This is a genomic window from Streptomyces antioxidans (assembly GCF_000968685.2).
Classification (GTDB): Bacteria; Actinomycetota; Actinomycetes; order Streptomycetales; family Streptomycetaceae; genus Streptomyces; species Streptomyces antioxidans.
In genome coordinates this window covers 1-57,137 of the sequence record NZ_LAKD02000057.1, presented here as the reverse complement: position 1 = coordinate 57,137, position 57,137 = coordinate 1, and the positions used below count along the sequence as shown (strand labels likewise).

General features: G+C 69.5%; 51 protein-coding genes, 1 other RNA gene, 3 pseudogenes and 2 CRISPR repeat arrays (1 of these 57 running past the window's edge). Of the genes and pseudogenes, 22 read left to right on the top strand and 33 right to left on the bottom strand.

Annotation, left to right across the window (positions count from 1 at the left end):
* On the bottom strand, nt 1–565 hold the 5' portion of the coding sequence (locus VT50_RS23085; RefSeq protein WP_053048526.1) for an alpha/beta fold hydrolase. 338 nt of this gene lie to the left of the window's left edge; only the first 565 of its 903 coding nucleotides appear in the window; its start codon is at nt 563–565; the stop codon falls past the left edge of the window.
* Nucleotides 566–678: 113 nt separating this feature from the next.
* Between VT50_RS23085 and VT50_RS23080 the strand changes: the two genes are divergently transcribed.
* The 3 genes from VT50_RS23080 (at nt 679) to VT50_RS23070 (ending at nt 4,007) form a co-directional block, all read left to right on the top strand.
* Complete coding sequence (locus VT50_RS23080) at nt 679–1,569, top strand: LysR family transcriptional regulator (protein WP_046085795.1); 891 nt, start codon at nt 679–681, stop codon at nt 1,567–1,569.
* A 57-nt stretch (nt 1,570–1,626) separates the two neighbouring features.
* Nucleotides 1,627–2,703 carry a tartrate dehydrogenase gene (locus VT50_RS23075; protein ID WP_046085796.1) on the top strand — a complete coding sequence of 359 codons (1,077 nt, stop codon included), beginning with the start codon at nt 1,627–1,629 and terminating at the stop codon, nt 2,701–2,703.
* 113 nt (nt 2,704–2,816) lie between these two features.
* On the top strand, nt 2,817–4,007 hold the full coding sequence (locus VT50_RS23070; RefSeq protein ID WP_046085797.1) for a serine hydrolase domain-containing protein: 1,191 nt from the start codon (nt 2,817–2,819) through the stop codon (nt 4,005–4,007).
* Between the two features lie 144 nt (nt 4,008–4,151).
* Here the strand turns inward: VT50_RS23070 and VT50_RS41435 are convergent, their stop codons facing one another.
* Nucleotides 4,152–4,229: a 50S ribosomal protein bL37 gene (locus VT50_RS41435; RefSeq protein ID WP_370443954.1), complete on the bottom strand. Its 78-nt coding sequence runs from the start codon at nt 4,227–4,229 to the stop codon at nt 4,152–4,154.
* Between the two features lie 225 nt (nt 4,230–4,454).
* On the opposite strand from VT50_RS41435, the gene VT50_RS23065 reads away from it, so the two are divergent.
* Nucleotides 4,455–4,754, top strand: a complete 300-nt coding sequence (locus VT50_RS23065) for a hypothetical protein (protein WP_046085798.1) — start codon at nt 4,455–4,457, stop codon at nt 4,752–4,754.
* Between the two features lie 72 nt (nt 4,755–4,826).
* Here the strand turns inward: VT50_RS23065 and VT50_RS23060 are convergent, their stop codons facing one another.
* The 7 genes from VT50_RS23060 to VT50_RS23030 form a co-directional block, all read right to left on the bottom strand.
* On the bottom strand, nt 4,827–5,609 hold the full coding sequence (locus tag VT50_RS23060; protein ID WP_046085799.1) for a TIGR03943 family putative permease subunit: 783 nt from the start codon (nt 5,607–5,609) through the stop codon (nt 4,827–4,829).
* On the bottom strand, nt 5,606–6,586 hold the full coding sequence (locus VT50_RS23055; RefSeq protein WP_046085800.1) for a permease: 981 nt from the start codon (nt 6,584–6,586) through the stop codon (nt 5,606–5,608). Before VT50_RS23055 ends, VT50_RS23060 begins: the two co-directional genes overlap by 4 nt.
* Nucleotides 6,587–6,851: 265 nt before the next feature.
* A complete protein-coding gene (locus VT50_RS23050) occupies nt 6,852–7,718 on the bottom strand; it encodes a SigB/SigF/SigG family RNA polymerase sigma factor (RefSeq protein WP_046085838.1) in 867 nt (288 codons plus the stop codon).
* A gap of 608 nt (nt 7,719–8,326) precedes the next feature.
* Entirely contained in the window at nt 8,327–9,184 is an 858-nt protein-coding gene (locus VT50_RS23045) for a glycosyltransferase family 2 protein (protein ID WP_046085801.1), read from the bottom strand.
* Entirely contained in the window at nt 9,181–9,951 is a 771-nt protein-coding gene (locus tag VT50_RS23040) for a polysaccharide deacetylase family protein (protein ID WP_053048527.1), read from the bottom strand. The genes VT50_RS23045 and VT50_RS23040 overlap by 4 nt, the downstream gene beginning before the upstream one ends.
* Complete coding sequence (locus tag VT50_RS23035) at nt 9,948–11,213, bottom strand: nucleotide sugar dehydrogenase (protein WP_046085802.1); 1,266 nt, start codon at nt 11,211–11,213, stop codon at nt 9,948–9,950. The genes VT50_RS23040 and VT50_RS23035 overlap by 4 nt, the downstream gene beginning before the upstream one ends.
* A gap of 79 nt (nt 11,214–11,292) precedes the next feature.
* The gene (locus VT50_RS23030; protein ID WP_075200322.1) at nt 11,293–12,321 is read right to left on the bottom strand and encodes an Ldh family oxidoreductase; all 1,029 of its coding nucleotides are present in this window, start codon (nt 12,319–12,321) and stop codon (nt 11,293–11,295) included.
* A gap of 618 nt (nt 12,322–12,939) precedes the next feature.
* Here VT50_RS23030 and VT50_RS23025 point away from each other — a divergent pair.
* Together VT50_RS23025 and VT50_RS23020 are read left to right on the top strand one after the other, a co-directional pair.
* Nucleotides 12,940–14,286 carry a phenylacetate--CoA ligase family protein gene (locus VT50_RS23025; protein ID WP_046085804.1) on the top strand — a complete coding sequence of 449 codons (1,347 nt, stop codon included), beginning with the start codon at nt 12,940–12,942 and terminating at the stop codon, nt 14,284–14,286.
* Nucleotides 14,280–15,659 carry an MFS transporter gene (locus VT50_RS23020; protein WP_046085805.1) on the top strand — a complete coding sequence of 460 codons (1,380 nt, stop codon included), beginning with the start codon at nt 14,280–14,282 and terminating at the stop codon, nt 15,657–15,659. The genes VT50_RS23025 and VT50_RS23020 overlap by 7 nt, the downstream gene beginning before the upstream one ends.
* On the opposite strand, the gene VT50_RS23015 is transcribed toward VT50_RS23020, so the two are convergent.
* Complete coding sequence (locus VT50_RS23015) at nt 15,631–16,029, bottom strand: VOC family protein (RefSeq protein ID WP_046085806.1); 399 nt, start codon at nt 16,027–16,029, stop codon at nt 15,631–15,633. The two genes, VT50_RS23020 and VT50_RS23015, sit on opposite strands and share 29 nt — an antisense overlap.
* An 81-nt stretch (nt 16,030–16,110) precedes the next feature.
* On the opposite strand from VT50_RS23015, the gene VT50_RS39355 reads away from it, so the two are divergent.
* Genes VT50_RS39355 through VT50_RS22990 form a run of 6 tightly spaced genes read left to right on the top strand, consistent with a single transcriptional unit; the run spans nt 16,111 to nt 21,024 of the window.
* Complete coding sequence (locus VT50_RS39355) at nt 16,111–16,692, top strand: P-loop NTPase family protein (protein ID WP_046085807.1); 582 nt, start codon at nt 16,111–16,113, stop codon at nt 16,690–16,692.
* Nucleotides 16,677–17,636: a Gfo/Idh/MocA family protein gene (locus VT50_RS23010; protein WP_158083224.1), complete on the top strand. Its 960-nt coding sequence runs from the start codon at nt 16,677–16,679 to the stop codon at nt 17,634–17,636. Before VT50_RS39355 ends, VT50_RS23010 begins: the two co-directional genes overlap by 16 nt.
* Nucleotides 17,609–18,331 (top strand): hypothetical protein, encoded by a 723-nt coding sequence (locus VT50_RS23005; RefSeq protein WP_143645253.1) that lies wholly within the window; start codon nt 17,609–17,611, stop codon nt 18,329–18,331. The genes VT50_RS23010 and VT50_RS23005 overlap by 28 nt, the downstream gene beginning before the upstream one ends.
* 16 nt (nt 18,332–18,347) lie before the next feature.
* Entirely contained in the window at nt 18,348–19,190 is an 843-nt protein-coding gene (locus tag VT50_RS23000) for a sugar phosphate isomerase/epimerase family protein (RefSeq protein WP_046085810.1), read from the top strand.
* Nucleotides 19,187–19,996: a sulfotransferase gene (locus VT50_RS22995; protein ID WP_046085811.1), complete on the top strand. Its 810-nt coding sequence runs from the start codon at nt 19,187–19,189 to the stop codon at nt 19,994–19,996. Before VT50_RS23000 ends, VT50_RS22995 begins: the two co-directional genes overlap by 4 nt.
* On the top strand, nt 19,993–21,024 hold the full coding sequence (locus VT50_RS22990; protein WP_046085812.1) for a mandelate racemase/muconate lactonizing enzyme family protein: 1,032 nt from the start codon (nt 19,993–19,995) through the stop codon (nt 21,022–21,024). Before VT50_RS22995 ends, VT50_RS22990 begins: the two co-directional genes overlap by 4 nt.
* Nucleotides 21,025–21,251: 227 nt before the next feature.
* Here VT50_RS22990 and VT50_RS22985 read toward each other — a convergent pair.
* From VT50_RS22985 to VT50_RS22970, 5 genes and pseudogenes are all read right to left on the bottom strand, one after another.
* Nucleotides 21,252–21,731, bottom strand: a pseudogene (locus VT50_RS22985) (aldo/keto reductase); the annotation flags it as partial.
* Between the two features lie 85 nt (nt 21,732–21,816).
* Nucleotides 21,817–21,864: pseudogene (locus VT50_RS41020) on the bottom strand (hypothetical protein); the annotation flags it as partial.
* Nucleotides 21,865–22,012: 148 nt separating this feature from the next.
* Nucleotides 22,013–22,204 carry a hypothetical protein gene (locus tag VT50_RS40540; protein ID WP_240529272.1) on the bottom strand — a complete coding sequence of 64 codons (192 nt, stop codon included), beginning with the start codon at nt 22,202–22,204 and terminating at the stop codon, nt 22,013–22,015.
* A 322-nt stretch (nt 22,205–22,526) separates the two neighbouring features.
* Nucleotides 22,527–23,129, bottom strand: a complete 603-nt coding sequence (locus VT50_RS22975; RefSeq protein WP_046085813.1) for a 3'-5' exonuclease — start codon at nt 23,127–23,129, stop codon at nt 22,527–22,529.
* Entirely contained in the window at nt 23,126–23,938 is an 813-nt protein-coding gene (locus VT50_RS22970) for a hypothetical protein (protein ID WP_240529270.1), read from the bottom strand. Before VT50_RS22970 ends, VT50_RS22975 begins: the two co-directional genes overlap by 4 nt.
* Before the next feature lie 10 nt (nt 23,939–23,948).
* Between VT50_RS22970 and VT50_RS39095 the strand changes: the two genes are divergently transcribed.
* The gene (locus VT50_RS39095) at nt 23,949–24,155 is read left to right on the top strand and encodes a hypothetical protein (protein WP_143645252.1); all 207 of its coding nucleotides are present in this window, start codon (nt 23,949–23,951) and stop codon (nt 24,153–24,155) included.
* Nucleotides 24,152–24,781, top strand: coding sequence for a hypothetical protein (locus tag VT50_RS22965; RefSeq protein ID WP_046085814.1), 630 nt, complete (start codon nt 24,152–24,154; stop codon nt 24,779–24,781). Before VT50_RS39095 ends, VT50_RS22965 begins: the two co-directional genes overlap by 4 nt.
* A gap of 126 nt (nt 24,782–24,907) precedes the next feature.
* Nucleotides 24,908–26,298: a CRISPR direct-repeat array (repeat unit 29 nt; unit sequence GGGACCATCCCCGCGGGTGCGGGGAGCAG).
* A gap of 83 nt (nt 26,299–26,381) precedes the next feature.
* Here the strand turns inward: VT50_RS22965 and cas2e are convergent.
* Genes cas2e through cas6e (VT50_RS22950) form a run of 3 tightly spaced genes read right to left on the bottom strand, consistent with a single transcriptional unit; the run spans nt 26,382 to nt 28,514 of the window.
* Nucleotides 26,382–26,738, bottom strand: a complete 357-nt coding sequence (cas2e, locus tag VT50_RS22960; protein ID WP_046085815.1) for a type I-E CRISPR-associated endoribonuclease Cas2e — start codon at nt 26,736–26,738, stop codon at nt 26,382–26,384.
* Complete coding sequence (gene cas1e / locus VT50_RS22955; protein ID WP_046085816.1) at nt 26,735–27,712, bottom strand: type I-E CRISPR-associated endonuclease Cas1e; 978 nt, start codon at nt 27,710–27,712, stop codon at nt 26,735–26,737. Before cas1e ends, cas2e begins: the two co-directional genes overlap by 4 nt.
* Before the next feature lie 4 nt (nt 27,713–27,716).
* Nucleotides 27,717–28,514: a type I-E CRISPR-associated protein Cas6/Cse3/CasE gene (cas6e, locus tag VT50_RS22950; protein ID WP_046085817.1), complete on the bottom strand. Its 798-nt coding sequence runs from the start codon at nt 28,512–28,514 to the stop codon at nt 27,717–27,719.
* A gap of 1,820 nt (nt 28,515–30,334) precedes the next feature.
* Here cas6e (VT50_RS22950) and VT50_RS22945 point away from each other — a divergent pair.
* The 3 genes from VT50_RS22945 to VT50_RS22935 all read left to right on the top strand — a co-directional run bounded on the left by VT50_RS22945 (nt 30,335) and on the right by VT50_RS22935 (nt 33,737).
* Nucleotides 30,335–31,036, top strand: coding sequence for a hypothetical protein (locus VT50_RS22945; RefSeq protein WP_143645251.1), 702 nt, complete (start codon nt 30,335–30,337; stop codon nt 31,034–31,036).
* A 335-nt stretch (nt 31,037–31,371) separates the two neighbouring features.
* Nucleotides 31,372–32,376 (top strand): hypothetical protein, encoded by a 1,005-nt coding sequence (locus VT50_RS22940; RefSeq protein ID WP_240529269.1) that lies wholly within the window; start codon nt 31,372–31,374, stop codon nt 32,374–32,376.
* Between the two features lie 53 nt (nt 32,377–32,429).
* Nucleotides 32,430–33,737, top strand: a complete 1,308-nt coding sequence (locus VT50_RS22935) for a hypothetical protein (protein ID WP_240529268.1) — start codon at nt 32,430–32,432, stop codon at nt 33,735–33,737.
* Nucleotides 33,738–33,745: 8 nt separating this feature from the next.
* On the opposite strand, the gene VT50_RS22930 is transcribed toward VT50_RS22935, so the two are convergent.
* Nucleotides 33,746–34,648: a nucleotidyl transferase AbiEii/AbiGii toxin family protein gene (locus VT50_RS22930; RefSeq protein WP_046085822.1), complete on the bottom strand. Its 903-nt coding sequence runs from the start codon at nt 34,646–34,648 to the stop codon at nt 33,746–33,748.
* A gap of 51 nt (nt 34,649–34,699) precedes the next feature.
* Nucleotides 34,700–35,944 carry a reverse transcriptase family protein gene (locus VT50_RS22925; RefSeq protein WP_240529267.1) on the bottom strand — a complete coding sequence of 415 codons (1,245 nt, stop codon included), beginning with the start codon at nt 35,942–35,944 and terminating at the stop codon, nt 34,700–34,702.
* A 76-nt stretch (nt 35,945–36,020) separates the two neighbouring features.
* Between VT50_RS22925 and VT50_RS22920 the strand changes: the two genes are divergently transcribed.
* Nucleotides 36,021–38,966, top strand: a complete 2,946-nt coding sequence (locus tag VT50_RS22920; protein ID WP_046085823.1) for a CRISPR-associated helicase/endonuclease Cas3 — start codon at nt 36,021–36,023, stop codon at nt 38,964–38,966.
* A 75-nt stretch (nt 38,967–39,041) separates the two neighbouring features.
* Here VT50_RS22920 and cas6e (VT50_RS22915) read toward each other — a convergent pair whose 3' ends face one another.
* The 9 genes and pseudogenes from cas6e (VT50_RS22915) to VT50_RS41430 form a co-directional block, all read right to left on the bottom strand.
* The gene (gene cas6e / locus VT50_RS22915) at nt 39,042–39,848 is read right to left on the bottom strand and encodes a type I-E CRISPR-associated protein Cas6/Cse3/CasE (protein ID WP_046085842.1); all 807 of its coding nucleotides are present in this window, start codon (nt 39,846–39,848) and stop codon (nt 39,042–39,044) included.
* Between the two features lie 5 nt (nt 39,849–39,853).
* Nucleotides 39,854–40,717 (bottom strand): type I-E CRISPR-associated protein Cas5/CasD, encoded by an 864-nt coding sequence (gene cas5e / locus VT50_RS22910; RefSeq protein ID WP_046085824.1) that lies wholly within the window; start codon nt 40,715–40,717, stop codon nt 39,854–39,856.
* Entirely contained in the window at nt 40,717–41,868 is a 1,152-nt protein-coding gene (cas7e, locus tag VT50_RS22905) for a type I-E CRISPR-associated protein Cas7/Cse4/CasC (RefSeq protein ID WP_046085825.1), read from the bottom strand. Before cas7e ends, cas5e begins: the two co-directional genes overlap by 1 nt.
* Before the next feature lie 138 nt (nt 41,869–42,006).
* The gene (gene casB, locus VT50_RS22900; RefSeq protein WP_078840684.1) at nt 42,007–42,531 is read right to left on the bottom strand and encodes a type I-E CRISPR-associated protein Cse2/CasB; all 525 of its coding nucleotides are present in this window, start codon (nt 42,529–42,531) and stop codon (nt 42,007–42,009) included.
* Nucleotides 42,532–42,689: 158 nt separating this feature from the next.
* Complete coding sequence (casA, locus tag VT50_RS22895; protein WP_240529266.1) at nt 42,690–44,414, bottom strand: type I-E CRISPR-associated protein Cse1/CasA; 1,725 nt, start codon at nt 44,412–44,414, stop codon at nt 42,690–42,692.
* A 491-nt stretch (nt 44,415–44,905) separates the two neighbouring features.
* Nucleotides 44,906–45,666: a CRISPR direct-repeat array (repeat unit 29 nt; unit sequence GGGACCATCCCCGCGGGCGCGGGGAGCAG).
* A gap of 330 nt (nt 45,667–45,996) precedes the next feature.
* A complete protein-coding gene (locus VT50_RS40015) occupies nt 45,997–46,314 on the bottom strand; it encodes a hypothetical protein (protein WP_143645250.1) in 318 nt (105 codons plus the stop codon).
* A gap of 59 nt (nt 46,315–46,373) precedes the next feature.
* Entirely contained in the window at nt 46,374–46,547 is a 174-nt protein-coding gene (locus tag VT50_RS40010; protein WP_206269465.1) for a hypothetical protein, read from the bottom strand.
* 220 nt (nt 46,548–46,767) lie between these two features.
* An RNA gene (gene rnpB / locus VT50_RS22885) (RNase P RNA component class A) lies at nt 46,768–47,171 on the bottom strand.
* Between the two features lie 186 nt (nt 47,172–47,357).
* A pseudogene (locus VT50_RS41430) lies at nt 47,358–47,483 on the bottom strand (LacI family transcriptional regulator); the annotation flags it as partial.
* A 713-nt stretch (nt 47,484–48,196) separates the two neighbouring features.
* Here VT50_RS41430 and VT50_RS22870 point away from each other — a divergent pair.
* The 3 genes from VT50_RS22870 (at nt 48,197) to eda (ending at nt 51,701) form a co-directional block, all read left to right on the top strand.
* Nucleotides 48,197–49,852, top strand: coding sequence for a glycoside hydrolase family 13 protein (locus VT50_RS22870; RefSeq protein ID WP_240529264.1), 1,656 nt, complete (start codon nt 48,197–48,199; stop codon nt 49,850–49,852).
* Between the two features lie 280 nt (nt 49,853–50,132).
* On the top strand, nt 50,133–50,936 hold the full coding sequence (yaaA, locus tag VT50_RS22865) for a peroxide stress protein YaaA (RefSeq protein WP_046085829.1): 804 nt from the start codon (nt 50,133–50,135) through the stop codon (nt 50,934–50,936).
* A gap of 105 nt (nt 50,937–51,041) precedes the next feature.
* Complete coding sequence (eda, locus tag VT50_RS22860; protein ID WP_046085830.1) at nt 51,042–51,701, top strand: bifunctional 4-hydroxy-2-oxoglutarate aldolase/2-dehydro-3-deoxy-phosphogluconate aldolase; 660 nt, start codon at nt 51,042–51,044, stop codon at nt 51,699–51,701.
* 94 nt (nt 51,702–51,795) lie between these two features.
* On the opposite strand, the gene VT50_RS22855 is transcribed toward eda, so the two are convergent.
* From VT50_RS22855 to VT50_RS22840, 4 genes are all read right to left on the bottom strand, one after another.
* The gene (locus VT50_RS22855) at nt 51,796–52,998 is read right to left on the bottom strand and encodes a bifunctional RNase H/acid phosphatase (RefSeq protein WP_046085831.1); all 1,203 of its coding nucleotides are present in this window, start codon (nt 52,996–52,998) and stop codon (nt 51,796–51,798) included.
* A 4-nt stretch (nt 52,999–53,002) separates the two neighbouring features.
* The gene (locus VT50_RS22850) at nt 53,003–53,746 is read right to left on the bottom strand and encodes a zinc ribbon domain-containing protein (protein ID WP_075200323.1); all 744 of its coding nucleotides are present in this window, start codon (nt 53,744–53,746) and stop codon (nt 53,003–53,005) included.
* A 72-nt stretch (nt 53,747–53,818) separates the two neighbouring features.
* A complete protein-coding gene (locus VT50_RS22845; protein WP_046085833.1) occupies nt 53,819–54,667 on the bottom strand; it encodes a Nif3-like dinuclear metal center hexameric protein in 849 nt (282 codons plus the stop codon).
* 137 nt (nt 54,668–54,804) lie between these two features.
* Nucleotides 54,805–55,845, bottom strand: coding sequence for an ABC transporter substrate-binding protein (locus tag VT50_RS22840; RefSeq protein WP_206269463.1), 1,041 nt, complete (start codon nt 55,843–55,845; stop codon nt 54,805–54,807).
* Between the two features lie 238 nt (nt 55,846–56,083).
* Between VT50_RS22840 and VT50_RS22835 the strand changes: the two genes are divergently transcribed.
* The coding region (locus VT50_RS22835) for a hypothetical protein (RefSeq protein ID WP_206269462.1) at nt 56,084–57,137 on the top strand (1,054 nt) is incomplete at its 3' end.

Below are 57,137 nucleotides of genomic sequence, written 5' to 3'. Positions count from 1 at the left end.
GGGTTCCGCCCCGGTGGCGCGCCCCCATCCGGGTGCGGATCCAGAACGCGGGGTCCTGGCCGATGAGGTGTTCCGGGATGCCGTGGCCAGCCGCCAGGAAGAACCAGTGGAAGTAGCCGAGGCCGAAGTCCTTGTCGGCGTGCTGGAACACGTACCGCGTGGGCACGATGTCCAGCACCGCGAGCGCGGAGACCGCGCGCGGATGGTCGAGGGCCATCCGGTGGCCGACCCGGCCGCCCCGGTCGTGGCCGACCACCGCGAACCGGTCGAAGCCCAGCTCCCGCATCACCAGCAGCTGGTCGCGCGCCAGGGCCCGCTTGGAGTACGGGGTGTGCCCGGCGTCGGAAACGGGCTTGTCGCTGTCGCCGTAGCCGCGCAGATCGGCCAGGACCACGCGGTGGGTGGCCGCGAGCGCCGGCGCGATGTGGTGCCAGATGACATGGGTCTGCGGATAGCCGTGCAGCAGGAGGACCGGCGGCCCGTCCCCGGCGGTGCGCACATTGATTCCCACACCCTCGACGTGGACGGTGCGGCGGTCGAAGTCGCCCAGCAGCTGATCGCTCATGCCCCGATCCCAGCAGCCGCCCGCGGTGCGCGTCCAAGACCCGTTGACGACAATCCTTATAAGCGACACCTATGGAGCGGTCAGGGTGGCCGGACGCGGGGAGGCGGCGCGCGGTGGATGTGCGGCAACTGGAGTACTTCCTGGCCGTGGTGGACCACGGCGGATTCAACCGGGCCGCCGCCGCGCTGTATCTGTCCCAGCCGTCCCTCTCCCAGGCCGTCCGCGCCCTGGAGCGCGACCTGGGCAGCGACCTCTTCCACCGCATCGGCCGCCGGGCGGTCCTCACCGACGCGGGTACGGCGCTGATCGGCCCGGCCCGGGAGGCGGTGCGCAGCCTCCAGCTCGCGCGGGCCAGTGTGGAGTCGGTGCACGGGCTGCGCGGCGGCCGGGTGGACATCGCGGCCCCGCCCTCCCAGGCCGTCGAGCCGCTGACGGGCATGATCGACCGCTTCGCCCGGGCCCATCCCGAGGTGTCCGTGCGCGTACAGGCCGCGTTCACCCCGCGCGATGTGACGGAGATGGTGCGCACCGGCGTGTGCGAGCTGGGGCTGCTGGCCTCCCCCGACCCCGTACCGCAGGGCGATGTGCGCACCTACCCGCTGTCCGAGCAGCGCTTCGTGCTGCTGACGCCCCCGGACGGGCCGTTCCGCCCCGGGGTGCCGGTGCGCCATGAGCAGCTGTCCGGACACCGGCTGATCGTGGGCCAGAAGGGCACCGGGATGCGCCGCTACGTCGACGATCTGGTGGCCGGGGGCGTGGCGCTGACCGTCGTGGTCGAGACCGAGCACCGGGTGTCGATCCTGCCGCTGGTGCTGAGGGGCGTGGGCCTCGCCGTGGTGGCCGACGCCTGGCGCGGCCTCGCGGAGCGGGCGGGGGCGCTGGTGCTGGACCTGGAGCCGAGCACCAGCCTGCGCATCGCCCTGGTCAGCCGGCGGGCCCCGCTGACCCCTGCGGCGGAGGCGTTCGTCAGCACCGCGGGGGAATCCCATAGGGCGGGCCTATAAGACAGATGCGATCCGCGTCTTGGACGCGGACGTCGCTCCCCTGCTGCAATCCCCTCCATGACGAACCCCCGCACGACCACCACCCACCGCATCGCCCTGATCCCCGGCGACGGCATCGGCAACGAGGTCATCCCGGCCGCCCGCCGGGTGCTGGACACCGTCGCCGCCCGGCACGGCCTCGGCTTCAGCTACGAGACGTTCGACTGGTCCTGCGAGCGCCATGCGCGCCTCGGCGCGATGATGCCCGACGACGGTCTCGACCGGCTGCGCGGCCATGACGCGATCCTGCTCGGCGCGGTCGGCTACCCCGGCGTCCCCGACCACGTCTCGCTGTGGGGGCTGCTGATCCCCATTCGCCGGGGCTTCCAGCAGTACGTCAACCTGCGCCCCATCCGGGTCTTCGAGGGCGTGCCCAGCCCGCTGCGCGACGCGGGCCCCGGCGATGTGGACCTCGTCGTCGTCCGGGAGAACGTCGAGGGCGAGTACGGCGAGATCGGCGGCCGTCTCGGGCGCGGGCTCCCGGAGGAAATGGCCGTCCAGGAAGCGGTGTTCACCCGCAGGGGCGTCACCCGCGTCCTGGACTACGCCTTCTCCCTCGCCGAACGGCGCGGCGGCCGCCTCACCTCGGCCACCAAGTCCAACGGCATCATCCACACCATGCCCTTCTGGGACGAGCTGGTGGCCGAACGCGCCGCCGCGCACCCGGAGGTGGCGTGGGGCCAGGAGCACATCGACGCCCTCGCCGCGAAGTTCGTCCTCGACCCGCGGCGCTTCGACGTCGTCGTGGCCTCCAACCTCTTCGGCGACATCCTGAGCGATCTCGGCGCCGCGGTCGCGGGCAGCATCGGCATCGCCCCCGCGGCCAACCTCAACCCCGAGCGCGACTTCCCGTCCATGTTCGAGCCCGTCCACGGCTCCGCGCCCGACATCGCCGGACGCGGTGTCGCCAACCCGCTCGGCGCGATCTGGTCCGCGGCCATGATGCTCGACCACCTCGGCCACCCCGAGGCGGCCACCCGCGTCACCGACGCCATCGTGGCCGTCCTGGCGAAGACCCCCGTACGCACCCCGGACCTGGGCGGCACGGCCACCACGGAGGAGTTCACCGACGCGCTGCTCGAACTGCTCCGATGACAGTGGGGTTGTCCCCAGGGCGATAGGGGTGGCTGGCCGGATCGATTCCGGGCCCGGCGGTCTCTAACGTGACCATTCGGTCGCAATGGGGCTCGAGCCCGGAGGGGGATCACATGGACGGGGTCAAGCGCAGGCGGGTGCTGAGCGGCGGACTCACCCTGGCGGTGGCGGCGGGTGCCGCCGCGGCGGCACCGAAGAGCGCCGCGACAGCGGCACCGAGAAGCACCACGGCGACGGCGCCGAAAGGCGCCGCCGACCGCACCTCCCGCCTGCGTGCCATCCTGCACCGGCTGACCACGGCCGACGGCGCGCCCGGAGCGCTCGTGGAGGTGTGGCACCGGCACGGCAGCGGCACGGTCCTGACCAGCGGCGTCGCCAATGTGAAGAGCCACGCGCCGATGCGCCGCGACAGCAGGTTCCGGATCGGCAGCATGACCAAGCCCTTCGTGGCGACGGTCGTGCTCCAGCTGGTGGGCGAGCGTCGCATCGCCCTCGACGCGCCGGTGGAGCGCTATCTGCCCGGTGTCATCCGCGGACACGGCAACGACGGGCGGACCACCACCGTCCGCCAGCTGCTGCAGCACACCAGCGGCGTCCCCGACTACCTCGCGTACCTCACCCCGCGGGATGTCCTCAAGGATCCCCTCGCCCACCACGACCCCCGCGACCTGGTGAACATCGCACTCGCCCACCCCCCGGCCTTCGAGCCCGGCACCGGCTGGCGCTACTCCAACACCGACTACCTGCTGGTCGGCCTGGTCATCGAAAGGGTCACCGGCCGCACCTACGGCGAGGAGATCCACCGGCGCGTCATCGCGCCGCTCGGCCTGTGCGAGACCCGCGTACCGGGCGACACCCCGACGATCCCCGGCCCGCACCCGCGCGGCTACGCCCGGCCGGGCGGGGGCGCGCCGCTCGTGGACATCACCGCGGTCAACCCCTCGGTCGCGGGCGCGGGCGGCAGCATGATCTCCAGCGGCACCGACCTCAACCGCTTCCTGGGCGCACTCGTAGGCGGCGAGCTGCTGCGCCCGGCCCAGCAGCGGCAGCTGATGACGACCCGCCCCACGGGCAATCCCGACGGCCGGGCGTACGGCCTCGGCCTGGAGAGCAGGCCGCTGCCCTGCGGCGGCCTCTACTGGGGCCACGGCGGCGACATCCTCGGATACGGAACGGTGGGCGGCGCCACGGCCGACGGCAGCCAGGCGACGGTCATGGTGAACCTCAACCCGGGCGGCACGGACGCCCAGGACGCCGACATGAAGGCCGCCGTCCAGACGGCCCTCTGCGAACGCCACCACTAGGTGCATCGGGTGTCCGCGGCGGAACAGCCGCGGCCGGTCACACGGGGCTCCCCGCGGCCGGTCACACCGGCTCCCCGCGCCCGGGCGCGGTCACGCGCCACGCGCCCGGGGAGCCGGTCGCCGTCACTCGACGGAAGCCCCAGGTCAGGACTGGGGACGGCTACCGTGATTGGCCCCGTTCTTACGACGGGCCTTCTTCTTACGACGTCGCTTCGACGACATGTCGCCTCCTTTCCAGCAATGCCTTTCGCCCTATGTGTACCGATTGCCTCGGCATCTCAAGCGATGATCGCGGCGCGCCTACCCAGCCCCCGACCCATCACGCCCCTCCATTGGGCGGCACGCCGACCTGACCAGGCCCAGGTGTCCGGAGAATGGCATGGGCACGGGTCCGGCTGCAGAATGCGAGGGGAAAAATAGGGAGAGGGGGGAGAAAGAGGGACCCTCGTGACCAGCTCCACGCACACCCCCCACACCGACCACGCCCACGAGCACGGCAGCCAGTGCGGACACGTCGCCGTGCCACATCAGGACCACACCGACTACGTCCACGACGGCCATCTGCACCGCACCCACGACGACCACGTCGACGAGTGCGAACCCGCGGGCCACACCGTCCATGAAGGCCACGACCACCAGCACCGGGACGGCTGTGGCCATGTCGCCGTCCCGCACGGCGGCCATGTGGACTACATCCACGACGGTCACCGCCACGCCGCTCACGAAGGCCACTGGGACGACCACTGACCGCACCCGTGGCGCGGGGCCGCGATCGCGCGATGGTGGCCCCGCGCCGGGGACGTACGGCGATGAGCGCCGTCAGGGCCGGACCACCACATCGTGGTACGGGTCCTTCGGAGCCGGGACGCGCCGTACCGCGGTCGTGTCCAGGGCCGGACTCGCGCCGTCCGTGCCGACCTTTCCGGTGGGGTGCCAGGTACCGGTGACGGTCACCCAGGCGTCGGCGGGCGGCGCCGGGGCGCCGTGCACCCGCACCTTGCGCACCTGGGCGTCGGCGGCGCAGCAGCTGATGACGAGGCGGCTGACGTACCAGGTGCCATGGCGTCCGGGGGTGACGAAGCCGGTGAGCCGGACGATATGGCCCTCGAGGGTGCCATCGGTGTCCCAGACCGCACGGGCGCTGAAGTCGTTCAGCGTCATCGGCACCACCCGGGTGTCCGGCAGGGCCGGGAAGAGGCTGTCGCCGCTGTCGCCCGGGGAGGAGGGCGCCCGGGGGGCCTTCGCCTCGTCGCGGGAGGCGGTGTACGAGCCGAGTGCGGGCGGCGCCAGGAAGAGGATGGTCAGGGCCGGTACGTACAGCAGCCAGGCGACCTTGGGACCGCCCGCGTGGCCGTGGCCGTGTCCGTCCCCGTCCCCATGGCCGTGGCCGTGGCCGTCGCCGTCCGTTCGGGGGCGGTTGAACGGGAAGCCGTCGCGGGCGGCGCTCACCGCACCCAGGACGATCAGCAGCACTCCGGAGGCGATGAGCGCGGGCCGCAGCCCCGGGCGCACATAGCGCAGATACAGATCGGTCAGCAGGGAGATGTGCAGCAGACCGACCCCGAGGAAGAGGAGCAGCAGCACCTGGATGTTGCGCTTCACAGCAGCCACCACCCCACCAGCCCGCTGCACACCACCGCCACCACCCAGGTGGCCGACGAGAAGCGCACCGCGAAGGCGCGCCCGAAGGTGCCGGACTGCAGGGCGATGAGCTTCAGGTCCACCATCGGGCCGACCACCATGAAGGCGAGCCGGGCGGTGGGCGAGAACCCGCTGAGCGACGCGGCGACGAACGCGTCGGCCTCCGAGCAGACCGCGAGGACCACCGCGAGCACCCCCAGCATGGGCAGCGCGAGCCACGGGGAGTCGGAGAAGAGCCGCAGTACGGAGTGCGGCACCGCGACGTTGAACGTGGCGGCGGCCGCCGCGCCGACCACGAGGAAGCCCCCGGCGTGCAGGAAGTCATGCTGGAGCGAGAGCCGGAACTCCTCCGCGCGGCTCGCGCCGGGGGTGTGCCCGGCCGGTCCCTTCGGCAGCCGCAGCCACTCCTCGCGGCCCGCCCGGATCCACAGCCAGCCCATGACGACCGAGGTCAGCAGCGAGGCGACCAGCCGTGCGACAACCATCCAGGGGCTGTTGGGGAAGGCCACATAGGTCGCGACCAGCACGATCGGGTTGATGGCCGGGGCCGACAGCAGGAACGCCAATGCCGCCGCCGGGGCCACCCCGCGCCGCATCAGACTGCTGGCCACCGGCACCGAAGCACACTCACACCCCGGCAGCACCGCCCCGGCGGCACCGGCCACCGGTACGGCGAGCGCCGGGCTGCGCGGAAGCACCCGGGTGAACACCCACGCCGGTACGAACGCGCTGATGGCGGCCGACACCACCGTGCCCAACAGCAGAAACGGCACGCCCTGGATGACGATCGCGGTGAACACCGTGCGCCACGCCGCCACCGCCCGATCGTCGAGCGCGGCGGTGATCTCGGGCCCGAACGCCAGGGCGAGACCGCCGAGCAGCACCACCGGGGCGCCGGCGATCAGCGCATGAGAGGTGATGCGTGCCGCGGTACGCATCCCGTCGGCCCCGGCGGAGGACGACGAGGACGACGAGGATGACGAGGACGACGAGGATGACGAGGACGACGAGGACGACGAGGACGACGCCACCCCACCGCCGTCGCGGTCCGCGGACGGTGACGGCGGCGCGAGGTCGACATCGCTGCCCAACCCGCCCCCTCTCACAGGACCTTCACCAAGCCGACATGCGCCGACCCACCTTAGCGGCACGGTGGGTCAGCGAATCACCTCGAGTGGGGGTCGGGTCGGTGCCGTCCAGGCGTCAGGCGGCGGCCGGGACCGGCTGGGGCCGTGGCCCGCTCTCGACCTGTTCGCGGATGTCCTGGCAGCTGCGGGAGATGAGTCGCGAGACGTGCATCTGGGAGATGCCCAGCTCATCGGCGATGCGGGCTTGGGTCATATCGCGGAAGAAACGCAAGTACAGGATGTGCTGCTCCCGCTCCGGAAGCCGGTGCAGGCAGGGCTTGACCGCTTCGCGGGCGATGACCGTCTCATAGCGGCCCTCGGGCCGGCCGAGGGTGTCGGCCAGGGAGTAGCCGTCGTCCGCGCCGGTCATCTCGGCGTCCAGGGACAGCGAGCGGTAACTGCCGAGGGCTTCCACGCCGGTGAGCACGTCCTCCTCACTCATGCCCGCGGCTTCGGCGATCCGCGCCACGGTCGGGGAGCGGTCGGCGCCTTCGGTGGTGGCCATCTCCTGGACGGTGGTACGGACCTTGTTGCGCAGCTCCTGCACCCGCCGGGGAACGTGCAGATCCCAACTGCAGTCGCGGAAGTACCGCTTGAGCTCCCCGACGATCGTGGGGATGGCGTACGGCTCGAACGCGCCCCCGCGCCGCGGGTCGTAGCGGTCGACGGCCTTGACCAGGCCCATCGCCGCGACCTGTTGCAGGTCCTCCAGGTTCTCCCCCCGGTTGCGGTAGCGGTGGGCGAGCCGGTGGGCCATCGGCAGCCAGGCCGCCACCAGTTCCTCCACCAGCGCCTCACGCTCGGGCCCATCGGAGGCGGTGGCCAGCCGCTCGAAGTCGGCCGTGGTGTCGGGGGCGTCGTCATGAGAGCGGCGGGCACGCGGGGGTGCGGACGCGGGCGTGGTCGCAGTTGCGGTTGCGGGCGCGGCGATCGTCGGTGTCATCTCTGCTCCCTGCTCGTTGCTGTCCAGCAGCGCGGAAGCCCAGCCCGGCACATCTGGGGCTCACAGCGCGTCATGCGCGGCTCCCGCGGGTGTGCCTGCTTTCCGAAGCACCTCGGTCACTGACTCTTCTAGCCATGCGTACCGATGTCAAACCGTTGTGTTCCAGTGCTTACGCCACCACCGCCCGATGAGGTAGCTCACCTTGCGGCCCTACGAGGACAGTCCACGCAGCTCCGGGCGAGCGCTTCGTCGCCTGAACCGGCTGCTGGCCAAAGCCGTCTTCCCGGTGTGCCAGCGCTTCGGTCACGCGTCCGCTCGCTCCGGTGCCGGAGCGACGCGGGCGTCGTGGTGGCGGGTGGGGGCTGAGGGAAGCAGGGTCAGCGCACCTGCCCGCCGGGCCCCGGCCGGGACTCCGGTGAACAGCGCGGCGGTCATCCCGGCCGTACGAACCTGGCCTGGGGACCATTCGGTACACCCGTTACAAGAACAGGAACTCCATGCCCTAAAGATCTCTCCGAGGAGGCAACCAGGTCGAGGGGGTTTCACCACACGGGCTGCTCGGCGGCCCGCACCAGCGGGGCTGGCCACCACCGCGGCCATGATCAGCGTCACCGCCCGAAGCGTGACCGCCCGCTCGAAAGAAGCCCCTTGGGGGGTGTGCAGCGTGCTGTGGAGTGGATGGCCTGGAGGAAGGTGTTGACCGTGGCCGCGGTGATGTCCGTTCGCCAGGGTTGGCGTCGCATGGTGGCGGCGGTGTGGCCGAGTTCTTGACTGAGGGTTGCACGGGTGCTGGTGGTCTTGGTCGCGTTGCGGCCGGCATACCAGGATTCTTGTGCTGCTGTTGTGAGGCCTTTGCCATTGCGGTGCGCGACTCGCATGTCCGGGGCGAAGTGTACGGCGTTTCCCTTTTTGTTGAGTGCGGTGACCAGCCCGTTGTCGCTTCCCGTGCCGGTTTCGGGGAATCCTCCGGCGTGGCGGAAGTGTGTGGTCCAGATAGCGGAGTTGCCGCCGGCGAAGAAGCTGACCTGTGCCAGTGGCTGGTGGGCGGCGTAGCGCTGTTCGTAGCGGTATTGGCGGGCTCGTGAGACCACGCCTTTGTCGAGGGGGAGAACGCGGCCGGTGATGGCGGCGCGTTGCGGGGTGAGTGCGTCGAGGAGGGCTTGGCACCAGTCGGGAAGAGGCCGGGCGTCGTCGTCCAGGAAGGCGAGTATGTTCCCGCGGGCGTGTGCCGCGGCGGTGTTGCGGCTGGTGGAAGCGCCGAGTCTGCGGGGGTTGCGGAGGATGTGGACGGGGAAGGCGGCCGAGCGCGGGGGCGAGCGGGTCAGGGGCACGGTGGAAGCGTCGTCCACCAAGAGTATTTCGTGGATGGTGTCGTTGATCTGGGTTTGTTCCAGGGCCGTGAGCAGTGGGGGGATGTCGTGCGGTCTGTTCCTGGTGGCGATGATGACGGTGATTTTCGCGGTCATGGGTGATTCTCCTGATGGGGGGCTGGCGCGTCGTCCCACTGCTGGCGCCATGCGGTGATCAGGGCCGGCCAGATGTTCTGGTGTCCGGTGGGGAGGTATGTCCGTCGGATGGGGTGGGGTCCGGTTGCCGCGGGCCAGGCTGTTGGGCGGGAGCGGACGGTGCCGAAGGGGAGGATGCCGGGTGGGATCAGGTCGGTCCGGGGGACGGCGCCGTAGGGGTAGGCGAAGAGTCCTCGTGTGTGGCCGTAGCGGGACTGGATGGTGCGGAGCGAGGGAGTGACTTCCTCATGTGCTGCTGCGGGCGTGAGGAGGTCGAGCCGGGGGTGGGTGCGGGTGTGTGCGGCGATGATGTGGCCCTCTTCATGGAGGGTGTCGCACTCTTCCCAGGTCAGGAAGGACTGCCGGGGGTCGGGCGAGTGGGTTCCGATCCGGTCGGTGATGACGAAGAAGACGGCTGTGAGGGAGTGGCGTCTGAGCAGGGGCCGGGCGTGGTCGAAGCAGTCGCGGTATCCGTCGTCGAAGGTGATGAGGACGGTGGGCCGGGATGGCTGGGTGAGTGGTCCTCCGGTGACCAGGTCGGCTGCCGGGTAGGGGGCGAAGTGCTGGAGGAGGAGTTGTAGTCCCTGTTCGAAGGCGGCTTCGGAGAGCGCGGTGTAGTGGGAGATCTTGGGGTGGACATGGTGGAAGTAGACGACCAGGGGCCAGCCGGGTGCCGGTCCGGTCAGTGGCTGGTGTTCGGGGGGCGTGCCGGGCACGGTGGTCGTCACAGGGATACTCCGTTGGGCAGCGCGGCGGGCTCCGAGGTGTAGAAGATGCGGCGTGCCCGGCCGAGGAGGTCGTCGCCATACTCTTTGTGGTGCTGGACGACGACCACGAGGTCGGCGAGGCTGACGGCTTCGTCCACGGCGGGTGTGCGGTGCACCGTGGTGCCGTTGACGACCAGGGTGGGGATGTAGGGGTCGTGGAAGGCCACGTCTGTGCCCATAATCCTCAGGCGGGAGGCCAGTTCCACGCAGGGTGCGTTTCTGGTGTCGGCGACGTCGCGTTTGTAGGTGGCGCCGAGGAGCAGGACGCGCGCGTCGTGGGGTGGTGTGCCGTCCGCGGTGAGTTGGGCGACGACTCGTTCGGCGACCCAGGCGGGCATGGCGGCGTTGACGCTCTGGGCCGCTTCTGCCATGCGGAAGGGGAGGCCTAGTTCACGGGCCCGGTGTACGAGGTAGAGCGGGTCCACGGGGATGCAGTGTCCGCCCACTCCGGCTGACGGGTGGAATCCGCTGAAGCCGAAGGGTTTTGTCTCCACGGCGCGCAGGGTTTCCCACACGTCGATGTCGAAGGCGTGACACAGGCGGGCGAACTCATTGGTGAGGGCGATGTTCACCTGCCGGTAGGTGTTTTCGAAGATCTTGGCCGCCTCTGCTTCCCTGATGCCGGGAGTGGGGTGCAGATGCTGGATGAACCTGCTGTAGAAGGCGGAGGCGCGGTCCCTGCAGGCGGGTGTGAGGCCGCCGACGAGTTTGGGTGTGTTGCCGAGCCGGTAGACCGGGTTGCCCGGGTCGACACGTTCCGGGGAATAGGCGAGGTTGAAGTCGGCGCCGGCGCGCAGGCCACTTTCTTCCAGGAGGCGGCGGACATGCCCGTCTGTGGTGCCCGGGTAGGTGGTGGACTCGAGGATGATGAGTTGACCGGGTTGGAGGGCGTCGCGCACCGAGGTGACCGCTTGGGTGAGGGCGGTCAGGTCGGGCCGGCCCGCGGTGTCCAGGGGAGTGGGCACGCAGATGACGATGACCGAGCACTGGGAGAGACAGCCGGGGTCGGTGGTCGCGGTCAGGCGGTCCCCCACCACCGCCAGTTCTCCGTCCCCGACCGTGTCGACGGGCGAGATACCGTCGTTGACCTGCGCTACAACGCGTATGTCCGTGTCGACGCCCCAGGTACGGTAGCCGGTTGCGGCGGCCGTGACCGCTAGAGGCAGTCCCACGTAGCCGATGCCCAGCACCGCTAATTGCGGCAGGGGCCGAGGTTCAGCCATGCGGCTTTTCGCTTTCTCGTGGTGGCCGGCCGGTTCGGTTGGTGGTCGACACGCGGTCGGCCACCTGGCCGGTGCGCTGTCAGAGGTGTGCTGCCCAGCCGAGTTCGGCAGCCACCGCCGAGGGGACGGGCACTCCGGTCTCCTCAGCGGCTTTCATGGATGTCTGTTCCCGCTGTTCGGGGAAGTAGGGTTCGGAAACGGTGGTGTCGTAGCCGTCCCGGACGGTGGTGGACAGGACATCGAGAAGCTCGTGCCGGCCCTCCTGCCCGAACAGGTCCGAGCGGAAGCCGAGGAAGAGCTGGGAGCAGCCCATGGTGTGGCTGGGCTTGTGACGCTGCCTGTGCACGAGCGGGCTTACGGTCCCGGCCACGAGGATCCCGGCCAGTACTTCGATCATCAAGGAGAGGCCCAGGCCCTTGTGACCGCCGAAGACCGGTACTGAGCCTCCCCGGTCGAGGTCCTCGGGGTCGGTGCTGGGCTGCCCCTTGTTGTCCAGCAGCCACTCGGGGGGCACCGGTTCGCCGTGGAGTGCGGCGGTGCGTATCTTGCCGCATGCCACGGTGCCGGTGGCGAAGTCGACGATGAAGGGGTTCTGCCGCCGGCGGGGCACGATCAGACAGACGGCGTTGTTGCCGAGGGTCGCACGCTGAGCGCCGGGGGCCGAGACGCTCGGTCCGGAGATGTTCATCAGGAGCCCGATGATGTCCGGTGCGATGAAGTGCTGCCGGTATGCGGCCAGCATGCCGATGTGGTTGTTGCCGCGGATACCGACGGCGGCGAGTCCCTGCCGGGCGGCGGAGCGCGCACAGTTCCGGGCGGCGGCGTCCGCCGCCAGCTGGCCGAATCCGCCGCGCCCCTCCACGAGCGCCGCGGTCTCGGACAGCTGCGTCCAGGAGGGCCGGGCCCGTGCCTTGATCCCGCCCTTCCGCATGCGCGTGAGGTAGAGGGGGAGCAGCGCGACGCCATGGGAGGGGTGCCCGCGCACGTCCGCGTCCACGAGCACCTTCGCCACCAAGTCAGAGATATCGGGCGGCGCTCCCGCCGTCTCAAGTGCTTCCCGGGCTCTTTTATGGAGTTCTTCCGTATGGAAGTAGAGCACGTCCTGCATTTCCTGCTCCTCACGTAGGCGGGCACGACAGGCGTACGGATCCGATGTGATGGGGCGAAGAGCAAAGGATCTTGATATTGCGGCGGAGTCGCCAAGTCAGACTGTAACCAGCACGCGGACTGTCCATCAATCCCGGTGCGCCATTTCACCGGCTCCGCAATTGGCTTTATGAGCAAAACTATCCTGACCTGCGAGTCACGGTAAGAGCGTAATTCCGCACCGACTACCGAAGCCCGGGGCATATAGGCCAAAAAACGACATGCGGTCAAACTTTCCTCAGTTCACCCGAGAAGTTCCACGGTATTGTGCGGGCCATGGCGGCGCTGTAGCATCCTCTGCTCGAGGCGCCCAACTGGCCTACTGGACAAGCAAGTTGGTACGGCCCGCGGGTGAAACCAGACTGAGGTCAACGGCCTGGTTTATTCCTCGGATTCCACGCTATTCGGAATCGCTCGAGTTCCTTCACCGATCATCGGGAGGAGGTGTATCAAAATGTCGTTCGAGACCGCTGAGGCCACCTTCTGAGGCTGAGAATCCAGCGCGAGACACCGGGGGCGGCGCGACATCTTCGTGCGCTGCCCCCGGGCACCCTCGCAGTTACCGGGAAAGGGTTCAGGAATGTCCGGGCACAAGTGGTGGCACAACCAGAGCCTCCGTACGACTATTGGTGTCGCCGAAGGGTGGCAGCTGTTTCAGGAGCTGTACGACGTCACTCCGCGGGACCGGCCCCTCCTGGACGGATTCCGCCGGGACCGGCTCACGGATTCCCTGGCCAGGGCCGTGTCGACGGACCACTTCGCGCCGTTGCTCACCGGCCGGGACCTCTCCCCGGATACGGCCGAAACGGTACTCGGCGAACTGCCCGTACTGGAGAAGACGACACTGCGCGAGGCACCGGAATCGCTGCGCACCGGATTGGTGGACGAGTGGGACGAGCTGCGCGTGCGCACCTCCGGCACCACCGGCGAGCCGGTGGCCATCGCCCACGACGCCTCGCTCCTGGCTGAGGCGACCGCCTCGAACCTGCGCATGCTCAGTGCGTACGGCCTGGAACCGGGACTCCGGGTGCTGCGGCTGACTGCCGATACCCGGCATTCCCCCACAGCCTTCGAGACGCTGCCGCACTTCGGTGCCGCGACCGTCCTGCGGATCAACGTGGCGACCATGGGCCCGTCCGACACCGCCTTCGTGGACCGGCTCTGCGCCGACTTCCGCCCGCACATGGTGTGGGGCCAGCCTCTGGAGGTGCTGCTGGCCCTGATCCGGCAGCGCGAGGGACTGCTCCATCTGCCCACCCCGCGCATGGTGCTGACGCACGGTGACACTCTGGACCGGAGCACCCGCGAGGCCATCTCCGCCGGCTTCGACTGCCCGCACCGGGATGTCTACGGGTTGCAGGAGTTCGGCCGGGTCGCGTGGGAGTGCCCCGAGCAGCCGGGCACGTACCACTTCGATGAGGAACGCGTGGACATCGGTACGGATGAACACTCCCAGTTACTCATCAGCTCTCTTGTCAACCGGGCGATGAGCCTGCTTCGCTACCGGCCCGGTGACTGTGGCGAGGTGCTGCGCGACGGCTGTCCGTGCGGCCGGGCGCATGCGCGGATCACGGGCCTTGAGGGGCGGCAGCGCGGCCTGGTCGTCGATGCCGGCGGGGCGCTGGTCGGGGTCAAACCACTCCGCCTGGTGCTGGAGCGGCAGCCGCTGGACCGCTGGCAGGTGCGGCAGGAGGAGCCGGGCCGGCTGGAGGCACTCATCGCTCCGCGTGATCCGCGGCAGGCGGCGGACCTGGAGGAGCGGCTGGTCAAGGAGCTGTCGGCGGCGATGCACCGCTGTGATGTGCGGGTCCGTGCCGTGGCTCTGGAGGAGCTGGCGACCCGGACGGGAAAGGCGCCCCACTTCCAGCTCCTGGCCACCCAGCAGGCCATCGGCCGCCATGCGGTGGGGGAAACCGTCGCATGGTGAGGACGAGTCACGGCTCCCGCTTCTCCTGGCAAGGGCTTCCGTCCGGCCCTGGCCGGCTGCTGGTGTTCGGCTCGTTCGTCAACTCCGTCGGCACCGGCCTGTGGATGCCGGCCAACATCCTGTACTTCAGCCAGGAAGTGGGCATCCCAACGGCGCAGCTCGCCCTGGGGATGTCCACGGCCGGCATCATCGGGCTCTTCGGCAGCTCGGTGATCGGCCGTGTCATACGGCGATATGGCGCGCGCCGGACACTGATCGCCTTCAGCGTCCTGCAAACGGCCGTGGTCATCTCCTACAGTTTCGTCACCACCTTCGCGCTCTACCTGCCGCTGGTCATCCTGGCGATCTTCGCCGGACGTTCGGGGCAGGTCTGCCGCAACGTGCTGGCCGCCGCGGCCGCTTCGGGCGAGGAGACGGCGCGTCTCCAGGCGTTCACGCGCAGCGCGAACAACGGCGGCTTCTCCGTAGGCGTGACGTTCTCCGGCCTGCTGATGCACCTGTCCGCCCTGACGCCCTTCCTCATCCTGATCGCGGGAAACGCGCTGTCGTACGTGGCGACGGCACTGGCCGCCGCCCGGCTTCCCCGGCGACTGGACCAGAAGTTCACGGAACGCACGAGGGACGGCCGCCGTTCGAGCGTGCTCCGGGACCTGCCGTTCATCGTCGTTACGGCGCTGACCCTGGTGTTGTGCATGCGCGACGCACTGCTCTTCGTCGGACTGCCGCTCTGGGTCGCACAGCACACCGCGGCGCCGCGTTCGCTGGTGGCGGTGCTGATCCTGGTCAACACCGTGATGTGTGTACTCCTCCAGGTATGGGCCAGCCGGGGGACCGGTGACCTGCACGGTGGCGCCCGGGCCCTGCGCAGGAGCGGCTACGCGCTGGCGGCGGGCTGCCTGGCCTACTGGGCGGGAGCGGCCGGAGGCGCTGTGACGGCCTCTGTCCTGCTGCTGTGCGGAGTCGTGATACACACGCTCGGGGAGGTATGGCAGGCGGCCGGGGCCTGGGGGGTGTCCTACGCCCTCCCGCCTGAGGGGCGGCTTCCCGACTACCAGGCATTCTTCAGCCTGACCAACGTCGGGCGTGATGTGCTCGGACCGGTCGTGGCCACCGCCGTTGTCGGCTGGGAGGGGCCCGGATGGGGCATCCTCGCCCTCGCCTTCAGCGCATGCGCGCTCGCCTCACCGCCGGCGGCGAGGTGGGCGCAGAGCACCCGGCTCGCACGCCCGCTGGAGTCCGGTCCGGCCGACGCAGCGGGCCCGGCCGAGGCAGCGCCCGAGCAGGCCGCGCGCTCACGGGGCTCACGGGAGGCGCACACCGCGCCTCCCGCCGGGCACTCTCCCCTCACTCCTGACGACCGTGCGGCTCCATGAACTCGAGTCGATTCCCCAGGAGGTCGTATGAGTAGAAACGCTCGTGTCCGGGGAACTCTCCGTCCCAGATCACCTGCATTTCGGCCGATTCCAGCCGAGCGGCCAGTGAGCGGAGATTTTCCACCAGAATACCCGGGTGGGCTTTACGCGCGGGAGTGAAATCCTTTTCCACCCCCAGATGGACCTCCAGGCCCCCGCCGCGGAACCAACAGCCCCCGCGCGCCGCGAGCACAGCCGGCTTCTCCAGCTCCGTCATTCCCAAAATGTCGCCCCAGAACCTGCGGCATTTGTCCTCGGTGCCCGGAGGAATGGCGAGTTGTACGTGATGCAGCCGTGCGAAATTAAAAGAATCACCGGCTCGTTCCGTCATGGGTACCTCCTTGGTGTCTGCTCGCAACGGGCCCATCATCCAACAGAGTTGAGGCACGTCGCCAGTTCGACGGGAGAAGCGATGGATGCGCATGCCGCACATGGGTCAGCGGGCCTCATCATCCGCGACCTCATTGTCGCCGTGGGCCGAAAAGGAACGGAGCGGATTCTGATCCCCGGGCTCAATCTGACCCTGGAGGAAGGGGAAACCGTCGCGCTCAGCGCCCCCCGAGCGGCGGCTTCCGCGCTGCTCCTCGTCTTCGGCCGCCGTCTCAGGGCGCGCTACGGATGGATCGCCGTGCAGGGCCGCGTCGGGCGAACCGCCCCCGTGCGGCCGACGGTGCCCAGAGGGCTCTGTCTCCGCCCTCCGGGAATGGCCCCTCCGCCCGGCACGGCCGTATGCGTCGTCGATGCGCGCCGGCGCCGGACGCCCGGCACCGACCGCACGGGCGCTTCGCACGACCGAGCGGCCCCGGTCGGCGCCCTGCCACGGCGCCGGGTCACGACACTCGTCATCGTGGAACACGGCCGCCCGGAAAGCGATATGCCGCTCGCCGAGCGCTGGGTGGACGCAGCGGGCGGTTCCCTGCCGGCCGACGCGGCCCACTGCCAGGGAACCGCCCGGACCCCGGAAGGGGGACGGGCCGGATGGCTGTCGGCGTAGGAGTGGTGGGTTACGGGGCCGCCGGGCGGCAGCACGCCGCGGCGGTGGAGGCGGCCTCCGGCCTGCGCCTAGTGGGCGTCGTGGACACCGACCCGGCGGCGGATACGGCGGCGCTGCCGCGGTACGCATCGCTCTCCGGGCTCCTCCAGGACCCCCGCGTGGGTCTGGTGTCCCTGTGCCTTCCGCCTGGGGGCCGCGCGGAAGCGGCGCGCGATGTCCTCCGTGCCGGCCGGGCGCTGCTTGTCGAAAAGCCGCCCGCGATGACCGTCGACGAGCTGGACTCCATCGTCTCACTCGGGACCGACCGGGGGCTGCCCACGGGGGTGATGCTTCAGCACCGGATGCGGCTGACCGATGAGACCGAAACGGGGCTGTTCCGGTCCCCCCAGGTCACAGCGGCGCTCGAGGTCTCCCGCTACCGCCCCGTCGTCCACTACCACCAGCGCGGATGGCGCGGGCGCCCGCGGGAGGCGCTGGGAGGCATCCTCGCGCACCTGGGGATCCACTACCTGGACCTCGCCTGCCAGATACTGGGTTCGCCCGTGGAGGTACGGGAGACCGGTCGGCGGGAGCGGCTGCCGGGCATCGACAGCAGAATCGCAGCCCTCGTCCGGTTCGAGAGCGGCGCCGTACTGTCGATGACGGTCTCGGCGGAGTCCTCGGTCCGCGGGGAGCGCCTCGCTGTCTACGGACCCGACAGACGCCTGGTCATCGAGGACGGACAGGTGACCCTCACCACGGAGACCGGACCGAGGACATCCCCCGTCGAACCCACTCCGACCCTGCGCCGCCGGGTGTACGAGGAGATGGCGCACGCGATCGAGAACGGCTCAGCGCCCGTGGCCTGTTCACTGGTACGGGCTCGCGGCGTCACCTGGCTGACCGAGGCACTCGCCCACCGGACCGAGGAGGCGCCGTGCCGCACTCAGGAGACACCGTGCTGACCGGGCTGTCCTCGGCCAGCGCCCCCCAACTGCCGGGCGCCGAACTCGCGGCGCTGGTCCGGCGGCACGGCGGCCGCACGGTGGACCTGCGATGCGGCAAGGGACACCGGTGGGAAACGGACGGCCTGGCCCCGTTCGCCGACGCCGGGGTGGACATCGCCTTCATCGGGGTGGGCGTGGTCCTCGGAGACCTTGCGGACGACGCCCTCGACCCGGCACGGGACGCACCGCTCCGGGCGGGTGTGCCGGTGAAGGTATTCGCGGCCCCCCACTGCATGGCACCGGATCGGCTGGAGGTGACGCGGCATCAGGTCCGCGCCCTGGCCGACCGGGTGGGCGGCGTGGAGAACGTACTGGTGGAGACCCATGACGGCGGCGCGTCACCGCAGACCCTGGCCGCGTTGCACACCGAAATGGGCGTACGGCTCGTGCTGGACACCCTGGGACTGGCCCGGATCACCCCCGACCCCCTGGACGCGGCCGGGGAACTGAGCGCCCTTGTCCCGGCCGCGCAGGTCAAGGGATTCGACTGGAAATCCCCCCGGGACACCCGGCACCTGCCCCTGGCTCAGTACGCCGGCCCCACGCGGACACTGCTGGCCGCGCTCCCGCGGCTCGCCCGGGTGACCGTGGAGACACACGCCGGCAGCCACGCGGAAGACCTGATCCTGATCAACACCTGGTGGCGCCCGTAACCGGCAAGGAGGCCGCATGCGCCTAGCGATCATCACCGACGAACTCGGCCAGGACCCGGAAACCGTCTTCCCGGCTGTCCGGCAGCTCGGCTTCGACGGAGTGGAGATCCGTTCCCTGGACGACACTCCGCCGCACCAACTCACCGATGTCCAGCTCACCAAGGTCCGCGGCCTGGCAGCACGGTACGGGCTGAGCGTGGCCGGTCTCTGCCCGCCGGTCTTCAAATGCCCCGTCCCCGTGAGCGACGCCGACCTGCGGGCGGCCAGGACGGTCCTGGAGGACTCCCTGCGAACGGCGGCCGCCCTCGGCGCGCCGCACATGCGGATCTTCACGTTCTACCGCGACGGAGCGCCCGCCCCCAGGGCCGCGGCACCGAGGGTCGCCGAACTGCTCAGCGGCATCGACACCGCCGGCGTCGACCTCCTGGTCGAGACCGGCACCCGCACGAACACACCCACGATCGACCACACCCTTCAGTTCCTGGAAACCCTGGGCGACCCGCGCGTGGGCATCCTCTGGGACCCCGGGAACAGCGTGTTCAGCGGCTGGGCGAAGGCCCCCTACCCGGCGGAATACGCGGCCGGGCGTCCGTTCATCCGGCACATCCATGTCAAGGACCCGCGTGGCCAGCAGGAGTACGTCCGCCTCGGCGACGGGGACGTGCCCTGGCCCGACATCCTCGGCCAACTGCGCGCGGACGGCTACCGCGGCTGGGTGAGCCTGGAGACCCACTGGCGCATCGGCCGTGTCCTGTCCCCGGAACAGCGGGACGTCCCCTGGGGCCGCGACTTTTCCGCCGACGGTTTCGAAGCCAGCGTGGAATGCATGCGACGACTCAGCGAAATGGTGTCTTCATGACGGCCCCGGTGTTCCTCCTCGGTGCCCAGCGTTCCGGCACGACCGCGCTGGCACACAGCCTCGGTAACGCCTTCCGCGATGCCGGCGGGCTCTTCACCGTCAATGGAAAGCTCCTGTACCTGCTGGAACGCTGGATCACCTCCGCGGATCTGGCCGCACGGCACGTACGCGCCGATGAGATCCTTCACGGCCTGCGCCGCAGGCTGCCCCAAGGACCCGGCAGCGAGGAATGGCTCGCCCGCGCCGAGACGGCGCTTCGCAACGCGTCCGCACGCGCGGCCGAAGGCGCCGTCACCGACCCGGTGGCCCTCTCGCGCGACATCCTCTCCGACGCGTACGGGGGATATGCCCGGTGGGGGGAGAAGTACAACGAGTACCTGCTGAGCCTGGACTACCTCGTACGCACGGTTCCCGAGGCCCGCTACCTGGTCCTGATCCGGAGCCCGGACCAGGTGGCACGCTCCATGCTCCGATGGTCCGGCGACCGCCCCTGGAACCCGCGGTCCACCCGGGCGGCGCTGGCCAAGTGGGCGCACTGGAACACCCAGTGGCTCGCCTTCGCCCGCACTCTCCCCCGGGACACCTATCGCGTCATCCGCTACGACGCGCTCTGCCGGGGCGAGGAGACCCAGCGACTCGAGGCCTTCCTCCAGATGGAACTGGGCGCGTACCTCACCGCGATACGGCCGCGCCACTCCCCGGAAGACGAGCAGCCCTCCCTACCGCCGGAGGTGGCCAGGCTCTGGCAGCGACTGACGGACTCGCACACCCCGGCCACGCTGCACGAGAGGACACAAGCGCTGTGAAGACCAGCTTGAGCAGCACCTTCCTGGCACTGCGGGAGGAGATTCCCATCTCCCGCTCCGTGATGCGGGGCCGTGACGCGGTGACGGTAACCATCGAACACCAGGGGATGCGCGGCTGCGGTGAGACCGTGACCAGCCGCTATATGGAGCTGACCAAAGAACGCATCCTGCGGATGCTGGGGCCGGTGGGACCGCGGCTCGCCCGCTACCCGGACCCGGAAACCGCTCTGGAAGCCTGGGATCCCGGAGAGCTGGCCCCCGCCGTCGCGGCCGGAGTGGAGAGCGCGCTGTTCGACCTGGTCGGGCAGCGGGCCGGCGTCAGCGTGCACACGCTGCTGGGGACTGCGCGGCCGCCGTCCGCTCCCACCGCGCGGACGATAGGAATCGTCTCTCCCGACGAGGCCGCCGACCGGGCCCAGGAGTACACGGCTGCCGGCTTCTCCGTGCTGAAGGTCAAGGTCGGCGCGGCTGACCCGGCCGAGGACCGCCACCGCGTCGCCGCCGTGCGCGAACGCGCCCCCCGGGCCCGCCTCCTGCTGGACGCCAACGGGGGCTGGACGCGGGAGCGGGCGCTCAGCGAACTCGGGTACTACGCCGAGGCCGGAGCCGAGGCCGTGGAGCAGCCCACGCCCCCCGGCAGCGGGAACGACCTGTGCTGGCTCGCCGAACGCTCTCCGCTCCCGGTCATCGCTGACGAAGACGTCCTGGGATATGACGACGCCCTGCGGCTGGCGGGAAAGGTCCAGGGCGTGAACGTCAAACTGGCCAAGTGCGGAGGCATCCGCACCGCCGTGCGGATCAGCGAGGCCCTGGCCGGTTCGGGAACGCACCTGATGCTGGGCTGTCTGGCGGGCAGCACCCTGGGCATCGCTCCGGCGGTACACCTCGTCGACCGTGCCCGGTGGGTCGACCTTGACGGGCACCTCCTGCTCAAGGCCGATCCGTGGACGGGCATCGGCGGCACAGACGGGACCGTCCGCCTCTCTAACCGTCCCGGCCTGGGCGTACGCCCTGCCGGGGTCGCATGACACCACGGCGCCTACCGCCGAGGACACGTACCCCGCCGCCCTGAAACGCCTCTCACCAGCCGTGAACGGTGCCGTCACGCAGCCGGTTGACGGGTAGGTAAGCCCTCCCATACGGGCACGTTTCCGCCAGCCCTCGCCGATGGCGAGCGGGTCCCTCGACCAGGGCGCTGATTTCCCTGTGTGGTGCTGACGAGTGATGGGAACCGCGGTCGGCCTGAGTGTTCGCCTCATATCCGCGTGCCCGTCACGACGGCGACAAGTTGGCGGAGGTGTTCCGGTGAGCTGGTGCTGGGGATGGGTGCGACGTGGTTCCCGAGGTGGAGCAGCCAGTTGAGGGCTGCGTCGATATGCCCCTGCTGTGCGAGAGTGCCGGCGTCGAGGGGCCGGTATGGAACATAGGGGATGAAGAGGTCGCGGCAGAGTTCGCGTGCGGTGTCGTGTCGGTCCGCGCCCATGTTGAGGACGTTTTGCACGGCGGCGACGGTGATGTCGTTGGTGACTGTGCGGATCTGCTCGGGTGTGACTTTCGAGAGGCCGATGTGACCGATTTTGCCCTCGTCTTTCAGGGCTTGGAGCGTGCCGATCTGCTCGCCGAGGGGCACTTGGGGGTCGATGCGGTGGAGGTAACAGAGTTCCAGCCGGTCCATGCCCAGCCGCCGTAGGCTCGCCTCGACGCATGCGCGCGGGCAGACGGGGTGGCCATGCGGGACCCATGGTGTCCGGGGCGGGACGGGCCAGGCCCACTTTGGTCGCGATCAGTACGTGCTCGGGGTAGGGGTGTAAGGCATCGTGGATGAGGTGTTCGACGGTGTGGGGACCGTAGGCGTCCGCGGTGTCGATGTGGGTGATGCCGTAGGTGTGGACGGCTTGGCGGAGCGCGGTGGCGGGGTCGCCCCAGATGCCGGGCCGGTCAGGCGCATCGTGCCGAAGCCGAGCCGGGACACGGCCTTCCCGGCGATGGCGATGGTGCCCGCGGGCAGCGTGATGGTCATACGGCGGCCTCCTGGAGGCAGAGCTGAAGGGCGCGTTCGATGCGGGTCTGACTTCCCCGGTCGCTGGTGACGCGCTGGTGCGGGATCCCGTCGTCGGCCAGAAGACCGTGGACGTGGCGGTCCACCAGGAGGCGGTAGCGGTGGTCGTAGTCGTGGCTCTGATCGACGGGCTCGTCCGGGTCCAGCACGGTCGCGAGAAGAAGGTCGTAGTTCGGCGCCTGCGTCGAAGCAAGGAGCCGCAGGCGTCACGGTCGACGAGGACGATGTCGGCACCTTGTGCTGCTGCGGCGATGTCGTCGGCGATGCCCTGCGTGATGATCCACTCGGTAGGAGCCGCGGTGTGGTGTTGCGTTTTCGGCAGGCCGATGGCCGCGGCGCGTTTGCCGAGTCGGCCGGTGCGGGCCACGGTGAGCCCGTGGCCGCGCAGTTCCATCTGGATCCGCTTGAGCAGTGTCGTCTTGCCGGTGGAGTGGGTGCCGAACACCCCGATGCGGATGGGTGTCTGCTGGGTCACCACAGGGTGGGGTCCTCTTCTGGCTCGGGGGCGCCCGGCAGGCCGGGCGGCACAGCCGCCGCGACGAGCTGGTCCCAGGTGTCATAGTGACTGGCCATGGTGATGAGGAGCTGTGCCGTGGCATAGGCGTCGTAGGTGGCACGGTGCCGCTGGGCGGGAGCGGCCGTGAGGTCCGGCGCGGTGTGCTTGATCAGGGCGTCGAGGCTGTAGCCGGGCACGTCCCTGAACGTGGCCTTGGCCAGGCGGAGGGTGTCGAGGACGCCAGCCGGTTCCCACGTCGGCAGGTGCGCCTTGAGGACTCGGTAGTCCGTGTGCGCGTTGTGGGCACAGATCCACACCGTGCCCAGGAGCGCGTGGACCTGCTCAGCGATCTGCCCCCATCGGGGGGACCGCGCCAGAACTCCGTTGGTCAGACCGTGGATGCTGGCAGCGCGGGAAGTGACGGGCCGGGGCGGGCGGATGAGCCACGCCCCGGCCGTGCTGGTATCCGCCCCGCCGTCGCGAACGGGTAGGGCGGCCACCTCAACCAAGTCGGGCGGATTGGCGCCGTTGCCTTCGACGTCCACGACGAGCAGTGCGGGCCAGGTGGCGAAGTTCACGGTGCGGGTGTTCCGTTCTCCGTCGGCCAGCCGATGGGGGCACGGCCGTGCTGGCGGTAGTGGTGAGGCTTCTCGCGATCGTGGCACTGGTAGCCGTAGCCGTGCTGGAGGTAGTAGCGCGGCGGCTCGTCCAGGCCCTCCACGATGATGGCCCGGTCAGTGATCTCAACGGCCCCGGTCGCGCCAAGGGCTCGGACGCTTGCGGTGACGTCCGCGAGATCGGGCTTGACCCAGGCCGCGTGGCACAGAGCGAGCTGCTTTTCCGGGCAGATGTCGCACAGCTCGCGGACGCCGTAGTGGCCGTTGTAGTCGGCCTCTCCGTGGGCGTAGGCCACGCCGCAGCTCGTCTTGCGGAACAACGCTCCCCACGGGGCGGAGGCGTCTTCAAGGGTGCCGAAGGCATCGACCACCCGCCGCTCGGCCACCTCGGGAAGGATCTTGCGCCGGGCGGTGTCCTCATACGGCGTGGAGAGCCCGTGCGCCTGGTAGTAGGCGGCGATCTCCTGGCGGAAGAACAGGCCGGTGAAGACAGTGGCGTGCGCGTGCCGGGACAGCTCCCGAGCGCGCTCCAAGTGGGCGTCGGAGCCGTTGAGACCGGGCACGATCGGCTGCCAGTACAGGATGGTGCGGTACCGCTCGGCGTGCTCGTGGAGGGTGCGCAGGCTCTCCGCGGCGATCTGGGAGTCCACCGGTTCGATGGCTTCGTGCTCGATACCGGAGTGGGTGACCAGCACGGTCAGGCGCAGGTTCTCGAAACTGTTGAGGACCGCGCAGTCCTCCGGATCAACGCGCCAACGGGTAAAACGCAATAGCGCCCTGGTGAGCGCGCACCTCGCCGTCGCGCAACTCGGCCAGAACGAACTCGAACAGGCTGTCGCCACCACGCGGGGCACCTCCAAAGAAATGGTGAGGCACGCACGTGTCCGCAAACTCCTGGACCGCTTCGCCCAGCAGGTCACCACTCTCGATCCCCATAATTCCGAGGCCCGCGACTGGCAGGCCCACTACCGAACGGTGGCCGCATGACTGAAGCTGCCGCGCTGACACTCGTGCGTACCAGCGAGGTCGAGAGGTATCGGCAACTCTTTCTCGACATCCACGTGGAGGTCCGCACGGAGGTGGGCCTCATGGAAGATCCCTTCAACGCTGTGGACCTGTTTGATGAACGCCTGACCAGATACGCCTCCCGAGACGGATGGGAGGCCGTCATCGGCTACGACGGAAAGGGGCCGGTCGGCTACGTCTTCGGCGTGCCACTCGGCCCTGACTCGGTGTGGTGGTCCAGCATGCGGCAGCCGTTACCAGAGGACTTCATCCGGGAGACGGGCAGCCGCACATTCGCCGTCAACGAGATCCTCGTCCGCAAGCGGTGGCGGGGCCCAGCGGGGGCAGGCACCTCCCGCATACTGCACGAGAAGCTTCTAGCCGAGCGCGCAGAGAAGCGGGCGACGCTCTTGGTCGATCCCACTCGCTCCGACGGACGGCTGAAGGCGGCATACGAGTCCTGGGGATACCAGGACATCAGCAAGCAGCAGCCCTTCTCGAACTCCTCGGTGTTCGCGACCATGGTCCGCGATCCGCTTGAGAGACCTGGCCGGACAGCCCATACCAAGCGGGCAAGGCCTGCGCGATCTGGGGACCATCCCCGCTGACGCCGACCAGGACGGCGGAGCAGCCACTCTTGTCGCCCTTGGCCTCGGCGGGCGCGCGTCCCGTCATAGGTCAGCTCGTGCTGGAGTTCGCCGACGGCGACGAAGGGATTTCCCCGAGTCCCTGTCGGGACCATCCCCGCGGGTGCGGGGACCAGGCGGACACCAGCCAGGTCGCGGGCCTCTACCCGGGACCATCCCCGCGGGTGCGGGGAGCAGGACGTGGACTCCCTGCCTCTTGAGCTGGCGGTGGGACCATCCCCGCGGGTGCGGGGAGCAGGACACCCGGCTCGCCGAGGTCGACGTGCCCACGGGACCATCCCCGCGGGTGCGGGGAGCAGGACACCCGGCTCGCCGAGGTCGACGTGCCCACGGGACCATCCCCGCGGGTGCGGGGAGCAGCGGAGACACGGTGTGCCCACGCAGCGGGGAGCAGGTCTGGCTATGGAACACGGCGATCAAACCTGCGGGTGCGGGGAGCAGGGCAGTACGATTCGAAACGGCCCCCAGTACCAGGGACCATCCCCGCGGGTGCGGGGAGCAGGCACTGGGGATGACCTGGGATGGCGGCGGCGTGGGACCATCCCCGCGGGTGCGGGGAGCAGGCGGTCTGCCTTCCCACCTCAGCGCGGGTGCCGGGACCATCCCCGCGGGTGCGGGGAGCAGCACCCACCAAGGGCCCGCGTGCGAACCAACTGGGGACCATCCCCGCGGGTGCGGGGAGCAGTCGGGCGGCCAGATTCTTTACCGCCGTGGCGAGGGACCATCCCCGCGGGTGCGGGGAGCAGTCTCTCAGTCCGAGACTGGTCACGTAGCCAAAGGGACCATCCCCGCGGGTGCGGGGAGCAGCTGCACCCCACCCTGCCGTTGAGCGAGGTCGAGGGACCATCCCCGCGGGTGCGGGGAGCAGTCGTGGTCCGCGGCGTGGGCGGGGGCGACGTCGGGACCATCCCCGCGGGTGCGGGGAGCAGAAGGAGGGTCGCCGGGCCGGACGGCTCGGGCCGGGACCATCCCCGCGGGTGCGGGGAGCAGGCACCCTCGTCGATCACGACCAGGAGGAACCGGGGACCATCCCCGCGGGTGCGGGGAGCAGGGCCTGCTGGCTGCCCAGTGGGTTGACGGCTCGGGACCATCCCCGCGGGTGCGGGGAGCAGCGCGCGGCTGCGTCGGCCGCCACGCGGGCGTGGGGACCATCCCCGCGGGTGCGGGGAGCAGACCGGATGGGGCTTTCGCGCGTTATGGATCATGGGACCATCCCCGCGGGTGCGGGGAGCAGTATTTCCGCAGGTAGGTCCGGTCTCAGGCCCTGGGACCATCCCCGCGGGTGCGGGGAGCAGTGATGTAGATCGAGACGCCGAGCGCGATCACCGGGACCATCCCCGCGGGTGCGGGGAGCAGTGACCTGCGTCGTAAGGCCGAGGGCCAGCAGCGGGACCATCCCCGCGGGTGCGGGGAGCAGGTGGCGTGCGGGTGTCTCCCCGAGCCGCGGGCGGGACCATCCCCGCGGGTGCGGGGAGCAGACTGCGTGACCTGCGGGTTCAACGCGGGGGGAGGCCCGTTTCCCATACTTTTACTGATTCCGACAGTTCGGTCATTTGGCTCATCATTGGGCCCGCCTGCCAAAGCGCCGGCGTTGGGATGCCTTACTCCAGCCCGGTTTCGGTACGCCGGTGGTCTGCTGTGCTTTGGAGTGGGGGCGTCGGATGAGGGGCAGGCCCTCGTGATCGATGGGGCGCCACGCGTGGTCATGGGTGCGGAAGGTGAAACCTTGCTCGTTGTTGATGGTGTGGGCGAGTAGCGAACGGCCCTGGCCCGCGTATTGGCGAACCTCGTCCCAGAGGGCGTCGCGGACGCGGGCCGAGGGGTTGCCGATGAAGACCCCAGCGGAGATTTCCAGGAGCCAGCGGGTGAGGAAGCCGCGAAGGCCGGGCGGGCAGTTGGTCAAGACGATGACGGTCACCAGAACACCTTGTCGCTGTCCGGGCCGTCGCCCTCGGCGTAGTTTCGGCCAGCGTGCACCTGGCGTCCGCCGTCACTATGGAGAACAACACGGTCCGTGTCGGGGTCGACGGCCGTTCTCCCGTCCGCGGCATTCGGCAGGAGCAGGGCTTTGATGTCGTCAACGCAGCGGTCCAGCAGGGACGTCTGGTTGATCCGGTCCCGCAGAGCGCGGCGCGTACGGGCGCCGACGTCCTGGTCGTCCTCGGCGGCGACGTCGAAGGCGACGGGGATGCCGATCTCGGTCTTGTACAGGTCGGCGATGTCCAGGACGAAGGACAGTTCGTGTCCGGAGTGGACGAAGCCCAGTGCCGGGATGCAGGCGAGGGAGGCCACGACGGCGTGGGCGATGCCGTACATGCATTGTGCAGCTGCTGTGATGGCCTGGTTGACGGCGTCGCCGCTGGTGAAGTCGCCCGGGGTGTATCGGCGTCCGCGCCAGGGGACACCGGTGCGGGCGGCGTGCTCGCGGTAGCAGTCCTTCACTCTGCGGCCCTCGCGGCCGAGGAGTTCCTGCCGGGTGAGGCCGGTGGGGTCCTCGTTGGGGAAGCGCAGTTGGTACATCGCGCGTGCGACGGCAAGCCGGGTACGGGGGTTGGCCCACTTGGCGGCCTGGGCTTCGGCGAGGGCGGCGGAGCGGGTCAGGGCGCGACCACCGGCGTAGTAGCGCACGCCGTGCTCGCCGACCCAGGCGACGGCTGCTCCGGTGTCGCCGAGGACGCTCATCGCCTGGTGGGTGATGCGGGTGCCGGGACCGAGGAGCAGGGTGCCGATGGTGGCGGAGGGGATGTGGGTCGTGCCGTCCGCATCTTCGGCGGTGATGGCGTTGGCGTCGCGGTGGACGAGGCACCGTTCCAGGTAGACGAAGGAGAGGCGTTCGCCGGTGCGGGTCAGGTGCCTGGGGGTGAGCGCGGGGCGTCGGCCGACGGTGGTCACCGGCTCACCTGACTGTCGTGGGGAGGGGTACGAGGGTCATCAAGCCGCAGCCGTATGCCTTGGCCTTGCCGAGGCCCTGGGTGAGGGTGGCGCGGAGCCGGTCGGGGTCGGTGACGGTGAGTCGGCCGTCGTAGGTGACGGTGACCAGGGTGACGCGGTGTCGTTTTGAGGTGTTGTCCCGTCCCTGTTTCGGGAAGGACAAGTTGCGCTGGTCGCGGACCATCAGTTCATACCGGTCGCCGTGGTGGGGCTGCTTGTGGTGGGTAGTGCCGCCGGGCAGGAGGCGTTTGTCCGCAGGCTTCTCGCAGATGAGGAATCCGCCGCGCTCCTGGCGTCGTGGGTTCAGTAGCCAGTCCATCTGGTGGATCGGGGTCAGGTGCGCGGTCCGCTTGGTCGGCTCGCCTTCCTTCCTGCGGATCTGGTGGACGGGGTTGGCCGTGAGGCGGAACGCCCACACGCTTCCCTTCGTCAGCCGGTCGAGGAACGGGGCGTACGGGCGGCTCTGCCAGCCGGGGGTCTCGGCAGTGGCTGCCGCTGGCCAGCCGGCCTGTTCCACGAGGTGGGTCATGTCGGGCCGGTCGGGGCTGACGACATATAGCAGGACCTCGGCGGTCGCGTTGCGATCCAGCCTCCACAGCACCCGCGCCCCGTCGGCTGCGCCGCTACCGGTGCCGGTGCCTGTGCCGGTGGGCAGCAGATGGGGGAACGAGGACATTACCGCCGCGTGCAGCGATTGCGGGGAGGAGAGCAGACGCCGGCCCTCTGGGCGCGCGGTGTTGAACCGGAAGCGGGACAGGTACATCAGTTGCTCTCCTCCAGAGCGGCGAGAGGGTCGTGCTCAGGCACGCGCATCGTGGCCATCGCGGCGGCCTGGACGTCGGGGTGGGGTACTTCCACGGTCTCGGTGACCACGGGGCGCAGGGCATGACGGCGGGACTCGGCCGCGTAGCTGAGGGGTTGGTCACGCAGGAAGTCCCCGCCGTTCTCACCGGGGCGGACCTCTTGGCCCCGCCCTTGTTGGGACCACCCCCGCGGGCGCGGGGAGCAGGCCGCCTAGGCACCGTGTGCGCGCCATGGCGGGACCATCCCCGCGGGCGCGGGGAGCAGCTTCTAGCACCGGCCCTCGTCCGCATCCTGTCGGGACCATCCCCGCGGGCGCGGGGAGCAGACGCGGCCGTGGCACCCCCGGAACTGAGGCCCGGGACCATCCCCGCGGGTGCGGGGAGCAGGACGACATGCTCGCCGGCCGCGGCGTCACCGAGGGACCATCCCCACGGGTGCGGGGAACAGCAGGCCCGCCACCGTACCCGGCCGCTGGCCGCTGGACCATCCCCGCAGGTGCGGGGAGCAGCGCCTCCACCTGACCGGGACGCAGCAGCGTCTCGGGACCATCCCCGCGGGTGCGGGGAACAGCCTTCCGATTTCGGTGTGCGCTGAATTCAGACGGGACCATCCCGCGGGTGCAGGGAGCAGTGCACCCAGGCATGACGAAGCCCACCGCCCCAGGGACCACCCCCGCGGGTGTGGGGATCAGAAGGTGATGACCGTTGCCGCTCCGTAGAGAGGGGGACCATCCCCGCGTCGGCGGGGAGGACGGTCTTCTCCGCTCGGGCCATCCGGATGGCAGCGGAGCACCCCACGTCGGTGGGGAGCACGAGAAGACGCTCGCGAAGGTGACCGGCGCGAGCGGAACACCCCCGCGTCGGCGGGGAGCAGACTATCGCCCGCTTACTCGGGTGGCTGGCCGTGGGACCATCCCCGCGGGCGCGGGGAGCAGCAGCCGATCGATCTCGGCGCGGTGCCCGGACCGGGACCATCCCCGCCAGTGCGGGGAGCAGCATCCGCTGCATCTGCATGTACATGGCCTGGCGGGACCATCCCCGCGGGCACGGGGAGCAGAACGCCGAGCGACCTTCCTGCCAGCGTAGAACGGGATCATCCCCGCAGGCGCGGGGAGCAGGACAGTATCCCGGCCCTGATGATGGCCGACGAGGGACCATCCCCGCGGGCGTGGGGAGCAGAGGGGGCTCTCCCATGGTCAGAATCCCTGGTCGGGACCATCCCCGCGGGTGCGGGGAGCAGCACACCCGCTGCCCGACGATGACCGTGTCCGGGGGACCATCCCCGCGAGCGCGGGGAGCAATTCCAGTCCCCCATGATGAGTGCGGTTCGCCAGCCAGCGGGTGAGGTAGCCTCGAAGACTTGGCGGACAGTTGGTCAGGACGATGACGGCCACCAGAGCGCTTCCTCGATGTCCGGGCCTTCGTGTTCGGCGTAGTTGCGCCCGGCGGACACCCGGCGTCCGCCGTCGTTGTGGAGAACGACACGATCCGTGTCCGGATCGGCGACCCTGCACGCTTCTACAGCATTCGACAGAATATATGCCCCCACGACAAGGGCACCCCCTTGATCGACAACCGCCAACGCCGGAAGGATACGGATCGCTCGGACCGCCGCTCCGCCGTAGAGGGGTAATCACTACCGCAGACCTGTTCGCCGCCCAACGGCCATACACTATCTACTCGGACGAAGCGGGCAAGTGACTGTTCTCGCTTGGGGCGCAGCCAACCTTGCCACGCATCAGGTGATGTCGGTAGTGATTTCTGTGAGATGAGGAGCGCTGTGCGGCCAAACCAAATCTGCTTTTCTCGAACAGAATTGGCACCCCATCACCGCGAAGCTGGCAAGGCGATCGTCTGCCGGGAGGTGGGCCGGGCCGCGCTCCTAGCCGCACTGAACGACTCCTACGACGCCACGTTCCGGGCTCCTGCGATGAGGCAGGCTGTGGCGCACCCGAACGGGTTTGTGAAGCTGCCCTTGGGGGTGGTTACTCACAGTGAGGGACGGTTGTTTCTGCATGTCTGGTTAACGGGTATTGAGGACACACAGGCTCACGATCATCGTTGGGACTTCTCGTCCACCGTGTTGCGCGGAGCCTTATACAACACCGTGCTGGACGTCGCACAGGCGGACGGCGGGCAGGCGGCAGCGGCGCCGCAGTCTTCGATCCATCGGGTGGTCCGTTACCAACCCCACGAGGGAGGTTTCCGCTTCGACGCGCGCAATGAGGGTCGGGTGGACGTGGCGGTTCGGCCCACGAGAGTGGTGACGGCTGGAGAGCGCTATGGAATGTCAGCGTTCACGTTTCATCAGGCGAGGGCGGTGCCCGGGACGATGACCCTTGTCGCCAGGGGTGCACCGTTGAAACGGTACGCGCGGGTCCTGACACAGGGCGACGTTCCCGAGGAACGGCAGCGGTGGCGGCATGTGAGTCAGGCTGAGCGGCTTGGCTATCTTCGCGATGCGTTGGACTGCTTCGCGTGAGCCGGGTGCGTCATCGAAGCTTGGCTGGGGGTGACGATCCGCTCGCGCTGATCCGCAGAGATACGGTCCTGATCGTGGCTGTCCACATCTCAGAGCCTCCGGCTGCTCCCTTCCGTCCGGGGCCGTTGGAAAGGCGCTGGCGTGTTGGCCGACCTGACGAGGTGGTGTCCAGCGCCTCCCGCCGTGCGGCGTATACGCAGCGCCGTCTCGGCCCACTCCTGTGGGGTCCGCAGGTGCGCTGGCATCGGGAATTGCCCGATACGGCAGAGTCACCCGCCCGATTCCAGCTATCGGCGGTTGAGTTGGTTCGCCTCAACGATGCGACACTCGGCGCTTTGAAGGAGATGGATTCACCGGCGGAGGCGAACGGCGTGGCACTGCTACACGGCGCTCTGCCTCCAGATGCGCCCGCGCGACTCCCGAAAACGCTACAGGAGTGCGCCGATGTCGATGAGCATCATGGGCAGGGTGTCCATCGTGCTTGGGTGGCACAACAATTACCGCCGGGATGCCGGATCGCAGTCACTGAGCGTGAGGCGGTGCACTGCACACTCGTCACTCCTCGCAGCGGTCATCTGCGGCTGCATCCGGGGCGTTTGCAGCAGGGTTGGAACTCCATCGACCAGTGGCTGTGGCACATGCACCACGCGACGCTTTATCCACCGGGTCCTGAGGCTCTTGAGCAGCTCCAGGGTATGCGCCTGCCACTTCCTACCAAGGTGCGTGGTGTGCTGGGAGTCCGTGGGCTGACGCTGGTGGGCACCGAGCGGGACCCGGGTCGCGACGTTCCGCTCAACTACTACGACGGCACGAGCTATCACCTGACGACGCTGTATGCGGATGCCTTGGCTCTGGCCCGATTGCAGCAGATCGTGTTGGACGCATTCGGCCACGAAGTGGCGCGGATCGGAGAGCACGAACCCCGGCGGCGGAAAGTGGCGCAGCTGGAGAGGGATCTGCTTGTCTTCCGCCGCAGCTACTGGACAGCTGACTTCGGTCGGCAAGGCACCGTTGACGCCATGATGCGTGCTTGGCAACAGAGTGCCGGCTTGCAGCAGTCACTGCAGAGCCTGATCAACGACCTAGGCGAGCTGTCCCGCCAGGTGCAATCCGCAGAGACGGAGACGACCAACGCCATCCTGGGACTTCTCGCGGCCGTAGGGTTGCCGCTGACCACGGGGCTTGCTGTCTGGCAAGGACTGCCCCAAGCGGGAGCGTCGCTGCTGTGGCGGACCTTATCCGTCACTATGGTGGCCACGGTGGTCCTTGTGACGTTCTTCCCGGGGCTGCGCAGGCTGTTTGTGGACCTTTTCCGCCGCAGACGGCGGAGGCGGAGATGATGCCTGCGTTCTCGTGGCCACCGCGGCATGCTCCCGGGTACCCGTCCGGGTGTGTGGACACCGGCGATGTGCTGGCCCACTTCGCCCAGGCTGATCGCCGGCAGGCGACTGTGGTTGTTGTCACGAGCGCCTTGCGAGCCAGTGTGGAGGACAGCGGGGACCACGAGGCGGGCCTTGAGCGGGTGCGTCACAGCTTGAACACCATCGGTCGAAACTTCGGCGCCGAGTGGAATCCTTCGTATTACGGCAAGGATCTGGTCCTGGTCCGGGCTGGGAAGCATTCCCCTCCGGTAGGCGTCTTCGAGGATTTGCTGGGATCCGGGCCTGCGGGTGGTGGTGTCCGGCACGGCTGGGCATTGGACCACATATCGCTTGCCGGGGACAGTGATGCGCGGCGCGAGAGGTTACTGCGTGCCTGTTACGGCATATCGATGGCCGCGCGGATGCGCCGGGATTGGCCGGACCTGCAACCGTTCCGAGCCGACGACGTGCTGGGGCAAGTCCCGAGGCTCCTCTCCGTAAGGCAGGGTGCCTCGCTGCTGGCAGGTGTACTCGTCCGTCCACTGGGCAGCCGGGAGACGGGCTTAGGGGCTGGGCCGGAAGAAGATCCACGTTTTCCTGGACTGCAGTCGGCAGACGCCTGGGAAGCCTTCTCAGCGGCACCCCCGCAACGGGGTATCTACGTGGTGAGCGATGTCCACGACATCGAATGGGGCACCCCCTGCCGTCGGCGGTGGGGCGCGCGTCTTACGGAAGGCAACGCGCATCAGATGCTTCCCCTGGCCACGATGTGGCTGAACGGATCCCTGCCGCTGGCGGATGTGCTGCGCCGGGCCTACCAGCTACGCGTTCACCGGGAGTCGTTGCTGCTGGGACACCTTCGGACGATGAGCGACGCGGCCGCTGCCGGAGGCACGCTCTTCGCGACTCTGGGCGATGGTCTGTCCGGCATCGTCTCGGATGCGGCGCTGCTGAGGACGGCAGTGACCACAGCTAACGATTGGACCGCCGGCCAGATGCACAGTGGAGCCGGTCTGGCGCGGCTGGGCGAAGCAGGACTCGGCACTGCCCGCCGCCACGCACACTTCAGCCTGCATGTGACCAAGACCCTCAAAGGCACAGCGCACCGAGAGCGCATCCTGCATGTGTTCGGTGAACCCCTCAGTATCGATGCTGGCGACTCGGTCGTCGAATTCCTCTCCGGTCTTTGGAAAGCGGGGCCCGGAACGCCGGGCTTCCACCATCTGGCGCATGCCCTGCGGTGGCGCGGCTGGTGGCAAATGCATCTGCCGTCCAGTGCACATGCTCGGCTTGCCCTGATCTTCGACTCCGGGCACGACAAGAGTGCGGCAGACCCGTAACGGGCAGGTCATGGGGTTGCCCACTGCCATCTGGTGCATGACCACAGTGGCACGTCCTCCGCTGCCTGGGCGGTTACTGGACCGTACGGGGCTACAGGTGTCTGCAGTACTGGGCTCCAGAAGTGGGCCAGCTGGTCTACCGCCTCGGGCAGGCGGCCGAATGCCAGCCCATGGCGGAAGGTTGCCGTGTCCCAGAAATCCAGCCATTCCGTCGGCGGTGGTGGGAGGTGTGTCGGCCATTGGCGCCCCATGGCCGTGAACTCCAGGGCGACATCACTGCGGACTTCCTCAAGGAGCAGCTGGGGAGCGCTTGGGCTTTCGGCAGCCAGCAGGAAGTCGATGAGGTCGGTCCAGCGCGTGTTGATTTTGCCCCCGCCACGCTGTCGTGTGTAGCGCAACAGCTTCTGGGCCAGGCACCGGCTGAGGGTCGCCGTCGGCACCGTGACCGGGGAAGGCCATGCAGGAAAGTCCAGCAGTGCGGTGCGTGTGTCGCCGGCGACTTCGGAGTCCGGTACCAGCAGGACGTTGAGCAGTACCTGCTCGTGGTCCTCCTCCGACCGTATTCTCACCAACGCGCGGTACACCGTGGCTTTGTCAGGTGAGCTGAACACAACAGGCTCCGAGCGCAGTAGCTGAAGTCGCTCCCCCTTCGGGCCGGGCGGCAGTTCGGAGGTGGACAACAGCAACTCCCCTGCGCTCGCCGACATGGCCAGGTCCACATCGTTCGGCAGGCGTGCCGTGGGGCCTATCCAGCCCAGGATCGCCGCTGACCCCTTGAGATGCCAGACATCCGGTGGCAGTAGTTGATCGATACTCGAGAGGACCGCTGCAACGGATTGGATCAGTTGGCGGTCACTTGTGGGAAGCGCGTCTTTGCCCGCCCCATCCCATCGTGCAGGTCGACCGTCCACTCGATGCCTCCTTGGTTATGTGTCCGCACCCGCCTCGGCAGAGCGCCAGCGTCACAGGAGGGTAGCCACACAGGGCGGATGGTGCCGGATATCCGCTCCCTGGGCGATCCACTGGTGCAGGCGTTGAGATGATTCAGGCAACACATCCCGGCGTCCGGTACAGACAGCGACGCGCGCTGCCAGTTCCCGCAGGGCGGCGATCCCGCAGTCGGCAGCCAGGGCCAGCAAGCTGTCGGGGACATACGAGGCTACTTCTTGGTGCCGACCGGCGAGAGCGAGTAGTCGGGCGACCGCAAACAGATCCGGATGGGCTGCTTCCAACAGTTCCCGCACGGCCTCATGGCCTGCCGGTGTGTTCACGGCGCGGTCGAGGTAGTAGACGGCACGCGGCAGCAGTGTCGGCTGCGCGCGCACGATTCCGGGGATGCGCCGGGACACCTCCGCTTCGGGGTCTATGCGGGGCAGGGCGTATCTGAGGGCGCGCACGTCGTTGTTCTGTATGCCGCGGCGCCACACCTCTGGCGGGTTCCCTGCGACATCGCGTGCTGGCCCGGCGAATACGGTGGCCACCGATTCGGTGGTGCTCTTCTCCGCTGACAGGCGAAGCCCGAGGGCTTCGAGTCCGGCTTTTACTGCGGCACGGACATGCTCAGCTTCGGCGGTGTCGTGAACGAAGACATGCCAGTCGTCGCCCCAGCGGATCCACCGATCCGGCGCCATCGCGGTGAGTCGCGCGTCGATCGGGTGTAAGGCTGCTGTGCCGAGCCGGTTGGCCCAGCGATGCCCAGGAAACAGCGAGCGGCCGGTCTTGTGGTGCAGTTCCGTCAGCTGCTGGGCGAGCGTGTCGGTCATCCAGGGCGCATCGAGCAGCACGTGCAGAGGAAGCGACTCCCCGAATCGGTGGATGTCGAGTTTCAGTACGAGCGGTAGCTCCGTCTGGCGTCCGAGCGCGTGCATTCGGTCCCGTCTCGCGCGGTAGGCGCGGCGGTAGTCCCAGTCTGTTGAGCGGTAGCTGAGTACCTCAGGGTGTGGTCGGTGGCGGTGTAAGGATCGTTCGACCAGGAGGTGCATGTGGGCGCGTACGGTCGAGTCCACGACGGGTATGTCTTCCGTGCGCCGGGCGAGTGGGACCCGAAGCCACCCGATGTCGAGCTGAGGCGGCGCAGACAGGGTTCCGTCGGCCAGCGCCCGGGTGACGTCGGCGGCGCCGAGAGCGTCGGGGATCCAATCCGTCATCAGGTCGTGGCTGAAACCCATGCTGATCGCCCTGTTCGGCGGGGTGGCGTCGCCTCTCACAGCGGCATGATGTCACCCCGCAGGCAATTGCCCATGTGGTATCGCCAGAGGGACTGCGAGGCGCAGAGGGGGGAACATGGCCAACGGTTCGACGCCGCAGGACGGGCTGGACGTCCTCGCGGCGCTGGGTGTCTTGGTAGGAAAGACGCCCAGCCATGCCGACGGGACGATGAATCTGCTGCTGTCGCACATGCTGGACACCGCGGCCGTCGCCGACGTCATGTGGGAGCGGTTTTTGGCTCCGTCCACCCGGCGACTGCTTGACGAGATCGCCGGAGGTACGGACAGGGGGCGCGGGTTGTTCGTGTGGCTCTGCGGAGTGCACGACTGCGGGAAAGCCACTCCAGCCTTCCAGAGGAGATGGCAGACCGAGGCTGCGGCGGTACGGGCAGCTGGGCTGCGATGGCATGAGCCGACCGCCCAGCGGTTCGATTGGCATCACGGGCGCGCCGGAGGACACCTGCTGCAATGGCTGCTCAGGGATGCTGAATGGCCGGACGAGCAGATCGCTTGGGTATGGCCGATTGTGGCAGGCCATCATGGCTTCTTCCCCGTCGCAAGTGCCCTGAGGCCGGACCCCAGAGCGCGTGGCCAGCTGGAGGGCGACGGGCGCTGGACGACAGTGCAGCGGGCCCTCGTTCAGCGCCTCACCGAGGAGCTGGAGCTGGGCTCGTTTGCGGACCTCGCGCCTGTGCTGGTGCCGACACGGGCTGCCCAGCTGCACCTGAGCGGGTTTGTCGTGATGGCGGACTGGATCGCCAGCGGTTCCAAGCAGTTCCCCGGTGTCGACTCTCTGGGTGAGGTGAGCTTCGCCCGCGCGAGGGATCGTGCCGGCAAGGCATGGGCCAAGATCGGCCTGCGGGGTGGCTGGGGGGAATTGCCCGAGCCCGAATCCGACGCTTTCGTACGGCGGTTCGGGTGCGAGCCGCGTCCATCGCAGGTGCTGGCCGTGGAGACGGCACGGCAGATAGAGACTCCGGGGCTATTGATCGTCGAGGCTCCTATGGGAGACGGCAAGACCTGGGCCGGGCTGATGGCGGCGGAAGTTCTGGCCGCGAAATTCGGCGCGGACGGCGTGTTTGTCGGTATGCCGGAATGGGCGACTCATGACCCCATGTTCAGGCAGGTCAGACAGTGGGTGAGCCGCATTGACTCGAACTTGGCCGCGCGCGTCTCCCTGCTGCACGGAAAACGTATCCTCAACAAGGACTGGAGCGCGCTGCTGAGCGAACCACCCGAGGCTCGGCTTGGCGCAGTCGGCGAATGCGGAGAGCCCGCGGAGGGCGGTCGGTGCGTACCCGGAGGCAGTGGGCAGGCACACGCTGAACCATCGGGATCGCAGGTACCTGCCGAGTGGTTCTTCGGGTACGGGCGCGGGCTTCTGTGCCCCTTCGTCGTCGCGCCTCTTGACCAGCTGCTGTACGCCACGACCCGCACCAAGTTCGTGATGCTCCGTATGGCCGGACTGATGGGCAAAGTCGTCGTGCTCGACGAGGTCCACGCCACCGACGTCTACTCTTCGCAGTTCCTGCTGGAGGGCTTGCGCTGGTTCGGCCAGGCAGGCGTACCTGTGGTACTGCTGTCCGCGACGCTGCCGGCCGCGCAGCGTCAGGCTCTGGTGTACGCCTATCTCGCGGGGGCCGCAGGACGTGAGGAGTACACGGCTGACGATCTCAGCCACCCTGGGGGCTACCCTTCCATCACTGCGGCCTGGAGAGCGCCGGAGGGCACCGGACACCGTTCCACCGCACCATCCTGTGTGAGCCGGCGTGCGGACCTATCCTTCACGGTCGAACTCATGCCGGAGCCGGTCCCGCAGCCACATACCGATCCTGCTCTGCGTCGGATGGCACAGGACGCCGCCGACACTGCTGTCGCCGATCGGCTCGAGGAGGAACTGGCACACGGCGGATGCGCCCTGGTCATCCGCAACAGCGTGGCGCGGGCCCAGACACTCTGCACCGCGTTGCGTGAGCGCTTCGGTGACGAAGTGGTGCTGCTGCACGAGCAGCTCACCCTCGGAACACGCGCCGATCGCACAGCGCACTGCCTGCACCAGCTAGCCCCGCAACAAGATGGCCCGGGACGGGAGCGGCCCACCCGATTCGTCGTGGTCGCCACCCAGGTGGCTGAACAGGCATTTGATGTCGACGTGGACCTTCTGATCACAGACATGGCCCCGATCGATCTGCTGCTGCAGAGAATCGGCCGTCTGCACCGCGGTGACAAACTGCTCCGCCCTGTTCGGCTTACCTCGCCACGCGTGATCGTTACGGGATACGCCTCCGGGGACACCACCCCTGGTGCAGACGACATCGACCCGCCTCCGGGGGGCCTAGGCATCCCACGGTTCCTTGCGTGTACCGAATCCCTCTACGACCGCCATCTGCTGCTGCGCACGGCGGCTTTGGTGTTCAGGGCTGCCCGGCACCAGGGCGCATGGAGCATCCCGGGGGACATTCCTGCGCTCGTGGCGGCCGGATACGGCAGCGAGGATGAGGTTCCGCAACCGTGGCGGGACGCAGCGCAGTCAGCCCGATGGCGTTGGGAAGATGAACAGCGCAAACAGGCACAGAATGCCTCACATCATCTACTGACAAGGCGCGGTGACAAAGAAGGGCCGACGCTGGCCGGTCTCCATTACGTCGCCGTTCCTCCCAGCAGTGGTGACGGTGGTTTGACCGCCTTGGTACGAGACGGGGATCCGGGCGTGGAGGCCGTCCTCCTGGTGCGAGATGGCAGGAGATACCGGACACTTTCGGGAAGTGTTCTGGCGGAGGACGGCGCCCTCCCGGATGAAGAATCAGTCAACGACGTTCTCGCAGGCGCGGTGAGACTCCCCGCGAGTTGCGGCCGCGGGGTGGCCGAAGCCCTACATGTCCCGCCTGGCTGGGACAAGCACCCTTGGCTTGGCCGTAGCCGCGCTTTGGTTCTCGAGGCCGATGGAACCTCTGTCCTTGCCGGTCGGCGGCTACGCTTCGACACCGTTCTCGGGCTCATGGACGACGGCCCCGTTGTCTGAGGGGCGGTGGAAGGGAACGCGGCGTCTTTAACGTGGCGTTGCAAAGAAGCACCTGGAGGCCATCGTTTCCGCCCGTCAGCCCTGTTGACCTCGGAGTGGGGCGAGGGTGAGCAGACCGCAGCCATAGGCCTTGGCTGGGCCGATTCCTTCCAGGAGCCGGGTGGTGAACGCGGCAGGGTTGGTGACACGCAGGCGGCCTTCGAAGGTGACGCTGTGGAAGGTGACACGGGGGCCTTTGCCGTTCTTCGTGAATGAGTGGCGACGGTGGGCGGTGATACGTATCTCACGCGCCGGGTTCGGATCCCAGGCCCTCTTCTCAGCCCCGGAGTCGCTGTCGGCCGTCGCTTGGGCCAGACCGGGGGCAGGAGCATCGGTGCGGGATACGGGAATCTCGAAACCCCACCGTTCAGCGCGGGTGAGAAACCAGTCGAGCTGTGCGGGTGCGGTGCGATGGGCCATCCTGAAGCCCCTCCTGCGCTTACCCTCTGAGTCGTCAGCAATGCGAGCTGCCTGGGCAGACGTGGGCCTAGTCGGATTCTGAGTGTTCTGGACCGGGTTGGCGGTCAGACGGAACGCGAACTCCCGTCCTGTGGCGATCTGGTCGAGGAGGGTGGTGTAGTCGCGGACGGCTGCGTGTTCCCCCTCGGCGTCGGGCCATCCGGCCTTCTCAACGATGTGGGTCCAGTCGGGCTTGGACCGCGTGAGGACGAACAGGTATGGCCGGTGGGGATTGTCAGCGTCAAGTCGCCACAGAAGGCGCTCTCTGTCCGGGCTTCCGGGGATGCCGCCCACGACGGCGGCGTGCATCGCGCGGGGATTGGCCAGCAGTACGCGGCTCTCGGCGCGGAGTGGATTGATACGGATCCGGGAGAGGTAGGTCATGGCGGTCACCAGCCCAGCAGGGCGAAGGGGTCATGTCCGGCGGCCTCGTCCTGGCCGTCGGTGACGTTGGTGTCGGGCTGTGGAAAGCCGGTGGGGATGCTCAGCCAGCCGTGGCGCACGCGCCGGCTGGTGAAGCTGCGGGCGTAGGGGTCGAAGGACACTGGGGAGTCATGGAGGACATCGTCGCCCTCGGGGTCCTCGATGGTGACCGAGCGGTCAATGCGCGCTGGATACAGGGGACGGTCGAGCTCACGCTCGCGACCGCACTGAGCGGCGTACTGTTCGCGGGCTCGCCGAGATGCCTGCCACGGCTCGTCCCCCAGCACATCCTCGAGGCTTCCCTCACGGAGCCCGAGGGATACCGGCTGGGTGGGCGGGCAGGAGCGGCGCCCGAGTGCGAGTGGGAACGCGGGGGCACGGACGGCGTGGTCCAGCGTCTTCATCAGCTCGCGAGAACCACCGACGGCGGCCAGGAAGACCGCGTCCTGGAGGTAGTAGCGGGTTGTCACATGAGTGTGTTTGGGCGGTGAGGTCGGCCTCTGGAGGCCCTTGGCCGAGACGCCGGCCTGGGGCAGCGCCCGGCCCCGGTAGTCGCTGACAGTGTGGTAATCACGCAGCAGCGTCCCGGGCTGGTCGACGCGGATGCCCAGGCGCAGTGGAAGCAACTCGTCGAGAGGTTCCTCGCGGGCACGTCCGGCTGCCGCTGCCAGCAGGCCGATCACGCCGGATTTAGTGGGTTCTGCGTTAGTCTCACGCCGGTTGAAGGCACTGCGTGAGCCCCACGCCTGGAGCGGCCCGGCCAGCCGGAGCAGCAACACCGCCTGGCTATTGCTTTGCGCTCCTTGTGAGCTGGTGGAACGTGGTGTCATCAGGCGGCCTGCTTGACGGTGTCGGTGAGGTAGGTGCGCAGACCGGCCAGGAGCTGGGGGAAGGTGACAGCCTCACCGAAGGTGTCCGAGAGCAGCTCCGTGGTCTGTCCGCTGTCGGTGAAGGTGTGGCACAGGGAAGTGAAAGCCGGCGCGTCTCCCCAGGCCCGGGTGGCCGTTGCGTACTCGCGTGCGAGGCGGCGGGCGGAGGCCGCTGCGATACCGGAGGAGGTCGCGACCGGCTCTTCGAAGGCGGAGACGAGATTCACCGGCTGGTCGTCGCGCACCACGACCGCGACCAGGCTGGGCAGAGTCCGGTGGGCGAAGGAATTGCCGTAGCCGGTGGGCATGGAGCGAGCGAAGGAAGTGACGAACTCCTCGACCGCGGTGACGGCCGCCTCCTGATCCGTGAGGTTGCGCAAGAGCTGGTGCAAGCCGACCGACGCGTAGCGGTAGAGGGTGGCGGAGTTGAAGCCGATGGTCCCGATCATGCCCGCACCGGTCTCCTCCCCCTTCTTCGTCTCGTCGTCGACCGCTGTGAAGTAGTCGAATTCCAGCTCGACAGCATGGGTGGACAGCGCATGAGCCACCTGTGTGGCCGCGTCGACGTTCAAGGCCGGGATGTCGGCGACCATGCGGCCGAACAAGGCGACGTCCATGGGGTGACCAGTGCTGAATTTTTCCTGGACCGGCAGCTGCTTGATCTCGGCGGCCAGCTCCGTGTCGTCGAGAGCGGCGAGTTCAGCAGCCCGGTCGTGGATGAGCGCGGCCACGTCGTCGAGCTGGCGATGGCCGTAGAAGAACAGATAGGCGGTGTCGCCCTCCTTCTTGCCGGCACTGATCTTCAGCGGTGCCAGCAGTGCGCCCGCCAAGCGGGTCGATGCCTCGGTGTCCAGCCCAGTCCGATCGGCAATCCTGTCGGCGAGGGCCCCGTTGATACGCCGGGTGCGGGTAGCCAGGTCCTGCTCGGTTACCCGCTCGGTGAAGTGGACGCGGGTGGCACGCTTCCACGCTTGGGAGGAGACCCGGGATCGGCGGACGCCGCCGTAGTACGCCTCTTTGGGATTGCCCTGGTCGTCGCGGTTGAGGTTGGCCGGGGGCACGGTCTGCAGGATATGGACATCGACGTACGTACGAGGCAGGGGAAGTGCCATGAGGTCCTCCGGTGAAGCGGTCGGTGAAGTGCAGCGGGTGCGGCCTTTGCATGCTTCGATCACGGCGAGGTCGCCCAGGATGGTGGCGGTGTGGCGTCGGCGTGAGCAGGCGAGCACCCAGAGGTCTGCCGGTGAGCTCTAGGAGGCGTTCACGGGAGCTTCCGTGTCAGGCCGCGAGCCCCATGTGTGGTACGCGAGTCCCCAGCTGCGGCGGACACGCCGGCGCGATTCGGGGTAATGCCAGTCCTTGATGTCACGCAGCAGTCGGTCGTAGTCCAATGGCTGGCCGATGGTACGCAGTTGTGTGACCAGTCCGCGCAGCCGGTACACCAGGGTGGGCACAGAAGTGGCGTTCACCGCGGCCGCGACCCGGCGGTCAACGGCCTCCTCGCTGAAGCGGTCGCTGCGGCGCAAGGCGCGCAGGGCCTCCCCCACACTCGCTCTGGGCTTGTGCATGGGGCGGCGCTGGCTTTGCTGATGGAGGCCGTAGAGCGACAGGGCCGCGTGCTCGGCCTCGAGTTCCGGGGTGACCTGTCCGTCGGTAGAACTGGTGTAGAAGGGCCAGAGCGCGGGGACGGTAGCCGCGGTGTGGCCTAGCCCCGACCGCAAGGCGGCCAGGTCTTCCCCAGGGGGCTCCATTGGTGCCTTGCTCCTGGGATCCATGCGCCAGGTTCCGTCGGTTCGGACGTACTGGGCCCAATAGCGGGTGATGGAGGTCGTCGAGGTGCTAGTGGGGTCAGGGGCGGTGGGCACAGCGTGCACCCTTCCTGCGGAGATCTCGATGGTGGTGGTGTCCTACGCCGATTGTCCGCGGCCAGCGCTCAGGCGGCCTTACGTCGAGCAGCCCGGCGGGTGAGGATCGCGTCCATCCGGTCTCGGAATCCGCGCTCGGCAGTGCTGAGCCGATACGCACGTTCCTTGCCGTCTTTGGCCACGATCCGGCCGCTGAAGAGACTGGGAGCCGCGGTGGAGAAAACCTGCTCGGCTACCTTCCACGCCTCCCGCCCCGCTTTCTCCTCCCACGCCTCGAGCCCTTGCTCGGACCGGTCGAAATCCTCACCGACCTCACGCAGCCCGACCAGCAGGCGTCGCATCAACGGATCGAGAGCGTGCAGCAGGGTCTCACCCGGGCGCTGTCCCTTGTCCCAGGGAATCGGCTCACTGCCGGCGGCCCGCCGCAGGTCGGAGGAGAGATTATTCACCGCACCGGCAAGCTTCTCCGCCTGCGCCACAGCCTCCAGCACGCAGCCGAAGATGATGCCGTCCGGGTTCAACGCGGCCACTGGCAACGGGATCTCATCGAAGAACACATCTTCAATAACCGATGATTGAATGCCGTAGACCATGCCGGTCAGCTCCAGCCGCAGCGGATACCCCAGAGGCAATCCTTCCCGCACCACACTGAGCTGATCAAGCAGGACGCTGGTATGGAAACCAGTCCGAGTGTCCGTCGCCTCTCGCTGTTCGCTGACACGGCTGACGGCGAGCAGGGCCTCCAGACCACGCCAGGCTGCCCTGCCTGGCTGATGCCGACGAGGGCGTACAGCGGATGCCGCCCCAGGCTTTCCGGCCTGCTTCTTCCGGGCTTTTGCGCTCTCGACAATCCACGAGGTGTGCGGTTCGTGATCGGGCGCGGTATCGAGCCGGTCACCAGCTGCGACAATGACTCGCTGGACCCGCACTTCCGCCTGAGTTTCCTCAGGGACAAGCCGGATACGCCGTGCCTGCCACGTCCACACATCCAGCAGCCCACGGGACGGGCGGATCTGCCAAGCAGGCATGGCACACGACAGCGTGTCCTCGACCCTGCCCTCGACGGCGCGACGCCGCCATTGCGGCCGGTCATCCGAAAGCGGAGCCTGACCGAAGGGGATGTTCAACAGGAGAGTTTCAAAGATGGTGCGCCCCACCGGCATGACGACGCCCAACTGCCCCAGGGGCCCGACTGGGTTACCGGTCGTCTTGCCTGTCTTGACCTGCGGGTCACCGACGACACCGGTTTTGATGGCGGCCGTGTCCCAGCAGTGCGTATGGACCAGCCAGCGGGCTGCCTGCGCCGGGGTGAGCGGCAGCGGATCTCCCTCAGTGCGGGAGGAGAACAACGGCACGTTATTACCCGTAGCGGCTGTGGCGATCAGCAGGCTTGATCCCTTGGTCTCACCCTTCGCCGTGTGCAACCCCGCCACTTGAGCGAAGGGATGGACGGCATCGAGCAGATCGAAGGACTGGCGGTGTTTATCCAGGTAAGCGGTCAAGATTGCACTCTGCTGAGGCGAGAAGGCCCCCGCACGGAACATATCCAACCACTCGGCGGCATCCGCAGGCGGACCGAGAGCGTCAACGACGATCGGCAATAGCAACTGGCGGAAGATCGCGGGCTTCTGCGTGGGCAGGTCGACCACGATGTCCTGGAACTGATCTGCGTTCAGAAGGAGACGCCGAACGCCAGCCTTCTCGACCGGACCAAGCCCGCCCTGCGGCTCTCCTCCTGCAATTGTGCCGACAGTCCTCGCAGACAGCCACGGCTCATCCAGCAAACTGAACAAAATTGGGCTCCCCTCCCAATTTCCTCCGTCTAACGACGTGGCGTCAGCCTTGCACACCAGCCCACGGCTCCGCATGATGAATGCCAGAATCCACCTGCCCCAGTCTTACTCGCCAACGCACCATCGCGGGTCGGGGATGTTCCGTTCCTACGTCTTCACAGCGGGTTGGCCCCGCGAGCGCGGGGATCACCGGGGGTGAGCTCGGGTGAGGCCCGCGCCCGCCCTCGGTACAACGCTTACCCGCAGGCCGGCGTCAACCTGAGAGGCGGCTGGCCCTGCGACCAGCGGAGTATTTCCCAGGCGCCGCATCCGTCGTGCGCTATATGGAGCCCGCGCCAACGGCATGATCCGATCCGCCAGAGGCGGGCCCGGGCCGACCCCGCAGACGCGGGGAGCAGCAGTCCACCGCAGTGAGGCGGTAGCTGGGACGAGGACCAGCCCCCCGTGTTCGGGGAACAGATGAGCGCCTGGAGGATCAGGCCCATGGCCTTGGGGCCATCCCCGCAGGCGCGGGGAGCAGCTCTCCAGCCGCTTCTCGTACGCCTTCTCGTAGGGACCATCCCCGCGGGTGCGGGGAGCAGCACCACCGCTTGTGCCCGGCCATCAGCTCATCGGGACCATCCCCGCGGGCGCGGGGAGCAGCCGCATCCATCCCTCACGGTCACAAGGATCGGGGGACCATCCCCGCGGGCGCGGGGAGCAGAGGGCTACAGCGCTCTGACCAGCCATAATGACGGGACCATCCCCGCGGGCGCGGGGAGCAGTTCGTTGGGGCGGCGCCGTCGGGGCTTGCCGGGGGACCATCCCCGCGGGCGCGGGGAGCAGAGCACGGCGGTGATTCCCATGTAGGCGAGGTGGGGACCATCCCCGCGGGCGCGGGGAGCAGTCCAAGTCTTGGATCGTGCGGCGCAGGCGGGTGGGACCATCCCCGCGGGCGCGGGGAGCAGCCAGGGTCGGTCTCCCAGATGCGCGAGATGTTGGGACCATCCCCGCGGGCGCGGGGAGCAGAGCCGCGGTGACGCGCGTGTCCTCGTCTTGCTGGGACCATCCCCGCGGGCGCGGGGAGCAGACGCCACAGTCGCGGCATCGCTCGCGCCGGTCGGGACCATCCCCGCGGGCGCGGGGAGCAGGAGCCCACCTACGTCCCGCGCACCCGCCGCGCGGGACCATCCCCGCGGGCGCGGGGAGCAGTCCTGCTGCCGCATCTCCTTGTACTGCGTCTCGGGACCATCCCCGCGGGCGCGGGGAGCAGACTCCGTGACCTGCACGTTTATCTGGGAGTCGGTTCCCGGAAGAGCACTTTCACCAAATCCGGCATTCCAGGCATATGCAATGCGTGGTCCACGGCGCACGCTTCCACGCAGTTCATACCATCTTCCCGAACATGAACGGTCGTCAGCACAGCCTCCTACCGCTTCCCCGCCATACCGCCACTTATGGATGCCGCCGCATCGAGGGGCACTATAGAGGGGCTCACCTCGGGCCTTCCTCGCCCGCGCCGCGGCCTGACCACAAGGCAGAGAAGGTGAAGGACCACCCTCGCCAGACGATGCCCCCCCTCGTCGCCTCCCCCAGCCCTCATCTAGCGCACCATGGACACCAACGTCCGGGACCTGGCCGCGCCAACATGCAGTCGCTTTCGTAGCGTCTCAGCCGAAATCGACCGCTGATACGTCTCCCAATGCCACGCGTCTTCCGCCAAGGCACGCTCCAGAAGGTCATCTTCGTCAGCTCCAAGCTGACTACGCTGATCATCTTCCGATCGGGCCAGGACATGCGGCTGGTCAACTTCGACGCTCTTCTGCTCGATCATCACCGCAGCGTGTCCCACCGCATCGAAGGCAGCTTTACCGTTCTCAGCAGCCAGCAACAGATCCATCGCGTTCAGCGCCAACGTCATCAGACCGGAGAAGACCAGCAGCCGACGGGCTGGCCGGAGCTGTTACCGACTCTCGCCCTTCAGGGCCAGGTACCGGGTGCCCAGCAGCGAGCCCAGCGCAGAAAGGTCCAGCGCCGGGGCCACCAAGGGCGCGCCACCCACGGCGGGACGCCCAACCGCAGCGCCAGCGTCCGTACATTGCCGAAGCCGAACAAAAACGTCAGCCCCACCACCGCGGCCGTGATCAGCGTCACCGCCCGAAGCGTGACCGCCCGCTCGAAAGAAGCCCCCGCCCGACTGCTGACGCGTCTCGACCTCTCGCCTGCCATCAGCCCGCCCCGCCCCACGGCCCCAATGCACAACCAATGCACACTCGCGCGGGAACTACCGGGAACTCCCAGGTAGAAGAGCAAAGTGCGGCGATCCGGCCGAGCGTCCCGAACAGGGCATAGGCCCTGGTCAGAGAGCTAATGGCGGACGAGTCGGCCTGTACGCCGGGTTCTGTCTCCCGGGGGCCTCGCGGCCCTCGGGGAGGCGGCCATCCATCTAGGACCGGCGTTGCCGCCGGTCTCGTGCGGTCTACCCGCGGACTCGGGCGGGCAGCCCTCGGTCGTCCGCGCAGAGCCGCCGGGTGGCGGCTCCTCTTGACCTTGCTCCGGGTGGGGTTTACCGAGCCGTCCGAGTCACCTCGGACGCTGGTGGTCTCTTACACCACCGTTTCACCCTTACCGGTCGCCTCGCGGCGTCCGGCGGTCTGTTTTCTGTGGCACTGTCCCGCGGGTCACCCCGGGTGGGCGTTACCCACCACCCTGCCCTGTGGAGCCCGGACGTTCCTCGGCGAGGCCCTGAAGCCCCGACGCGACCGCCCGGCCGGCTCGTCCGCCGTGTTGACCATGATACCCGGCGGGCGGGCGGGCCGAGATCGGGCCGGAGGGCTTGGGGGCTTGGGGGCATTCGGTTCCTGGGGGTGGCTGGTCTCCCGCCGTACGCGGGGGCGGTGGGGCCGTACTGCCCCGGGGGATGACCCGGGTGGGGAAGACCACCTGGCGGGCGGGGTCGGCCTCCGGGTCGTCGATGATCGAGCGGGCCAGTTCCGCGGCGGCGCGGCCGATGTCCTCGACCGGCTGGGCGACGGTCGTGAGGTCGAGCCATTCGGCGAGGCGGTGGTCGTCGAAGCCCAGTACGGACATCCGGCCCGGGATGTCGACGCCGGAGGAGCGCAGGACCCCCCATCACCTCGATCGCCACCTCGATCAGCACCTCGTCGGGCTCGGCGAAGACGGCGGTGGGCGGGTTGCGCAGGCTCAGCAGTTGGCCGACGGCCTCGCGGATGCCGCGGCGGTACCGGGCGACGGGGTAGAGGACCAGCTCCTCGTCGTACGGCAGCCCGGCCTCCTCCAGTGTCTGGCGGTAGCCGATGAGCCGTTCCTTGGAGCTCCAGTAGAAGCCGGTGTCGTCGCTGGACTGGAGGAAGGCGATGCGCCGGCGCGAGTCCGCTGCGCACGGTGGTCTCGGTCATCCTCCCGCTGGCGCGGCCGGGGCTGTTCACGGCCGGGGCTGTTCACCTTCACTGCCACCTGGGCGGAGTTCCTGCTGGCCCTCACCTTCAACAGCGAGGACGCCTTCCGTACGGTGCAGGGCGGGATGACCCTGTTCACCAGCCAGTACACCGTCCCCTACGGCACGATCTAGGCCGGTGCGATGGCGGCCACCGTGCCCATCGCCGTCCTCGTCCTGATCTTCCGGCGGTCGGTGATCTCCAGGATGACATCGGGGGCGGTGAAGGGGTGACGCCGTGACGCCGTGACACCGCCATGAGCTGACGGCGCCTGCGGCACCCGGCCGCATTCGCACCCCGTTCCGTATCCGTATCCCCACCCGTACCCATCACCGCGAGGATCTCGTGACTCTTCAGCCCTCGGACCCCAACTGGTGGCGGCAGGCCGTCTTCTACCAGATCTACCCGCGCAGCTTCGCCGACTCGGACGCGGACGGCATCGGCGACCTGCCCGGTGTCACCTCACGGCTGCCGTACCTCGCCGACCTCGGCGTGGACTGCGTCTGGCTGAGCCCGTTCTATCCGTCCGCGCTCGCCGACGGCGGCTACGACGTGGCCGACTACCGCGATGTCGACCCGCGGCTCGGCACCCTGGACGACTTCGACCGGATGGTCGCCGAGGCCGACCGGCTCGGGCTGAAGGTCATGGTCGACATCGTGCCCAACCACACCTCGAGCGACCACGCGTGGTTCCGGGAGGCGCTGCGTTCGGCTCCCGGCTCCACCGCCCGCGCGCGGTATGTGTTCCGCGACGGGCGCGGTCCCGACGGCTCGCTCCCGCCCACCGACTGGATATCCTGCTTCGGCGGCCCGGCGTGGACCCGGCTGCCCGACGGACAGTGGTACCTCCACCTTTTCGCGCCCGAGCAGCCGGATCTGAACTGGGACCACCCGGAGGTGCGCGCCGACTTCCTCACCACGCTGCGCTTCTGGTCCGACCGCGGGGTGGCGGGCTTCCGCGTCGACGTGGCCCACGGCCTGGCCAAGGACCTGGCCGAACCGCTGCGCGACCTCGGGGACATACGGGGCTACGACCCGGACGAACTGCCCGAGGACGGCAGCCATCCGCTGTGGGACCGCGATGAGGTGCACGGCATCTTCCGCGAGTGGCGCGAGGTGATGAACGGGTACGACCCGCCGCGGATCGCCGTGGCCGAGGCGTGGGTACGCAACTCCCGCCGCACGCCGTACGCCAGCCCCGATGAGCTGGGCCAGGCGTTCAACTTCGACTTCCTCTACGCCCCGCTGTCCGCGCCCGCGCTGCACACCGCCATCGACAGCGCGCTGCACGATGCCCGTACGGCCGGTGCCTCGGCCACCTGGGTGCTCTCCAACCACGATGTGATCCGGCACGCCACCCGGCTGGCGCTGCCCGACGAGCTGGGCCGGGCGGGGCGTGAGGAGTGGCTGCTGGCCGACGGCCGGGAGCCTGAGGCCGATGCGGGGCTGGGGCTGCGCCGGGCCCGGGCCGCGACCCTGCTGATGCTCGCGCTGCCGGGGTCGTCGTACCTCTACCAGGGCGAGGAGTTGGGGCTTCCGGAGGTGGCCGAGCTGCCGAGGGATTCGCTCCAGGACCCGACCTGGGAGCGCAGCGGCGGGCGGATCAAGGGCCGTGACGGCTGCCGGGTGCCGCTGCCGTGGACGCGGTCCGGGCCGTCGTTCGGCTTCGGCGAGGGGGGCTCCTGGCTGCCGCAGCCGGAGTACTTCGGCGAGCTGTCGGCCGAGGCGCAGGCGGGGGTGGCGGGCTCCACGCTGGAGCTGTACCGGGAGGCGCTGCGGCTGCGCCGTGCGCTGGGCGGCGACGAGGGCGTGGAGTGGGTCGGCTCGGTGGAGGAGCTGAGCGCCGGGGTGCTGCACTTCCGGCGCTCCACGGGGTGGCACGGCCTCAGCAATCTGTCGGCGGTTCCGGTGCCGCTGCCGGAGGGGCTGGAGGTGGTGCTGGCCAGCGGTCCGCTCGATGGGGGATTGGTGGGGGCGTGGACGACGGTGTGGCTGCGGTAGGGGCTCCTGACGGGTCGTAAGACCTACGGCGGTGGATCCTGACGCCTGCGGCGGGCTGCGCCCCGCCCCGGCCCTTCCCGACACCTGAAGATGTGCGGCTCCGCCGCGTGGGGGGCGCCGCCCCGGGCCCCGGGGTGCGGGCGGCGGACGCCCGGTGAGCCGTAGACCGTAGGCTGCGGGGCGGGGCGGGCCGGTTTTCCGGGCGGCCCCGCGCTCTGCCCGCCGTCCACGACCATCCGCGCCCCGCCGCCCCCGACCATTCGACCTCCGAGGAGAGACCGTGCTCGTGCTGCTGCCCCCGTCCGAGGGAAAGGCCACAGGTGGCTCCGGGTCCCCGCTGGATCCGGGATCGCTGTCGTTGCCGGGCCTGGGCGAGGCGCGGGCGGAGGTGCTGGACGAGCTGGTGTCGCTGTGTTCGGGCGACGAGGGGAAGGCCGCGGAGGCGCTGGGGCTCAGCGAGGGGCTGCGCGGCGAGATCGCGAAGAACGCGGCGCTGCGGGAGGCCGCGGCGCGGCCCGCCGGGGAGATCTACACCGGTGTGCTGTACGACGCGCTCGGGCTGGCCACGCTGCCGGGTGCCGCGCGCCGCCGGGCGGAACGTTCGCTGCTGGTCTTCTCCGGACTGTGGGGCGCCGTACGGATCGACGACCGCATCCCCTCCTACCGCTGCTCGATGGGCGTGAGGCTCCCGGGACTCGGCGCGCTCGGCACCTACTGGCGGACCCGGACCCCGATGGCCGAGGTGCTTCCGGAGGCCGCCGGGAACGGGCCGGTGCTGGACCTGCGCTCGGCGGCGTACGCGGCGGCGTGGAAGCCCAAGGGGGCGGTGGCCGAGCGGACGGCGACGGTGCGGGTGCTCCAGTCGAAGATCGTGAACGGGGTCGAAAAACGGTCCGTCGTCAGCCACTTCAACAAGGCGACAAAGGGCCGGATCGTACGGGACCTGCTGACCGCGGGCACCGACCCGGACGGCCCCGCCGAACTGGTGGACGCACTGCGCGGGCTGGGGTACGCGGTGGAAGCGACACCGCCGGAGCGGGCGGGCCGGGCGTGGGGCTTAGATGTGGTGGTGACCGACTTGTAGGAGGGACGCCGGGCCCTGCGCGGCCGGGTCCGCGGTGACCATCGCGCACGGGCTCGTTGCGGGGTGCGCAACCCTCATTGCGCGGTGCGCCGCGGCACGGGCAGGATGGGTGCCGTGACTAGCACCGCGCCCTCCCCCGGTTCCCCGGACTCCTCGCTGCTCGACCTCGCCCCCGTCATCCCCGTGGTGATCGTCCATGACGTGGCCGACGCGGTTCCGATGGCCCGTGCGCTGGTGGCGGGCGGGCTGCTCGCGATCGAGGTGACCTTCCGGACGCCCGCCGCCGCGGACGCGATCCGGGCGATCGCCGAGGAGGTCCCGGACGCGGTCGTCGGCGCCGGTACGGTCCTGACCCCCGAGCAGGTGGAGACGGCCGTCGCCGCCGGGTCGCGCTTCCTGGTCACGCCCGGCTGGACGGACCGGCTGCTGGGGGCGCTGGACGGGTCCGGGCTGCCGTATCTGCCGGGCGTCTCGACCACCTCGGAGGTCGTGGCGCTGCTGGAGCGCGGGGTCGAGGAGATGAAGTTCTTCCCGGCGGAGGCGGCCGGGGGCACCGCGTATCTCAAGGCGCTCGCCTCACCGCTCCCCCGGGCCCGCTTCTGCCCGACCGGCGGGGTCCACGCCTCGAACGCCCTCGGGTATCTGTCCCTCCCCAACGTCGGCTGCGTGGGCGGCACGTGGATGCTGCCGCCGGACGCGCTGGAGACGGGCGACTGGGCCCGGGTCGAGTCCCTGGCCCGGGAGGCGGCGGCCCTGCGGCGGTGACGGCGGGCGCGAGCGACGCCCCAGCACCGTGACCGTGACCGCTACCGCGATCGGCACGGCGAATGCCACCGCGGCCGGCCCTACCGCGTCGGCCCTACCGCAGATGTGCCGTCTCGTTCAGCAGCCTCAAGGAGGCGTTCCCGTCACCGTAGTACGCCACCGCCGTCAGTGAGGCCGCCGAGAGCTCCATGCGGAACAGGGACTCCGGCGGGGCGCCCAGGGCCAGGCGGACCAGGGTTTTGATCGGGGTGACGTGGGTGACGAGCAGCACCGTACGGCCGGTGTAGCGGGCGATCAGCTTGTCGCGGGCCAGTGCGACCCGGTGCGTGACCGCAGCGAAGCTCTCGCCGCCCCCGGTGGGGGCCACCTCCGTGGAGGCCAGCCAGGCGTCCAGGTCGTCCGGGTAGCGCTCCTTGGCCTCCGCGAAGGTCAGGCCCTCCCAGGCGCCGAAGTCCGTCTCGCGCAACCCCTCTTCGACGCGGACGTCCAGGCCCAGGCGCCGGGCCACCACCTCGGCGGTCTCCCGGCAGCGCCGCAGCGGTGAGGCGACGACGGCCTGGATGGTGCCGCGTGCGGCGAGGGCCGCCGCCACCCGCTCGGCCTGGTGGCGGCCCACATCGGAGAGTCCGGGGTCGGTGCCGCCGCTGCCGGAGAAGCGCTTCTCGGGGGTGAGCGGGGTCTCCCCGTGCCGGAGCAGCACGAACGTGGCGGGGGTGCCCAGATCCGCCGCGCCCCAGCCCACCGCGGGGGCGGCCGTGGCCCCCGTGGCGGCCGTGGCCCCCGTGGCGGCGGGCTCGGCGAGGGCGTCATCGGCGGGCGCGGCGGCCTCCAGCGCGCCCGCCGCCAGCGTGCCGCCGGGCGGCACCTTCGGCCGCCACTCCTCGCCCCGCTTGCCCGCGTCCATCGCCTCGTTGGCGAGCCGGTCGGCGTGCTTGTTGTGCTCGCGCGGGATCCATTCGTACGCCGTCCGGCCGGGCGGGAGGATCGCCCCGGCCTCGGCGGCGAGCGGCCGCATATCGGGGTGCTTGATCTTCCAGCGGCCCGACATCTGCTCGATGACCAGCTTGGAGTCCATCCGCACCCGGACCTCGGCCGCCGGGTCCAGGGCGTACGCCGCCCGCAACCCGGCGATCAGGCCCTTGTACTCGGCCACGTTGTTGGTCACGGTGCCCAGGTACTCGGCCACCTCGGCGAGCGTCTCACCGGTCTCGGCGTCGCGCACCAGGGCGCCGTAGCCGGCCGGTCCGGGGTTGCCCCGGGACCCGCCGTCCGCCTCGACGATGAAGCGCCGCGCCATCGGCCTACAGCCCCGACTCGGGCGTACGGACCAGGATCCGGCGGCAGTTCTCGCAGCGCAGCACCGCGTCGGGGGCCGCCGAGCGCACCTCGTTGAGCTCGGTGATGGCGAGCTCCTGGCGGCAGCCGTCGCAGCTGCGCTGGTAGAGCCGGGCCGCGCCGACGCCGCCCTGCTGCTCGCGCAGCTTGTCGTAGAGGGTCAGCAGATCGGCGGGGACGGTCCCGGCGACCACTTCGCGCTCCTTGGTGACGGTCGCGATCTCGGCGTCGATCCCCTCGGCCGCCGCGTCCCGGCGCGCGGTGGCGTCGCCGATCTTCGACTGGAGGGATTGCACCCGCTCGGTCAGCTCGGCGATCCGCTCCTGGATGGACTCCCGGCGCTCCATGACCTCCAGGACGACGTCCTCCAGAGCGCCCTGGCGCTTGGCGAGGGAGGCGATCTCGTGCTGGAGGTTCTCCAGGTCCTTCGACGAGGTGACGGCGCCGGAGTCCAGGCGCTTCTGGTCGCGGGCGGCGCGCTGGCGCACCTGCTCCACGTCCTGCTCCGCCTTGGTCTGCTCGCGGGCGGTGTCGCTCTCCTCGGTCTGCGCGGCGATCAGCAGGTCGCGCAGCTGGGTGTGATCGGCGTTCAGCGTCTCGATCTCGGCGTGCTCGGGCAGCGTCCTGCGCTTGTGCGCGAGCTGCGACTGCCGGACGTCGAGCGCCTGGACGTCGAGGAGGCGGATCTGATCGGCGGGCGCGGCATTCAGCGTGGGGCTCCAGGGGAGTCGAGTGGGACGGAAACACGGATACGGAACACGGAAACGAAGTCGAGGTCGAGGTCAGGGGGTCGGGCGAGGGGCGGCGGGGGCCGCGGCGTGGGCCGTCCAGGGGTCGGTCACGATACGGGAGACATGCGTCCGCAGACCCCACCCATGGCGGTCGGAGATCGCGTCCAGCTGGGCCGCGGCCTGCTCCGTCCAGGGCCATTCGGTGGCCCAGTGCGCGGCGTCCAGCAGGGCGAGATCGCTGCGCTCCCGCGCCTCCGAGGACGGGTGGTGGCGCAGATCGGCGGTGAGGAACGCGTCGACCCCGGCCGCGCGCACCGCGTCGAAGAGGCCGTCGCCGGAGCCGCCGCTGACGGCCACCCGGCGGACGGTACGGTCCGGGTCGCCCGCGGCGCGGATCCCCTGCGCGGTGGCGGGCAGCCGGGCGGCGGCGCGCTCGGCGAACTCCCGCACCGTCTCGGGATGGTCGAGCTCGCAGATCCGGCCCAGTCCGCGACGGCCCTCGGGGTCGGTGGCGTCCGGCACGAGCGGACCGACGATCCGCAGGTCGAGCGCGCCGGCGAGGGCGTCGGAGACACCGGGGTCGGCGGTGTCGGCGTTGGTGTGCGCGACATGCAGGGCGATGCCGCCTCTGATCAGGGTGTGCACCACCCGGCCCTTGAAGGTGGAGGCGGCGACCGTGGTCGTCCCCCGCAGATAGAGCGGATGGTGGGTGATCAGCAGATCGGCGCCGAGCTCCACCGCCTCGTCGGCCACTTCCTGGACCGGGTCGACGGCGAACAGCACGCGGGTGACCTCGGCGTCGGGGTCACCGCACACCGTGCCGACGGCGTCCCACTGCTCCGCCCGCTCGGGCGGCCAGAGGGCGTCGAGTGCGGCGAGGACGTCGTTGAGTGCGGGCACGGGGCAAGGCTACCTCCCGGATCACGGCCGAGCCCTGCCCCGGCCTTCACCCAGCGCGACGGCCCGGAGGGGCGGGCTCGGCGTCCCAAGGGGCGGGCTCGGCGTCCCAAGGGGCGGGCTCGGCGTCCCAAGGGGCCTCAGTGGACGAGGTAGCCGCGGAGGTCGTCCAGGACCCGGTCGGCGGCGGTGACGCCGAGGCCCAGGTACCAGGTCTCCTCGTCGACGTTTCGTGCCCGGCCCGCCTTGACCGCCCTCAGCTTCTTCCACAGCGGATTGGACCGCGCCTGGTCGCGCTTGGTGGCCTTGGGGTCGCCGTAGACACCGGTGAAGATCCAGTCGGCGTCGGCCTCGTCGATCCGCTCCGGGCTGATCTCCGCGGCGAGATCGTTGATCCGCTGGTTCTCGGGGCGCGGCAGACCGACGTCGCGGAGGATGGTGCCGATGAAGGACGCCTTGGCGTAGAGCCGGGTGGCCTGCGGCATAAAGCGGAGCATGGTGATCGTCGGCTTCTCGGCGCCGATGTCCTCGCCCAGCTTCTCGGCCTTCTTCTCGTACGCGTCGAGGGAGCGCTCGGCCTCGGCGGTGCGGTCCAGGGCCGCGGCGTTGAGGCGGTAGTTCTCCTTCCAGGTGAAGCCGGGGCGGATGGAGAAGACGGTCGGGGCGATCTGCTTCAGCTCGTCGTAGAGCGGTTCGGCGCGCAGCTTGCTGCCGAGGATCAGATCGGGGTGGAGGGCGTTGATGGCCTCGAGGTTGAGGTTGTTGATGGTGCCGACGTTCTTCGGGTTCCCGGCGTCCTTCTTGAGGTAGCCGGGTATGGCCTGGTCGCCCTCGGAGGGGGCGTAGCCGACCGGCTTCAGCCCCAGCGAGACCACGTTGTCGAGCTCGCCGACGTCGAGCACCACGACCCGCTTCGGCCTGCTCTTGAGCTCGGTCCTGCCCATCGCGTGGGTGATGGTGCGGGGGAACGCGCCGGGCTTCGCGGCCGTGCCCAGCTTCGCGGTCTCCTCGGCCGCCTTGCCGAAGTCCTTCCCGCCCTGGGCAACGGACTTCCCGCCCCCGCCGTTGCGCTCGCCGCCGCCCGCGCCGCCGTCCGACGATCCACAGGCGGTGAGGGAGAGCGCCCCGGCCAGGGCGAGGGCGAGGGCGGCGCTGCCGCGGGCGCGCGGGGGCAGGGACATGACGGGGCTCCAGGGATAGCCGGGCGCGCCCGTTCTCACGAGCGCGCCGATCGCACTTAGGTGTGCCTTACTTTAACCGCAAAGCTTGATTCCTCAACCATCCGTGTCGCTCACAGCACACTCACCCCCGACCTCTCAGGTAAATCGGACACGGCCACACTTACGGGTGGAGCGCACCCATTATGGCCGTCGACAGGAAGGGCGAAAACTACGTTCAGTGGGCGGAGGTGACTGAACGATGACTGCCTGTGCCTTCGACACCGCCCTCACCGAGGGCGTCGGCGACCGGCCACGAGGGGATTTCACCATCGCCTCGGACCGCTCGTACGGCGCGCGGCTCGCGCTCAGCGGGGAGGCGGGCTGCTGGTACCCCGAGCGCTGGACGCTGGACGGCCCGGAGCCCTACGCCGTACCGCTGCCCGCCGCCCAGCCCGAGGAGCCGGACAGCGAGTTGCTGCCGCTGGCCGACGGGCAGGTGCTCATCCACCGCCAGGTGGCGGGCCACCACGCCTTCTCGCTGCTCTACCCGACCGGCCCCGGCACCGGCGAGCGCCCGCTCGGCGGCATCGACCGCGCCGAGGTCTCGCTGCTGCCGCCCGCGCCAGGCGGGCTGTGCGCTTTCGCGCTGGGGCGCGGGCCGCGGTCCACCTCCATCTGGCTGCTGTTCGGCGGCGGCGTCCTCGCCCCCCAGCACCTGGCCGAGGTGCCCGGCCGCTGTACGGGCGGCAGTTGGCTGGACCGTACGGGCCGACTGCTGGCCCTCGACCGCGAACTCGACGGCCGCACCAAGACCGTGGTGGTCGACCTGCGGCGGGGCGGCGAGACCAGCCCGCTGCTCCAGATCACCGAGCGCAGCGACGACCGGCTGCTGCTCGCCGACCCGGACAGCGGTCTGCTGCTCGTACGCTCCGACGCGCCCGGTGAGCAGCGGCTGGGCTGGGGCGTGCTGGGCAGCACCCGCCCGGTGCGGTTCCCGGACTGTCTGCGTCCCGCGGGGTGGTCGGAGGCCACGCCGTTCGCCGTACAGCCGGGGCAGGTGCTGACGCCCGAGGTGTGCGCGGTGGCCTTCCGCATCGACGGACGGGGCGGCTCCGGGGCCGGGGCCGGGCGGCCGTGGGTGGGCGTATGGCGCCCGTCGGAGCGGCGCTTGTGCGAGTTCCCGGCCCCGGAGGGCTGGCTCCCGGGCGCGGGCCTCTGGACGAGGGACGGCGAGCTGCGCCTGCCGTACGCCACGCCCCAAGTGCCCTGCGGACTCGCGAGGGTGCGCCCACCAGGGGCGGTGGGGGCGGTGG

Excerpts from the sequence above, each read along its gene's own strand:
- VT50_RS23075 (WP_046085796.1), top strand. The coding sequence starts at position 1,627 with ATGACGAACCCCCGCACGACCACCACCCACCGCATCGCCCTGATCCCC.
- VT50_RS23070 (WP_046085797.1), top strand. The coding sequence starts at position 2,817 with ATGGACGGGGTCAAGCGCAGGCGGGTGCTGAGCGGCGGACTCACCCTG.
- VT50_RS41435 (WP_370443954.1), bottom strand. The coding sequence starts at position 4,229 with ATGTCGTCGAAGCGACGTCGTAAGAAGAAGGCCCGTCGTAAGAACGGG.
- VT50_RS23055 (WP_046085800.1), bottom strand. The coding sequence starts at position 6,586 with ATGCGTACCGCGGCACGCATCACCTCTCATGCGCTGATCGCCGGCGCC.
- VT50_RS23050 (WP_046085838.1), bottom strand. The coding sequence starts at position 7,718 with ATGACACCGACGATCGCCGCGCCCGCAACCGCAACTGCGACCACGCCC.
- VT50_RS23045 (WP_046085801.1), bottom strand. The coding sequence starts at position 9,184 with ATGACCGCGAAAATCACCGTCATCATCGCCACCAGGAACAGACCGCAC.
- VT50_RS23035 (WP_046085802.1), bottom strand. The coding sequence starts at position 11,213 with ATGGCTGAACCTCGGCCCCTGCCGCAATTAGCGGTGCTGGGCATCGGC.
- VT50_RS23030 (WP_075200322.1), bottom strand. The coding sequence starts at position 12,321 with ATGCAGGACGTGCTCTACTTCCATACGGAAGAACTCCATAAAAGAGCC.
- VT50_RS23025 (WP_046085804.1), top strand. The coding sequence starts at position 12,940 with ATGTCCGGGCACAAGTGGTGGCACAACCAGAGCCTCCGTACGACTATT.
- VT50_RS23020 (WP_046085805.1), top strand. The coding sequence starts at position 14,280 with ATGGTGAGGACGAGTCACGGCTCCCGCTTCTCCTGGCAAGGGCTTCCG.
- VT50_RS23015 (WP_046085806.1), bottom strand. The coding sequence starts at position 16,029 with ATGACGGAACGAGCCGGTGATTCTTTTAATTTCGCACGGCTGCATCAC.
- VT50_RS39355 (WP_046085807.1), top strand. The coding sequence starts at position 16,111 with ATGGATGCGCATGCCGCACATGGGTCAGCGGGCCTCATCATCCGCGAC.
- VT50_RS23010 (WP_158083224.1), top strand. The coding sequence starts at position 16,677 with ATGGCTGTCGGCGTAGGAGTGGTGGGTTACGGGGCCGCCGGGCGGCAG.
- VT50_RS23000 (WP_046085810.1), top strand. The coding sequence starts at position 18,348 with ATGCGCCTAGCGATCATCACCGACGAACTCGGCCAGGACCCGGAAACC.
- VT50_RS22995 (WP_046085811.1), top strand. The coding sequence starts at position 19,187 with ATGACGGCCCCGGTGTTCCTCCTCGGTGCCCAGCGTTCCGGCACGACC.
- VT50_RS22965 (WP_046085814.1), top strand. The coding sequence starts at position 24,152 with ATGACTGAAGCTGCCGCGCTGACACTCGTGCGTACCAGCGAGGTCGAG.
- cas6e (WP_046085817.1), bottom strand. The coding sequence starts at position 28,514 with ATGTACCTGTCCCGCTTCCGGTTCAACACCGCGCGCCCAGAGGGCCGG.
- VT50_RS22920 (WP_046085823.1), top strand. The coding sequence starts at position 36,021 with ATGGCCAACGGTTCGACGCCGCAGGACGGGCTGGACGTCCTCGCGGCG.
- cas6e (WP_046085842.1), bottom strand. The coding sequence starts at position 39,848 with ATGACCTACCTCTCCCGGATCCGTATCAATCCACTCCGCGCCGAGAGC.
- cas5e (WP_046085824.1), bottom strand. The coding sequence starts at position 40,717 with ATGACACCACGTTCCACCAGCTCACAAGGAGCGCAAAGCAATAGCCAG.
- cas7e (WP_046085825.1), bottom strand. The coding sequence starts at position 41,868 with ATGGCACTTCCCCTGCCTCGTACGTACGTCGATGTCCATATCCTGCAG.
- casB (WP_078840684.1), bottom strand. The coding sequence starts at position 42,531 with ATGGATCCCAGGAGCAAGGCACCAATGGAGCCCCCTGGGGAAGACCTG.
- VT50_RS40015 (WP_143645250.1), bottom strand. The coding sequence starts at position 46,314 with ATGACGTTGGCGCTGAACGCGATGGATCTGTTGCTGGCTGCTGAGAAC.
- eda (WP_046085830.1), top strand. The coding sequence starts at position 51,042 with ATGGGTGCCGTGACTAGCACCGCGCCCTCCCCCGGTTCCCCGGACTCC.
- VT50_RS22855 (WP_046085831.1), bottom strand. The coding sequence starts at position 52,998 with ATGGCGCGGCGCTTCATCGTCGAGGCGGACGGCGGGTCCCGGGGCAAC.
- VT50_RS22840 (WP_206269463.1), bottom strand. The coding sequence starts at position 55,845 with ATGTCCCTGCCCCCGCGCGCCCGCGGCAGCGCCGCCCTCGCCCTCGCC.